Annotated in this window: 49 protein-coding genes and 1 pseudogene (2 of these 50 only partly in view); 29 read left to right on the top strand and 21 right to left on the bottom strand. The window is 68.9% G+C overall.

Translation table 11 applies throughout. The features are described from left to right. From ASE28_RS10655 to ASE28_RS10640, 4 genes are all read right to left on the bottom strand, one after another. A protein-coding gene (locus tag ASE28_RS10655; RefSeq protein ID WP_057266550.1) for an NAD(P)-dependent oxidoreductase crosses the window boundary here: on the bottom strand, nucleotides 1–491 show its 5' portion. Its footprint begins 424 nt before the window's first position; 491 of the gene's 915 nt are visible here — the first part of the coding sequence; the start codon lies at nucleotides 489–491; its stop codon lies beyond the left edge, outside the window. 94 nt (nucleotides 492–585) lie between these two features. Beyond that, nucleotides 586–1,722 (bottom strand): PilT/PilU family type 4a pilus ATPase, encoded by a 1,137-nt coding sequence (locus tag ASE28_RS10650; protein ID WP_057199808.1) that lies wholly within the window; start codon nucleotides 1,720–1,722, stop codon nucleotides 586–588. Nucleotides 1,723–1,765: 43 nt separating this feature from the next. Then, a complete protein-coding gene (locus tag ASE28_RS10645) occupies nucleotides 1,766–2,404 on the bottom strand; it encodes a cyclic nucleotide-binding domain-containing protein (RefSeq protein ID WP_057199809.1) in 639 nt (212 codons plus the stop codon). Nucleotides 2,405–2,630: 226 nt separating this feature from the next. Beyond that, nucleotides 2,631–3,674, bottom strand: a complete 1,044-nt coding sequence (locus tag ASE28_RS10640; protein ID WP_007855993.1) for a type IV pilus twitching motility protein PilT — start codon at nucleotides 3,672–3,674, stop codon at nucleotides 2,631–2,633. Nucleotides 3,675–3,712: 38 nt separating this feature from the next. On the opposite strand from ASE28_RS10640, the gene ASE28_RS10635 reads away from it, so the two are divergent. Beyond that, a complete protein-coding gene (locus tag ASE28_RS10635) occupies nucleotides 3,713–4,429 on the top strand; it encodes a YggS family pyridoxal phosphate-dependent enzyme (protein WP_057266549.1) in 717 nt (238 codons plus the stop codon). A gap of 9 nt (nucleotides 4,430–4,438) precedes the next feature. Here ASE28_RS10635 and ltaE read toward each other — a convergent pair whose 3' ends face one another. Further along, on the bottom strand, nucleotides 4,439–5,506 hold the full coding sequence (gene ltaE, locus ASE28_RS10630; RefSeq protein WP_057266548.1) for a low-specificity L-threonine aldolase: 1,068 nt from the start codon (nucleotides 5,504–5,506) through the stop codon (nucleotides 4,439–4,441). Nucleotides 5,507–5,689: 183 nt separating this feature from the next. Here ltaE and ASE28_RS10625 point away from each other — a divergent pair, with 183 nt between their 5' ends. The 3 genes from ASE28_RS10625 (at nucleotide 5,690) to ASE28_RS10615 (ending at nucleotide 11,626) form a co-directional block, all read left to right on the top strand. Then, nucleotides 5,690–9,058: a carboxyl transferase domain-containing protein gene (locus ASE28_RS10625; protein ID WP_057266547.1), complete on the top strand. Its 3,369-nt coding sequence runs from the start codon at nucleotides 5,690–5,692 to the stop codon at nucleotides 9,056–9,058. A 104-nt stretch (nucleotides 9,059–9,162) separates the two neighbouring features. Next, nucleotides 9,163–10,302 carry an aminotransferase class V-fold PLP-dependent enzyme gene (locus ASE28_RS10620; RefSeq protein ID WP_057266546.1) on the top strand — a complete coding sequence of 380 codons (1,140 nt, stop codon included), beginning with the start codon at nucleotides 9,163–9,165 and terminating at the stop codon, nucleotides 10,300–10,302. Nucleotides 10,303–10,330: 28 nt separating this feature from the next. Then, nucleotides 10,331–11,626 (top strand): DUF445 domain-containing protein, encoded by a 1,296-nt coding sequence (locus ASE28_RS10615; protein ID WP_057266545.1) that lies wholly within the window; start codon nucleotides 10,331–10,333, stop codon nucleotides 11,624–11,626. Here the strand turns inward: ASE28_RS10615 and ASE28_RS10610 are convergent. From ASE28_RS10610 to purU, 6 genes are all read right to left on the bottom strand, one after another. After that, nucleotides 11,623–12,348, bottom strand: coding sequence for an LrgB family protein (locus tag ASE28_RS10610; RefSeq protein WP_057266544.1), 726 nt, complete (start codon nucleotides 12,346–12,348; stop codon nucleotides 11,623–11,625). The genes ASE28_RS10615 and ASE28_RS10610 overlap by 4 nt on opposite strands. Then, a complete protein-coding gene (locus ASE28_RS10605) occupies nucleotides 12,345–12,710 on the bottom strand; it encodes a CidA/LrgA family protein (RefSeq protein ID WP_057199815.1) in 366 nt (121 codons plus the stop codon). The genes ASE28_RS10610 and ASE28_RS10605 overlap by 4 nt, the downstream gene beginning before the upstream one ends. A gap of 49 nt (nucleotides 12,711–12,759) precedes the next feature. Beyond that, a complete protein-coding gene (locus ASE28_RS10600) occupies nucleotides 12,760–14,283 on the bottom strand; it encodes an FAD-linked oxidase C-terminal domain-containing protein (protein ID WP_057266591.1) in 1,524 nt (507 codons plus the stop codon). A 76-nt stretch (nucleotides 14,284–14,359) separates the two neighbouring features. Next, nucleotides 14,360–14,881: a GNAT family N-acetyltransferase gene (locus ASE28_RS10595; RefSeq protein WP_057266543.1), complete on the bottom strand. Its 522-nt coding sequence runs from the start codon at nucleotides 14,879–14,881 to the stop codon at nucleotides 14,360–14,362. Between the two features lie 2 nt (nucleotides 14,882–14,883). Next, nucleotides 14,884–15,798 (bottom strand): LysR substrate-binding domain-containing protein, encoded by a 915-nt coding sequence (locus tag ASE28_RS10590; protein ID WP_057266542.1) that lies wholly within the window; start codon nucleotides 15,796–15,798, stop codon nucleotides 14,884–14,886. A 19-nt stretch (nucleotides 15,799–15,817) separates the two neighbouring features. Beyond that, the gene (gene purU, locus ASE28_RS10585) at nucleotides 15,818–16,669 is read right to left on the bottom strand and encodes a formyltetrahydrofolate deformylase (RefSeq protein WP_057266541.1); all 852 of its coding nucleotides are present in this window, start codon (nucleotides 16,667–16,669) and stop codon (nucleotides 15,818–15,820) included. Between the two features lie 51 nt (nucleotides 16,670–16,720). Between purU and ASE28_RS10580 the strand changes: the two genes are divergently transcribed. Continuing rightward, a complete protein-coding gene (locus tag ASE28_RS10580; RefSeq protein ID WP_057266540.1) occupies nucleotides 16,721–18,706 on the top strand; it encodes a bifunctional diguanylate cyclase/phosphodiesterase in 1,986 nt (661 codons plus the stop codon). A 24-nt stretch (nucleotides 18,707–18,730) separates the two neighbouring features. Here the strand turns inward: ASE28_RS10580 and ASE28_RS10575 are convergent, their stop codons facing one another. Continuing rightward, nucleotides 18,731–19,582 carry a ChaN family lipoprotein gene (locus tag ASE28_RS10575; protein WP_057266539.1) on the bottom strand — a complete coding sequence of 284 codons (852 nt, stop codon included), beginning with the start codon at nucleotides 19,580–19,582 and terminating at the stop codon, nucleotides 18,731–18,733. Nucleotides 19,583–19,760: 178 nt separating this feature from the next. Between ASE28_RS10575 and ASE28_RS10570 the strand changes: the two genes are divergently transcribed. From ASE28_RS10570 to ASE28_RS10560, 3 genes are read left to right on the top strand one after another with little or no spacing between them, the layout of a single operon-like run. Continuing rightward, entirely contained in the window at nucleotides 19,761–23,333 is a 3,573-nt protein-coding gene (locus ASE28_RS10570) for an LAGLIDADG family homing endonuclease (protein WP_057266538.1), read from the top strand. Between the two features lie 43 nt (nucleotides 23,334–23,376). Continuing rightward, nucleotides 23,377–24,060, top strand: coding sequence for a nitroreductase (locus ASE28_RS10565; protein ID WP_057266537.1), 684 nt, complete (start codon nucleotides 23,377–23,379; stop codon nucleotides 24,058–24,060). Nucleotides 24,061–24,116: 56 nt separating this feature from the next. After that, nucleotides 24,117–24,626: a hemerythrin domain-containing protein gene (locus tag ASE28_RS10560; RefSeq protein ID WP_082608018.1), complete on the top strand. Its 510-nt coding sequence runs from the start codon at nucleotides 24,117–24,119 to the stop codon at nucleotides 24,624–24,626. On the opposite strand, the pseudogene ASE28_RS10555 reads toward ASE28_RS10560, so the two are convergent. Continuing rightward, a pseudogene (locus ASE28_RS10555) lies at nucleotides 24,607–25,314 on the bottom strand (GNAT family N-acetyltransferase); the annotation flags it as partial. The gene ASE28_RS10560 and the pseudogene ASE28_RS10555 sit on opposite strands and share 20 nt — an antisense overlap. Before the next feature lie 108 nt (nucleotides 25,315–25,422). Between ASE28_RS10555 and ASE28_RS10550 the strand changes: the two are divergent. Beyond that, the gene (locus ASE28_RS10550; RefSeq protein WP_235516086.1) at nucleotides 25,423–26,925 is read left to right on the top strand and encodes a PLP-dependent aminotransferase family protein; all 1,503 of its coding nucleotides are present in this window, start codon (nucleotides 25,423–25,425) and stop codon (nucleotides 26,923–26,925) included. Nucleotides 26,926–27,025: 100 nt separating this feature from the next. Continuing rightward, nucleotides 27,026–28,093, top strand: a complete 1,068-nt coding sequence (locus tag ASE28_RS10545) for an AbrB family transcriptional regulator (RefSeq protein WP_057199825.1) — start codon at nucleotides 27,026–27,028, stop codon at nucleotides 28,091–28,093. Nucleotides 28,094–28,120: 27 nt separating this feature from the next. Here ASE28_RS10545 and ASE28_RS10540 read toward each other — a convergent pair whose 3' ends face one another. The 3 genes from ASE28_RS10540 to ASE28_RS10530 form a co-directional block, all read right to left on the bottom strand. After that, nucleotides 28,121–28,417, bottom strand: coding sequence for a DUF3567 domain-containing protein (locus tag ASE28_RS10540; RefSeq protein WP_007848772.1), 297 nt, complete (start codon nucleotides 28,415–28,417; stop codon nucleotides 28,121–28,123). Between the two features lie 225 nt (nucleotides 28,418–28,642). Then, the gene (locus tag ASE28_RS10535) at nucleotides 28,643–29,791 is read right to left on the bottom strand and encodes a DUF3108 domain-containing protein (RefSeq protein ID WP_057266534.1); all 1,149 of its coding nucleotides are present in this window, start codon (nucleotides 29,789–29,791) and stop codon (nucleotides 28,643–28,645) included. Between the two features lie 19 nt (nucleotides 29,792–29,810). Next, nucleotides 29,811–30,593 carry an IclR family transcriptional regulator gene (locus tag ASE28_RS10530; protein ID WP_057199828.1) on the bottom strand — a complete coding sequence of 261 codons (783 nt, stop codon included), beginning with the start codon at nucleotides 30,591–30,593 and terminating at the stop codon, nucleotides 29,811–29,813. Between the two features lie 104 nt (nucleotides 30,594–30,697). Here ASE28_RS10530 and ASE28_RS10525 point away from each other — a divergent pair, with 104 nt between their 5' ends. The 7 genes from ASE28_RS10525 (at nucleotide 30,698) to ASE28_RS10495 (ending at nucleotide 36,181) form a co-directional block, all read left to right on the top strand. Beyond that, the gene (locus ASE28_RS10525; RefSeq protein WP_057266533.1) at nucleotides 30,698–31,705 is read left to right on the top strand and encodes a fumarylacetoacetate hydrolase family protein; all 1,008 of its coding nucleotides are present in this window, start codon (nucleotides 30,698–30,700) and stop codon (nucleotides 31,703–31,705) included. Continuing rightward, complete coding sequence (locus ASE28_RS10520; RefSeq protein ID WP_057266532.1) at nucleotides 31,705–32,736, top strand: TraB/GumN family protein; 1,032 nt, start codon at nucleotides 31,705–31,707, stop codon at nucleotides 32,734–32,736. Before ASE28_RS10525 ends, ASE28_RS10520 begins: the two co-directional genes overlap by 1 nt. Before the next feature lie 55 nt (nucleotides 32,737–32,791). Next, complete coding sequence (locus ASE28_RS10515) at nucleotides 32,792–33,769, top strand: tripartite tricarboxylate transporter substrate binding protein (RefSeq protein WP_057266589.1); 978 nt, start codon at nucleotides 32,792–32,794, stop codon at nucleotides 33,767–33,769. A gap of 273 nt (nucleotides 33,770–34,042) precedes the next feature. Then, complete coding sequence (locus ASE28_RS10510; RefSeq protein WP_057266531.1) at nucleotides 34,043–34,381, top strand: DUF6176 family protein; 339 nt, start codon at nucleotides 34,043–34,045, stop codon at nucleotides 34,379–34,381. Between the two features lie 95 nt (nucleotides 34,382–34,476). Further along, nucleotides 34,477–34,932 carry an SRPBCC family protein gene (locus tag ASE28_RS10505; RefSeq protein ID WP_057266530.1) on the top strand — a complete coding sequence of 152 codons (456 nt, stop codon included), beginning with the start codon at nucleotides 34,477–34,479 and terminating at the stop codon, nucleotides 34,930–34,932. 94 nt (nucleotides 34,933–35,026) lie between these two features. After that, a complete protein-coding gene (locus ASE28_RS10500) occupies nucleotides 35,027–35,653 on the top strand; it encodes a LysE family translocator (RefSeq protein WP_057266529.1) in 627 nt (208 codons plus the stop codon). A 15-nt stretch (nucleotides 35,654–35,668) separates the two neighbouring features. Then, entirely contained in the window at nucleotides 35,669–36,181 is a 513-nt protein-coding gene (locus tag ASE28_RS10495; protein ID WP_057266528.1) for a GNAT family N-acetyltransferase, read from the top strand. Nucleotides 36,182–36,589: 408 nt separating this feature from the next. On the opposite strand, the gene ASE28_RS10490 is transcribed toward ASE28_RS10495, so the two are convergent. Next, the gene (locus ASE28_RS10490) at nucleotides 36,590–37,600 is read right to left on the bottom strand and encodes an NAD(P)-dependent alcohol dehydrogenase (protein ID WP_057266588.1); all 1,011 of its coding nucleotides are present in this window, start codon (nucleotides 37,598–37,600) and stop codon (nucleotides 36,590–36,592) included. A gap of 102 nt (nucleotides 37,601–37,702) precedes the next feature. On the opposite strand from ASE28_RS10490, the gene ASE28_RS10485 reads away from it, so the two are divergent. From ASE28_RS10485 to ASE28_RS10470, 4 genes are all read left to right on the top strand, one after another. After that, on the top strand, nucleotides 37,703–38,629 hold the full coding sequence (locus ASE28_RS10485) for a LysR family transcriptional regulator (protein ID WP_057266527.1): 927 nt from the start codon (nucleotides 37,703–37,705) through the stop codon (nucleotides 38,627–38,629). 96 nt (nucleotides 38,630–38,725) lie between these two features. Continuing rightward, nucleotides 38,726–39,445, top strand: coding sequence for a TetR/AcrR family transcriptional regulator (locus tag ASE28_RS10480; RefSeq protein ID WP_057266526.1), 720 nt, complete (start codon nucleotides 38,726–38,728; stop codon nucleotides 39,443–39,445). Nucleotides 39,446–39,553: 108 nt separating this feature from the next. Further along, entirely contained in the window at nucleotides 39,554–40,717 is a 1,164-nt protein-coding gene (locus ASE28_RS10475; RefSeq protein ID WP_057266525.1) for an iron-containing alcohol dehydrogenase, read from the top strand. A 39-nt stretch (nucleotides 40,718–40,756) separates the two neighbouring features. Beyond that, nucleotides 40,757–41,440 (top strand): type 1 glutamine amidotransferase domain-containing protein, encoded by a 684-nt coding sequence (locus ASE28_RS10470; protein ID WP_057266524.1) that lies wholly within the window; start codon nucleotides 40,757–40,759, stop codon nucleotides 41,438–41,440. A 31-nt stretch (nucleotides 41,441–41,471) separates the two neighbouring features. On the opposite strand, the gene ASE28_RS10465 is transcribed toward ASE28_RS10470, so the two are convergent. Next, the gene (locus ASE28_RS10465) at nucleotides 41,472–42,374 is read right to left on the bottom strand and encodes a LysR family transcriptional regulator (protein ID WP_057266587.1); all 903 of its coding nucleotides are present in this window, start codon (nucleotides 42,372–42,374) and stop codon (nucleotides 41,472–41,474) included. Nucleotides 42,375–42,558: 184 nt separating this feature from the next. On the opposite strand from ASE28_RS10465, the gene ASE28_RS10460 reads away from it, so the two are divergent. From ASE28_RS10460 to ASE28_RS10440, 5 genes are all read left to right on the top strand, one after another. Beyond that, on the top strand, nucleotides 42,559–43,284 hold the full coding sequence (locus tag ASE28_RS10460) for a pirin family protein (RefSeq protein ID WP_057266523.1): 726 nt from the start codon (nucleotides 42,559–42,561) through the stop codon (nucleotides 43,282–43,284). 48 nt (nucleotides 43,285–43,332) lie between these two features. Further along, nucleotides 43,333–43,986, top strand: coding sequence for a hydrolase (locus ASE28_RS10455; protein WP_057266522.1), 654 nt, complete (start codon nucleotides 43,333–43,335; stop codon nucleotides 43,984–43,986). A gap of 93 nt (nucleotides 43,987–44,079) precedes the next feature. Beyond that, on the top strand, nucleotides 44,080–45,969 hold the full coding sequence (locus ASE28_RS10450; protein WP_057266521.1) for an amidohydrolase: 1,890 nt from the start codon (nucleotides 44,080–44,082) through the stop codon (nucleotides 45,967–45,969). Next, entirely contained in the window at nucleotides 45,969–46,379 is a 411-nt protein-coding gene (locus ASE28_RS10445) for a DoxX family protein (RefSeq protein ID WP_057266520.1), read from the top strand. The genes ASE28_RS10450 and ASE28_RS10445 overlap by 1 nt, the downstream gene beginning before the upstream one ends. Then, the gene (locus ASE28_RS10440; RefSeq protein ID WP_200963927.1) at nucleotides 46,369–48,003 is read left to right on the top strand and encodes an MFS transporter; all 1,635 of its coding nucleotides are present in this window, start codon (nucleotides 46,369–46,371) and stop codon (nucleotides 48,001–48,003) included. Before ASE28_RS10445 ends, ASE28_RS10440 begins: the two co-directional genes overlap by 11 nt. 4 nt (nucleotides 48,004–48,007) lie before the next feature. Here ASE28_RS10440 and ASE28_RS10435 read toward each other — a convergent pair whose 3' ends face one another. Beyond that, complete coding sequence (locus tag ASE28_RS10435) at nucleotides 48,008–50,095, bottom strand: molybdopterin-dependent oxidoreductase (RefSeq protein WP_057266519.1); 2,088 nt, start codon at nucleotides 50,093–50,095, stop codon at nucleotides 48,008–48,010. A gap of 125 nt (nucleotides 50,096–50,220) precedes the next feature. On the opposite strand from ASE28_RS10435, the gene ASE28_RS10430 reads away from it, so the two are divergent. Continuing rightward, nucleotides 50,221–51,369, top strand: coding sequence for an ABC transporter substrate-binding protein (locus ASE28_RS10430; RefSeq protein WP_057266518.1), 1,149 nt, complete (start codon nucleotides 50,221–50,223; stop codon nucleotides 51,367–51,369). A gap of 13 nt (nucleotides 51,370–51,382) precedes the next feature. On the opposite strand, the gene argE is transcribed toward ASE28_RS10430, so the two are convergent. Further along, on the bottom strand, nucleotides 51,383–52,540 hold the full coding sequence (argE, locus tag ASE28_RS10425) for an acetylornithine deacetylase (RefSeq protein WP_057266517.1): 1,158 nt from the start codon (nucleotides 52,538–52,540) through the stop codon (nucleotides 51,383–51,385). Nucleotides 52,541–52,623: 83 nt separating this feature from the next. On the opposite strand from argE, the gene ASE28_RS10420 reads away from it, so the two are divergent. Together ASE28_RS10420 and ASE28_RS10415 are read left to right on the top strand one after the other, a co-directional pair. Next, complete coding sequence (locus ASE28_RS10420) at nucleotides 52,624–53,832, top strand: M20 aminoacylase family protein (protein WP_057266516.1); 1,209 nt, start codon at nucleotides 52,624–52,626, stop codon at nucleotides 53,830–53,832. Nucleotides 53,833–53,931: 99 nt separating this feature from the next. Beyond that, nucleotides 53,932–55,029, top strand: coding sequence for a M14 family metallopeptidase (locus tag ASE28_RS10415; protein WP_057266515.1), 1,098 nt, complete (start codon nucleotides 53,932–53,934; stop codon nucleotides 55,027–55,029). Nucleotides 55,030–55,035: 6 nt separating this feature from the next. Here the strand turns inward: ASE28_RS10415 and ASE28_RS10410 are convergent, their stop codons facing one another. After that, nucleotides 55,036–55,102, bottom strand: the final stretch of a protein-coding gene (locus ASE28_RS10410; protein WP_057266514.1) for a nuclear transport factor 2 family protein. It continues 401 nt past the right edge of the window; only the last 67 of its 468 coding nucleotides appear in the window; its start codon lies beyond the right edge, outside the window; its stop codon occupies nucleotides 55,036–55,038.

The raw sequence follows: 55,102 nt of genomic DNA, 5'->3' as shown, positions 1-55,102 counted from the left end.
GTCTCGAAGGCCGCAGTGTCGCCACCGCACATCACGGTGAGCAAACCGTTCTGCGCACCCGCCTGGCCGCCGGATACCGGTGCATCGACGAACTGCAGGCCCGCAGCCTGCGCTGCGGCGTACAGCTCACGCGCCACCTCGGCCGACGCCGTGGTGTGGTCCACGAAGATGGCGCCGGCCTGCATGCCCGCGAAGGCACCGTCGGCACCCAGGGTGACGGAGCGCAGGTCGTCGTCATTGCCGACGCAGCAGAACACAATGTCGGCGCCTGCGGCCGCCTCGCGGGGCGTGGCGGCCTGGCGTGGTGCCTGGCTGCCGGCGAACTCCTCGCACCAGGCGGCCGACTTGGCGGCCGTGCGGTTGTACACGGTGACTGCGTGGCCCGCCATGGCCAGGTGGCCGGCCATGGGGTAGCCCATGACGCCCAGGCCCAGGAAGGCGACCTTGCGCGAAGGGGTGGCGTCGTAGCTGCGGGGATTGGTGCTTGGCATGGGATTCGGTCCGTGATGGGGTCAAAAAAAAGCCCGCCCTCATGGGCGGGCGAGTGTGTGTGGTTCTGCTCGGTACTTGTTGTAGGGTGAAAACTCAGACGATCGCGAAATGCTCGGTGCCCTGGGCCAGGTCGGGCGACTTGGCGCGCTGGCTGTTGAGCTTGATCTGCAGTCGCAGGTCGTTGAGCGAGTCGGCGTTGCGCAGCGCGTCTTCGTAGCTGATGACGTTGGCCTCATAGGCGTCGAAGAGCGCCTGGTCGAAGGTCTGCATGCCCAGGTTGCGGCTCTTCTTCATGATCTCCTTGATCTCGGAGACATCGCCCTTGAAGATCAGGTCCGAGATCAGCGGCGTGTTGAGCATGATCTCCACGGCAGCAGCACGGCCCTTGCCGTCCTGCTTGGGAATCAGGCGCTGGGAGACCATGGCGCGCAGGTTCAGCGACAGGTCCATCAGCAGCTGAGCGCGGCGTTCTTCGGGGAAGAAGTTGATGATGCGGTCCAGCGCCTGGTTGGCACTGTTGGCGTGCAGCGTGGCCAGGCACAGGTGACCGGTCTCGGCAAACGCCACGGCATGCTCCATGGTCTCGCGGTCGCGGATTTCGCCCATCAGGATCACGTCGGGCGCCTGGCGCAGCGTGTTCTTGAGTGCGGCTTCCCAGCTGTCGGTATCCAGGCCCACCTCGCGCTGCGTCACCACGCAGTTCTTGTGCGGATGCACGAACTCGACCGGGTCCTCCACCGTGATGATGTGGCCGAACGAGTTCTCGTTGCGCCAGTCCACCATGGCGGCCAGCGTGGTCGACTTGCCCGAGCCCGTGGCACCCACCAGGATGCACAGGCCGCGCTTGGCCATGGTCACTTCCTTGAGCACCTGGGGCACGCCCAGGCCATCGATGGTGGGCAGCGTGAGCGGAATCGTCCGCATCACCATGCCGACCTTGCCCTGCTGGATGAAGGCATTCACCCGGAAGCGGCCGATGCCTGCGGGCGAGATCGCGAAATTGCATTCCTTGGTGCGCTCGAAGTCGGCCACCTGCTTGTCGCTCATGACGGCACGCGCCAGCGTGAGCGTGTGGTTGGGCGTGAGCGGCTGCGGCGACACCTTGGTCACCTTGCCATCGACCTTGATGGCCGGTGGAAACTCTGCCGTGATGAACAAGTCGCTGCCGTTGCGGCTGACCATCAGCTTGAGCAGGTCGTTGATGAATTTACTGGCCTGATCGCGTTCCATCAGAGTTTCTCCCTTGGGGTCCTGGTCTGCCGGACGGTCATTGTCATTTCTGGTTGTTGTCGCTCAGGCGGGCACTCACCACGCGCAGGCGCAACGACAGCTTGCGGGCCAGCAGCGCAATCAGGCTGGCCGCGAGCTGGGGGTCCTTGGTCATCATGTCGTCCATGGCCTCGGCGCTCAGCACGGCGATCTCGCAGTCGGTGAGCGTGGTGCAGGCCGAAAAGCGGATACCGCTGTCCAGCAGCGACATTTCGCCCAGGATGTCACCGGGCCGGGTCTCGGCCAGGCGCAGGTGCTCGCCCCAGGGCTGTACGCGGTCCACGGCAATGGTGCCGGTGAGCAGCACCACCATGAAGTTGCCGTACTCGTCCTGGCGGATCACGTCGCGGTTGGAGGGGATGGCGGCAAACTCGAAAAAGCGCTCCATGCGCTCCACGGCGTCCTTGTCCAGGTGGGCCATGTACTTGTCCTTGGCCCACAGCCCCTGCAGCAGCTTGCCGCCGCGGCTCGTGGGCAGGCGCTTGGCCCCCACCTCCACGGCGCGGGCCTCCCAGGGCACCAGCATGGAGTCGTCCACCCCCTGGCCGGCAAAGGCCGTGGAGAACAGCACGGAATCGGTGTTGTCCTCCGCCGGCTTGTTGCCGATCGACTTCATGCGCAGAAGGCCGAGAATGCCTTTCATAGTGTGCTCCGTAGTGCGGCGCACTGCGCCGCCGTGTCGTCTGTCAATGTGGGGAAATGGCAGCCTTTGCAGGCCTGCGAATGCCCCATTGTGCTGCGGGTTCTCGCGCAGCGCATGAAACCGGCGCGGCCCGGGCCAGCGGCCGCCGCGCAAGGGCCGCCCCGCCGCGCTGGCGGCGTCCCCTTTGAAGGGAAAGGCGCGAAGCGACTCAGGGGAGGGCTCATGGTCACCCGGGGAAGTTTTCCGGAATCTTGGCCTTGCCGCGGGCTTCTGCGGGGCTGATGATGTTGCGGCGCACCATGTCGGTGAGGTTCTGGTCCAGTGTCTGCATGCCCACGCTGTTGCTGGTCTGGATGGTGGAGTACATCTGCGCCACCTTGGCCTCGCGGATCAGGTTGCGGATGGCGCTGGTGCCCAGCATGATCTCGTGTGCGGCCACGCGGCCCGAGCCGTCCTTGGTCTTGCACAGCGTCTGCGAGATCACGGCCTGCAGCGATTCGGAGAGCATCGCGCGGACCATTTCCTTTTCCTCGGCGGGGAACACGTCGATGATCCGGTCGATGGTCTTGGCGGCGCTGGAGGTGTGCAGCGTGCCGAAGACCAGATGGCCCGTTTCGGCGGCCGTCATGGCCAGGCGGATGGTTTCCAGGTCGCGCATTTCACCCACCAGGATGGCGTCCGGATCTTCGCGCAGGGCGGATTTCAGCGCGGCGGCGAAGGACAGCGTCATCGGGCCGACTTCGCGCTGGTTGATCAGGCACTTCTTGGATTCGTGCACGAACTCGATCGGGTCTTCCACCGTGAGGATGTGGCCGTATTCGGTTTCGTTGAGGTAGTTGACCATGGCGGCCAGCGTGGTGGACTTGCCCGAGCCCGTGGGGCCGGTCACCAGCACCAGGCCGCGCGGCTTCAGGGCCAGGTCGCCGAAGATCTTGGGGGCATTGAGCTGCTCCAGCGTCAGGATCTTGCTCGGAATCGTCCGGAACACGGCGGCTGCGCCCCTGTTCTGGTTGAAGGCGTTGACGCGAAAACGGGCCAGGCCCTCGATTTCGAACGAGAAGTCGACTTCCAGGAACTCCTCGTAGGTTTTTCGCTGGGAGTCGCTCATGATGTCGTACACCATGCCGTGGACCGTCTTGTGGTCCAGTGCGTCGACGTTGATGCGCCGAACGTCCCCGTGGACCCGGATCATGGGCGGCAGGCCTGCGGAAAGGTGCAGGTCGGAAGCCTTGTTCTTGACGCTGAACGCCAGCAGCTGGGTAATGTCCACGGGATCCCCTCTATCGTTTGGTACGCTTGCCAATCATTATGACCACGATTGATAACAACCTCCAACAGGTTATGCGACGTATCGCACAGGCGTGCGCTGCTGCCGGGCGCGATCCGGCCGAGGTGTCGCTGCTGGCGGTTTCCAAGACCTTCGGTGCCGACGCGGTGGCCGAGGCCGTGGCCGCAGGCCAGCGGGCCTTTGGCGAAAACTACATCCAGGAGGGGGTGGAGAAGGTGGCAGCCCTGCGCCAGCTGTCGCCCGCCAGCCTGCAGTGGCACTGCATCGGCCCCATCCAGAGCAACAAGACGCGCCTGGTGGCCGAACATTTCGACTGGGTGCACACGGTGGATCGCCTGAAGATCGCCGAGCGCCTGTCGACCCAGCGCCCCGAGCACCTGGCCCCGCTGCAAGTGTGCATCCAGGTCAACGTGGATGGGGGCGATACCAAGTCCGGCGTCCCTCCCGAGGAGGCGCTGGCTTTGGCCCAGGCTGTGGCGAAACTGCCACGGCTCGTGGTGCGGGGGCTCATGAGCATCCCTGACCATGCCCCCGATTTCGAGGTGCAAAAGGAACTCCACCTGCGCGCGCAGCGCCTTTTTGGGCAGATCAAGGCCAGCGGCGAACCGGGCCTGGCGGACTTTGACACGCTGTCGATGGGCATGACGGCCGATCTGGAGGCTGCTATCCATGCGGGCGCCACCCTGGTGCGGGTGGGGACCGGCATCTTCGGCGGGCGAACGTATCCCGCCGCCTGAACCCCGGGGTCAGTTCCCGGTGAAGATCGCCACGCAGTCCAGCGCGGCCTTGATGTCGGCGTCGCTCACATCCAGGTGGGACACCCAGCGCAGGCGGGTCTGGCCGGCGTAGAGGCCGCTGGTCACGCGCACGCCGTGCTGGGCCAGCCAGGCGGTGAAAGCGGGGGCCACGTCCGTTTGCAGGTCGGTGAACAGAATGTTGGTCTGCCAGGGGTGCACGGTGATCTTGCCGCGCAGCACGGGGTGGCTGCGGTTGGCCTCGGCCAGGCCCTCGGCCAATTGGGCCAGCCGGGCGTGGTCGTCGGCCATGCGGCGCACATGGTGCTCCAGTGCATAGCGGCCGGCGGCGGCCAGCACGCCAGCCTGGCGCATGCCGCCGCCCAGGATCTTGCGCGTGCGCCGCGCCTGGCGGATGAAATCGTGTGATCCCAGCACCAGCGAGCCGATGGGCGCGCCCAGGCCCTTGCTCAGGCACAGCGAGGCCGAATCGAAGTGGCTGCACAGGGCGCGGGCCTCGTCGTATACACCGGTGCCGGCCTTCGCCGCATTGGCCGCGGCGGCGTTGAACATGCGTGCGCCGTCCAGGTGCATGGCCAGACCGCGCTGGCGTGCCAGCGCGGCCACCTCGGCCACGTAGGCCGGGGGCAGCACCTGACCGCCCGTGGTGTTCTCCAGCACCACCAGGCGGGTGCGCGCGAAGTGCGGGTCGTCGGGCTTGATGGCGGCGGCGATGTCGGACAGGCGCAAGGTTCCGTCGGGCTGGGTCTCCACGGGCTGGGGCTGGATGGAGCCCAGCACCGCCATGCCACCGGCCTCCCAGCGGTAGGTGTGCCAGCTCTGGCCGACGATGGCCTCGTCGCCACGCTGGCAGTGGCCCCACAGGGCGATCAGGTTGGTCTGGGTGCCCGAGGGCGCGAACAGAGCGGCCTCGAAGCCCAGCAACTGCGCCGCGTATTCCTGCAGCGCGTTCACGGAAGGATCGTCGCCAAACACGTCGTCGCCCAGCGGGGCATCGAACATGGCCGCCCGCATGGCGGGCGTGGGCTGGGTGACGGTGTCGCTGCGAAAGTCGGGCATGGGGCGTCTCGGAGGCTGTGGAAATGCAAGGCATGGTAGCGGGCACCGATGGCGGGTGGAACCTTGGGGGTTAATGCGCCTGGGCCGTTGTCCCCTGCGTACCACCTGCGGCGCGCAGCGCGCGCCAGAATGCCGTGCCACTTGCCCGACCGGAAAGCCCCCATGCCGTCTGCCCCTTCTCCGATGTTCCACAAAGTCCTGGTCGCCAACCGCGGCGAGATTGCCCTGCGCACCGTGCGCGCACTGCAAGACCTGTCCATCGCCAGTGTGGCCGTGTACGCGCAGGACGATGCCCAGGCGCCCCATGTGCGTGCGGCCGATGCGGCGGTGGCCCTCGGCGCCACGGGCCCGGCGGCCTACCTGGATGGCGCGAACCTGATTGCCATCGCGCGCGCCCAGGGCTGTGATGCCGTGCACCCGGGCTATGGCTTCCTGAGCGAACGCGCCGACTTCGCGCGTGCCTGTGCCGAGGCCGGTCTGCGCTTCATCGGCCCCACACCTGAACAACTGGCACTGTTCGGCGACAAGGCCCGGGCGCGCGCAATGGCACTGCGCTGCGGCGTGCCGCTGATGCCGGGCACGCAGGCCGTCGTCACGCTGGAGGAGGCCTTGCAGTTCTGGCAGGCGCAGGGTGGCGCCGGCATCGTGGTCAAGGCCATCGGCGGTGGTGGCGGACGCGGCATGCGCGCCGTGCAGTCCGCCGATGAGTTGCCGGCTGCCTATGCGCGCTGCCGCAGCGAGGCGCTGGCTGCCCTCGGCGTCGATGGCGTCTATGTCGAGCGGCTGATGGCCGGGGCGCGCCATATCGAGGTGCAGGTGCTCGGCGACGGGCGCGAGGTGATGTCCCTGGGCGAGCGCGAGTGCACGCTGCAGCGGCGCTTCCAGAAGCTGGTGGAGGTGGCGCCCAGCCCCTCGCTGCCTGCACCGCTGCGCGAACGCATCGTGGCGGCAGCGCTTGCCATGGCGCGCGAGGTGGCGTACGAGGGCCTGGGCACCTTCGAGTTCCTGGTGGACCTGGCGTCCGAAACGCTGCCCTTCGTCTTCATCGAGGCCAACCCGCGCCTGCAGGTGGAGCACACCATCACCGAGGAAGTTACGGGCGTGGACCTGGTGCAGACCCAGATTGCATTGGCGGCCGGCCGGAGCCTGCGCGATCTGGGGCTCGACCCCGGTGCGCCGCCCGTGGTGCAGGGCTTTGCCCTGCAGTGGCGCATCAACGCCGAAACCCTGGATGCGCAGGGCGGTGCCGTGCCGGGCAGCGGCCCGCTCACGCGCTTTGATCTGCCGGCCGGCCCGGGCATCCGCGTGGACACGCACGGCGTGGCGGGTGCAGCCCCCTCGCCGCACTACGACACACTGCTGGCCAAGCTCATCGTGCACACGCGCAGCCCCCACTTCGGCGACGCGCTGCGGCGCTCCCGGCGTGCGCTGACCGAATGCCGCATTGGCGGCGTGGCGACCAACCTGGCGCTGCTGCGCGCGCTGGCCGCACGGCCCGAGATGGAAAGTCAGCAGGTGCATACGCGCTGGCTGGAGACGGTGCTGCCCGAGCTGCTGGATGCGGCGGGGCACCTGGCGGATGAGCCCCTGGCTGCGGCCGCCCGTCATGATGCTGCGCAGCCCGAACCCGAACCCGAACCCGAACCCGAACCCGAACCCGAACCCGAACCCGAACCCGCACCCGCACCCGCACCCGCACCCGCACCCGCACCCGCACCCGCACCCGCACCCGCACCCGAAGGCGCGGTGCTGGCGCCCATGCCTGCGCGGCTGGTGCAATGGTCGGTGGCCGAGGGCGATGTGGTGGCCGCCGGGGCCGAGCTGGCCGTGCTCGAAGCCATGAAGATGGAGCATGTGCTGCTGGCGCCGCATGCGGGTCGGGTGCGTGCGCTGCTGGCCGTGCCGGGCGGCTACCTGGTGCAGGGCCAGCCGCTGCTGGTGCTCGACGCAGCGCAAGGCGCGCAGGCCGTGGTGGAGGAGAGCGCTGCTGTACAGGGCGCCGACCACATCCGCCCCGACCTGCAGCGCGTGCTCGATCGCCATGCCTTCACGCTCGATGCCGCGCGCCCCGAGGCCATGGCCAAGCGCCACGCGCAGGGCGGGCGTAGCGCGCGCGAAAACATCGCCGACCTGTGCGACGAAGGCAGCTTCATCGAGTACGGCGCGCTGGCCATTGCTGCGCAGACGCGCCGGCGCAGCCTGGAGGACCTGGTCGCCAACACACCGGCCGACGGCATGGTCACGGGCATCGGCGGCATCAACGGCGCCGATTTCGGGCCCGAGAAATCGCGCGCGGTCGTTCTGTCCTACGACGCCACGGTGCTGGCCGGAACGCAGGGCGCGCGCAACCACGCCAAGACCGACCGCATGCTCGGCATCGCCCTGGCGCAGAAGCTGCCCGTGGTGCTGTTCGCCGAAGGCGGCGGGGGCAGGCCTGGCGATACCGACATGCCGGTGGTGGCCGGGCTGCATGTGCACACCTTTGCCAGCTATGCCGCGCTGTCGGGCCAGGTGCCCGTGGTGGGCATCGCCGCGGGGCGCTGCTTTGCCGGCAATGCGGCGCTGCTGGGCTGCAGCGACGTGGTCATCGCCACGCGCGCCAGCAACATCGGCATGGGTGGGCCCGCCATGATCGAGGGCGGGGGGCTCGGTGTGTTCAAGCCCGAGCAGATCGGCCCGAGCCGCGTGCAGCATGCCAATGGTGTGATCGACGTGCTGGTGGAGGACGAAGCCGGTGCCGTGCGTGCTGCCCAGCACTATCTTTCGTTCTTCCAGGGGCGCGTGGCGCAGTGGGCTGCGCCCGACCAGCGCCTGCTGCGCGTCGTGGTGCCCGAGAACCGGCTGCGCGTGTACGACACGCGCGCCGCCCTGGCTGGTCTGGTGGACGAAGGCAGCCTGCTGTTGCTGCGCACGGGCTTCGGCGCGGGCATCCACACGGCGCTGGCGCGCATCGAGGGGCGCCCTGTGGGTCTGCTGGCCAGCAATCCGCTGCACCTGGGTGGCGCCATCGATGCGGATGCAGCCGACAAGGGCGCGCGCTTCATGCAGCTGTGCAACGCCCATGGCCTGCCGTTGGTGAGCCTGGTGGACACGCCCGGCTTCATGGTCGGCCCCGGGGTGGAGGCCACGGCGCAGGTGCGCCACGTGAGCCGCCTGTTCGTCACCGCCGCGAGCCTGCGCGTGCCCTGCTTCAGCGTGGTGCTGCGCAAGGGCTATGGCCTGGGCGCCATGGGCATGACGGCCGGGGGCTTCCATGCCCCCGTGTTCACCGTGGCCTGGCCCACGGGCGAGTTCGGTGCCATGGGGCTCGAAGGCGCCGTGCGCCTGGGCTTTCGCAAGGAGCTCGAGGCCGTACCCGAGGGGGCGGAGCGCGACGCCTTGTTCCAGAAGCTTGTGGCACGCCAGTACGCCAATGGCGAGGCCATGCACATGGCGGCGACGCTGGAGATCGACGCCGTGATCGACCCGGCAGAGACCCGCGCCTGGCTGGCGCGGGGGTTGGCATCGGCCCAGGTGGCGCCCATGGGGCATCGCTTTGTCGATACCTGGTAGCCACGCCGGTGTGAAAAGGCCATGCTAAGCTGGTCGGCTGATTGAGGCGCTCGCGGCCGAATGGTCGCGCACTGCCTTGTGCCCCATCCAACGGAGACTTTCCCATGCCCGGTTTGCTGCCCGATATCGACCCCGACGGCCTGCTCGAATTCTCGGTGGTCTACACCGACCGCGCGCTCAACCACATGTCCAAGCGCTTCACCGGCGTGATGCAGGACATCCTGGCCACGCTCAAGCAGGTCTACCACGCCCACACCGCTGTGCTGGTGCCCGGCAGCGGCACTTTCGGCATGGAAGCCGTGGCGCGCCAGTTCGCCAACAACGAAAAAGTGCTCATCGTGCGCAACGGCTGGTTCAGCTACCGCTGGAGCCAGATCTTCGATGCGGCCGGCGGCCTGGGCGGCGGTGCCGTGGTCTGCAAGGCGCGCAAGCAGGGCGATGGGCCGCAGGACGCGTGGGCGCCGTGCCCGGCCGACGAGGTGGCGGCTGCCATCCGCGCCGAGCGGCCCAAGGTGGTGTTCGCACCGCATGTGGAGACGGCCAGCGGCATCATCCTGCCCGACGACTACCTGCGCACGCTGACGGCGGCCGCGCACGAGGTCGGCGCGCTGTTCGTACTCGACTGCGTGGCCTCGGGCGCGATGTGGGTGGACATGCAGGCCACCGGCGTGGACGTGCTGATCTCGGCCCCGCAAAAGGGCTGGAGCGGCTCGCCCTGCTGCGCCATGGTGATGCTCAGCGAGCGGGCGCGCCAAGCCATCGAGGGCACGACCAGCAGCAGCTTCTCGTGCGACCTCAAGAAGTGGATGCAGATCGCCGAGGGCTACGAAAAGGGCCAGCATGCCTACCACACGACCATGCCCACCGATGCACTGGTGCGCCTGCGCGAGGTGATGCTGGAGACGCGCGAGTACGGCTTCGACAAGGTGCGCGACGAGCAGATTGAGCTCGGCGCCCAGGTGCGCGCGTTGCTCGAATCCAGGGGCTTCCCGAGCGTGGCGGCCGAAGGCTTCAAGGCCCCGGGCGTGGTCGTGAGCTACACCACCGACCCCGGCATCCAGAACGGCAAGAAGTTCATGGAGGTCGGCCTGCAGACCGCTGCCGGCGTGCCGCTGCAGTGCGACGAAGGCCCGGATTTCAAGACCTTCCGCATCGGCCTCTTCGGCCTGGAAAAATGGCACAACGTGGAGCGCACGGTGGGCCACCTGTCCACGGCGCTGGGCCAGATCGCGGCAGCCGCCTGAGCTTCCTCCTGCCCATGGGGCCGGCACGATGACATCCCGCACCGAGACGGACGCCGCGCGCGCGGCGCTGCGCACGGCCAAGCGCCAGGCGCTGGCCCTGCTGCTGCTTGCTACCGCGGTGTTCATTGGCACCAGCCTGGTGGAGCGGGGCCTGGCGCTCGATTGCCTGAAGGCCGTGGCCGAGGCGGCCATGGTGGGCGCGCTGGCCGACTGGTTCGCGGTGGTGGCGCTGTTTCGCCACCCCATGGGCCTGCCCATTCCGCACACGGCCATCATCGCGCGCAACAAGGACCGCATTGGCCGCAACCTGGCCGGTTTCGTGCGCGACAAGTTCCTCGATCCGCCCTCGCTGGTGGCGCTGATCCGCCGCCACGACCCGGTCGCGCGCCTGGCCGAATGGCTGGTGGCGCCGGGCCATGCCGCGCTGCTGGGCCAACAGGCGGTGCGGCTCATTTCGGCTGGGCTCGATGCCGTGCAGGATGCCCAGGTGGAGCGCTTCATCCAGCGCGCTGCGCGCACGCTGATCGGGCAGATCGATCTGTCGCAGACCATGGCCACGGTGCTGGGCGCGCTCACGCACAACGGCCGCCACCAGGCGCTGCTCGACGATGCGCTGGCCCGGCTCATCACCTTGCTGCAGAACGAGGAGACGCGCCACCTGATCGCGCACACCATCGTGCAGTGGCTCAAGAAGGACCACCCGGTCAAGGAAAAGGTGTTGCCCACCGACTGGCTGGGCGACAAGGGATCGGCCATGGTGGCCAATGCCCTGGCCGGTCTTCTGGGCGAGGTGGCAGAGAACCCGCAGCACCAGCTGCGCGCCCAGTTCGACGATGCCGTGCAGCGCCTGGTGGCGCGGCTGCAGACCGACCCCGACTGGCAGCGCCGGGGCGAGGAGATCCGCACCTACCTGCAGACCGATGCCACGCTGGGCAGGTATGTGCAGGAGCTGTGGCAGGGCATGCGCGCGGCGCTGCAGCGCGACCTGGACAATCCCGGGTCTGCGGTGGCGCGCAACGTGCAGGCCATGGGGGGCTGGCTGGGGCAATCGCTGGCAGGTGACCCGGCGCTGCGCGAATCGCTCAATGCGCGGCTCGAGCGCTGGGTGCAGGGCCTGGCACCCGATGTGTCGGCCTTCATCGCCCAGCACATCGAGGACACGGTGCAGCGCTGGGATGCGCGTGAGATGTCGGACCTCATCGAGCTGCAGGTCGGCCGGGATCTGCAGTACATCCGCATCAACGGCACGGTGGTGGGCGGGCTCATCGGGCTGGTGTTGTTCGGCCTGTCGCACGCGGGTGAGATCTGGCGCGTGGTGCGCTAGAAAAGCTTGACCACCAGCGGCACCAGCAGCGCCGCCAACACCACTTGCAGTCCGAGAGCCAGGCCGGCATAGGCGCCCGCATCGGCATCGTCCTGCAGCGCCTGCGCAGCGCCGATGCCGTGCGATGCGGTGCCCAGCGCAAAACCGCGTGCCACCATGCCCGATGCGTCGGTGCCCACGCGCAGCCAGCCAAACAGGGTGCGGCCCGAGAGCGCGCCGACCATGCCGGTGAGCACCGCGAACAGCGCGGCCAGCGCCGGCACGCCGCCGATCTGCGCGGCCACGCCCATGGCCACGGGCGCGGTGACCGACTTGGGTGCCAGGGACATCAGCATGTCCACCGGCAGGCCCATGGCCCAGCCGAGGCCCACGGCACTCGCGGCTGCCACGCTGCCGCCGGCCAGGGCGGCCAGCAACAGGCGGCCCCAGCGCTGGCGCAGTTCGGCACGGCGTTGCCACAGCGGCCAGCCCAGGGCCACCACGGCCGGCCCCAGCAGGAAGTGGATGAACTGCGCCCCGGCAAAGAAGGTGGGGTAGGCCGTGCCCGTGGCCAGCAGCGCACCGGCCAGCACCACCACCGACCAGAGCACCGGATTGGCCCAGGCCGCATGGCCCATGCGTGCGGAAAAGGCCTGCGCCAGCACGTACACCGCCAGTGTGGCCGTAAGGCCGAACAGCGGCGCCTGCGACAGGTAGACCCAGAGCTCCACGAAGTTGGTCATTGCGTGCTGCCTCCTTGCGTGGTCGCCTCTGGCTTGAACGCCCGCAGCACCAGCACCGTGGCCGCCATGCCGGCCCAGGTGGACAGCACGATCACGATGACCAGGCGCAGGCCGTAGGCGCCCAGCAGATCCAGGTGCGTCATCACCCCCACGCCCACCGGCACGAACAGCAGCGACAGGTGCGTGAGCAGAAAACCCGCCGCCGGTGCCACGGCCCGCTGCACGGGCCCCCAGTGCAATGCCAGGAGCAGCAGCACCATGCCCACCACCGGGCCGGGCACGGGCAGGTGCAGAAAGTGCGACAGCGCCTCGCCGGCCGACTGCATCAGGAGCAGGAAGGCCAGGCCCTGCAGGCCCTTCATGGGGCTGGGGACGGGTGGCGCAGCAGTGGTGAGCGGTTGTCGCGGCACGTCAGAAGCGAGGCAGATCGGGGTGCTTGATCTGCCCCGCGCGCACCAGCATCTTGCCGTACTCCGCGCAGCGGTGCAGCGTCGGGATGACCTTGCCGGGGTTGAGCAGCCCGGCCGGGTCGAACGCATGCTTGAGGCCGAACATCTGCGCATTCTCGGCAGCAGAGAACTGCACGCACATGCTGTTGAGCTTTTCCACACCCACGCCGTGTTCGCCGGTCACCGTGCCGCCCATGGCCACGCTGGTCTCCAGGATGTCGGCGCCGAACAGCTCGCAGCGATGCAACTGGTCGGGGTCGTTCGCGTCGAACAGGATCAGCGGGTGCAGGTTGCCGTCGCCCGCGTGGAACACGTTGGCGCAGCGCAGTTGGTATTTCTTTTCCATCTCGGCAATGGCCAGCAGGATGTCGGCCAGGCGCTTGCGCGGGATGGTGGAGTCCATGCACATGTAGTCGGGGCTGATGCGCCCACTGGCCGGGAAGGCATTCTTGCGCCCGCTCCAGAAGCGCAGGCGCTCGGCCTCGTCGCAGCTGACCGAGATGGCCACGGCGCCTGCGGCGCGCAGCACCTCGGTCATGCGGCCGATCTCTTCCTCCACCTCCTCGGGCGTGCCGTCGCTCTCGCACAGCAGGATGGCCTCGGCGTTCAGGTCGTAGCCCGCGTGCACGAAGTCTTCCACTGCGGCGGTCATGGGCTTGTCCATCATCTCAAGGCCGGCGGGGATGATGCCGGCGGCGATCACCGCTGCCACTGCGGCGCCCGCCTTGCGCACGTCGTCGAAGCTGGCCATGATGCAGCGCGCCAACTGCGGCTTGGGGATCAGCCGCACCGTGACCTCGGTGGTCACGGCCAGCATGCCTTCGCTGCCGATCACGGCGGCCAGCAGGTCATAGCCGGGCGCATCGAGCGCACCGCTGCCGAACTCCACGGCCTCGCCCTCGACGGTGAAGCCGCGCACCTTGAGCACGTTGTGCACCGTGAGGCCGTATTTGAGGCAGTGCACGCCGCCCGAGTTCTCGGCCACGTTGCCGCCGATGGTGCAGGCGATCTGGCTGCTGGGATCGGGTGCGTAGTACAGACCGTAGGGCGCGGCCGCCTCGCTGATGGCCAGGTTGCGCACGCCGCACTGCACCACGGCCGTGCGGCTCACCGGGTCCAGGTCGAGGATGCGGTTGAACTTGGCAAGCGAGAGCGTCACGCCCAGGGCGTCGGGCATGGCCCCGCCCGACAGGCCGGTGCCCGCGCCGCGCGCCACCACCGGTACGTGCAGCCGGTGGCAGGCCTGCAGCACGGCCTGCACCTGTTCGTAGGTCTCGGGCAGGCAGACCACCAGCGGGCGCTGGCGGTAGGCGGTGAGACCGTCGCATTCGTAGGGCGTGGTGTCTTCCGCATGCCACAGCAGGGCATGGGCCGGTACGGTGCGCGACAGGGCCTGCACCACCTCGGCCTGGCGCGCTGCGCGCTCGGATGGCGTGGGCCCGGTGGCTGCCTTGGCTGCGAGGGAGGAGAGGGAAGCGGTCTGCATGCCGCCACTGTAGGCCATGGCGGCGCCGGCTGCCGTGAGATTTTTGGAGTGCCGGTGTGAAATCCGCTGCAGGGTGTCAGCCGCCTTGCGCCAGCGGGCAGACCTGGCGAACCTCGCCAATCGGCGCTCCGGCCACCGTGATGGTCCTGTCGCTCCCTGGATCGGGCACGAAGCCCAGCGCCGCATAGAAGCGGATGGCCCGCTGGTTGGAGGCCAGCACCCACAGGCTGGCGTCGGCCTTGCCCTGTTCCAGCAACCACTCCCGGGCCTGCTGCCACAGCGCCTGACCCACACCCTGCGACCAGCGGGCCGGATCCACGTAGATCGCCCAGATTTCGCCCCGGGTGGCCGGCGCATCCTTGTCGCGGCAGTCGCCGAAGGCGATCCAGCCCGCCACTGCACCGTCGCCGTCCTGCGCCAGCAGCAGCCTGGGCCGGCCTTGGACAATCGCCTGAGCCCAATAGGTTTCGCGCTGGGCGGTGGACAGGGCCGCCAGGTAGGCCGCGTCGATGATGCCCGCGTAGGCCGCCTGCCAGGCCGCCACGTGGATTCGGGCGATGGCGGCGGCATCGTCCGGTTGCGCTGGGCGTATGCGCATGCTCACACCATGATCTTGCGCAGCCATTCCGCAAAGGCCGCGCATTCCCAGCGGTCCATGGTGCCGGTGCGCCAGCACAGGTAGTGGGCGTGGGGGCTGGTGGTGTCGGTGTCGAACAGGCGCACCAGCGTGCCGTTCTCGAGCCAGGGCGCACCCAGCTTCAGGCGCACCAGCGCCACGCCCATCCCGGCGGATGCGGCGTCGCACATCAGGCCGATGTCGTTGAACTGCGACCCTTCGCTCGGCTCAGCCCAGTCCAGGCCGGTGGCGCCGAACCAGGTGCGCCAGGGCTCCAGCGGGCTGCGCAGCAGCGCCACGCCCTCCAGGTCCTCGGGGCGCTCGAAGGGGCCATGCTCGCGCACGAAGGCGGGCGAGGCCAGCGGTGTAACCACGTCGCGCGCCAGCTCCACATGCTCCACGTCGGCATAGTGGCCGGCGCCAAAGCGCACCATCAGGTCGGCGTCTTCGGCCACCACATCCAGCAGCGGGATGGAGACCTGCAGCGCCAGGTCGATCTCGGGATAGGCCTCGGTGAACTGGCGCAGGCGCGGGATCAGGATGGTGCGCGCAAAGGTCGGCGTCACGGCCAGCTTGAGCCGGCGGCGCCCAGGCGCTGCCGCCGCGCCCGGAAAGCGCTGCAGCGCCCCCAGCCCCTCGCGCACATGCGCCAGGTAGGCGCTGCCCTCGGTCGTCAGCGAGAAATCAGCCCGGCCGAACAGCCGCACGCCCAGGATCTGCTCGAGCTGCTTGACGCGGTGGCTCACCGCGCTGGGCGTCACGCACAGCTCGTCGGCCGTCTGCGTCACGCTGCGCAGGCGCGCCAGTGCCTCGAAGGTCAGCAGGCATTGGATGGGCGGGATCCGCCGCGCCGCGCTGCTGAGGAACGAAGAGGCGGGTGATGGAGCGGCCGTGGCCATCGTCGCTCTGGCGCGGGGCTCAGCGGAAGACGACCGTCTTGTGCCCGTTGAGCAGCACGCGGTGCTCGCTGTGCCACTTCACGGCGCGGGCCAGCACCTGGCTTTCGGTGTCGCGGCCGCGTGCGGTCAGGTCTTCCACCGTGTCGGTGTGGTCGGCGCGGGCCACGTCCTGCTCGATAATCGGGCCTTCGTCGAGGTCGGCGGTGACGTAGTGGGCCGTGGCGCCGATGAGCTTCACGCCCCGGTCATGCGCCTGGTAATAGGGCTTGGCGCCTTTGAAGCTGGGCAGAAAGCTGTGGTGGATGTTGATCGCACGGCCCGAGAGCTTTCTGCACAGGTCGTCCGACAGCACCTGCATGTAGCGTGCCAGCACCACCAGCTCGGCCCCTTCGGCCTCGATGATCTCGAACTGCTTGGCCTCGGCCTGCGCCTTGGTGGCGGCCGTGACCGGGATGTGGTGGAACGGCACGTTGTAGCTGGCCGCCAGCTGGTAGAAGTCGCGGTGGTTGCTGATGATGGCGCGGATGTCCACGGGCAGCAGGCCGGATTTCCAGCGGAACAGCAGGTCGTTGAGGCAGTGGCCTTCGCGGCTGACCATGAGCACGGTCTTGACGGGCTGGGCCGTGGCGTGCAGGCTCCAGCGCATCTCGTGCGGGTCGGCGAAGGCGGTCAGCCGCTCCTTGAGCGTGGCGTGGTCGTGCTGGTCGCAGGCGAACTGCACGCGCATGAAGAACAGGCCGGTGGCGTGGTCGTTGTACTGCGCGGCTTCTTCGATGTTGCCGCCGTGCTCCAGCAGGAAGCCGGAGACAGCGTGCACCAGCCCCAGGCGGTCGGGGCAGGACAGGGTAAGGATATAGGCTTGGGTCGTCATAGCTGCGCCATTGTCGCAGCAAGGCCCGGACGGGTTTGGAAGAGGGATTTCATGCAAGAGTCGGAAGGCCCACGGTCGTTGGTTCCCTGGCGCGTGGCGGCGCTGTACCTGGTGCTGGGCGTGGTGTGGGTTTTGGTGGGAGACCTTTTGCTGGCCCACTGGGTCACGGACCCGGATGACCTTACCCGTTACCAGACCTGGAAGGGCTGGCTCTACGTGCTGCTCACCGGGGCACTGGCCGGCTGGCTGGCGCACCGCGCACGCGAGGCCGAGCAGGCCCGGGCGCGTGTGCTCAAGGATCGGGTCGACATCGCGGCCGTGCGTGCGGCCCTGGCCACCAGCGAAGAGCGCCAGCGCCTGGCCAGCACGGTGGTGGACAACACCATCGAGGGCGTGGTGGTGACCGATGCGCAGGGCCGCATCCTGTCGGTCAACGCGGCGTTCACCCGGCTGCTGGGCTATACCGAGACCGAGCTGCTGGGCCAGAACCCGCGCGTGTTCAAGTCGGGCCGCCATGACAAGGCCTTCTACGACGCCATGTGGGCGTCCATCCACGGCACCGGCCACTGGCAGGGCGAAATCTGGAACCGGCGCAAGAACGGCGAGGTGTTCCCCGAGCACATGTCGCTGAGCGCCGTGCGCGACCCGCAGGGCGCCGTGACGCACTACGTGTGCATGTTCTCCGACATCTCCGAGGAGAAGGCGCAGCAGCAGCGCCTGGAGTTCCTGGCGCACAACGATGCGCTGACCGGTCTGTCCAACCGCACGCGCTTTGGCGCCGAGCTGGCCGAGGCGGTGGGCGAGGCGCGCCTGAGCGGCGAGCACCTGGCGGTGCTGCTGATCAACCTGGACCGCTTCAAGGACGTGAACGACAGCTATGGCCACGCCAGCGGCGACCAGGTGCTGCAGCACATTGCGAAGAAGGTGCAGTCGGCCCTGCGCCCGGGCGACCTGCTGGGGCGCATGGCAGGGGACGAACTGACCGTGGTGGCGCGCCACATGCGCAATTCCGAGGGCGCGGCGGCCGTGGCGCGCCAACTGATTGCGGCTGTGGCCGAGCCCTGGCGTTCGCCCGATGGCCTGGAGGTGGTGGCCGGGGCCAGCGTGGGCATCTGCATGTACCCGACCCATGCCGACACGGTGGAGGGCCTGCAGCAGGGCGCGCATGCCGCTGTCTATGGCGCCAAGGCGCGCGGGCGCGGTGCCTGGTGCTTCTTCCACGAGACCATGACCCAGGCCGCGCGCGAGCGCCTAGCGCTGGAGTCGCGCCTGCGGCTGGCGCTGGCGCAGGGGCACATGGAGGTGTACTACCAGCCGCAGGTCGATATCGCCAGCGGCCGCATCGTCGGGGCCGAGGCCCTGGTGCGCTGGAACGACCCGGACGAGGGCCTCATCTCGCCCGCGCGCTTCATCCCCGTGGCCGAGACCTCGGGCGTCATCGGCCCGCTCGGCGAATGGGTGCTGCGCGAGGTCTGCCGCCAGGGCCGGCAGTGGCGCGATGCAGGGCTGCCGGAGGTGACGCTGGCCGTCAACGTCTCGCCGCGCCAGTTCCACCTGACCGACGTGGCCGGCTGCACGGCCGCCGCGCTGGCCGATTCGGGCTTTCCGGCCGCGCTGCTGGAGCTGGAGATCACCGAGACCGCGCTGGCCGAACGCGCCGAAGAGGCCCTGCAGGTGCTGCTGGGCCTGCGCGGCCTGGGCGTGCGGATCGCGGTGGACGACTTCGGCACCGGCTATTCCTCGCTCGCACAGCTCAAGCGCTTTCCCATCGACGTGCTCAAGATTGACCGGGGCTTTACCCGTGACATCCCGCAAAGCACCGATGACATGGCCATCAGCGCGGCCATCATCGCCATGGGGCACAGCATGGGCCTGTCGGTGCTGGCCGAGGGGGTGGAGACCCCCGAGCAACTGGCCTTCCTGCAGGAGCGGGGCTGCGACACCTACCAGGGCTACCTGTGCAGTCGGCCCTTGCGCGCGCAGGCGTTTGCTGCGCTGCTCAAGGCCCAACCCGTGTCCGATCACCGCTCCGCATAGGACGTTCCTGCGGCCAGCCTGGGCTCACGGTTTTTGCGGGGCATTGCCCCACTTCTCGCGCAGCTCGGCACAGGCATCGCGCGGCGGCAGCGCCGGTGTCGGTGCCACCAGGTCGGCATCGGCATGCGCGGCCGCCGGTTCGCCGCCCGCCCGGGCCACCACCACCTTGGCCGCCACCTGGGGGCCCAGGTGCGTGGGCACGCCCAGGCCGCGCCAGACATGGCCGGCACCGGCCACGAGCAGCACGGTCTTGCCGGGTTGCAGGGCCGAGGTGGCGGTCTGCGCCATGCTCGCGTCGCGTGCGATCTGGATGCGCGCCATGGGCGCGATCTGCGCTTGCGGCAGCAGGCCGCAGTGGCCATCGCGGATCTCGGTGTACTGGCGCTGCAGTGCGGGCTCGGGCAGGTGCGCGTCCCACTGCGCCTGGCCCATGGCGGCGCGCATCTGGCTGCGCGGCAGGTTGCCGCCCAGCACCGGCACGCCGGCGGCCACGGCCGCCATCACCACCGGGCCGTATTGGGCCCAGGGCCAGGCCTTGTCCTGCCATTGCAGGGCCGTCTGCGCCTGGGCCTCGGTCGCATCGCGCGCCAGCCCGGCGGTGCTGCCGCCCTGTTCTGCCATCTCCATCACCACGGCCGCCAGCGCGCCGCGCGCGGCCAGCCACTGCACGGCCTCGCGCTGCAGGCGCTGGTGCTCGGCGGCATCGTGCTGCTCGCCCAGCAGCAGCACGTCGGCGGGCAGCACTTGCAGCAGGCGGGCGGGCCAGGAAGGGGGCTCCTGGGCCGGCAGGGCTGCGCAGCCGGCGAGTGCGAGGGCCGCCAGCAGCAAGGGGCCCAGCCGGGCCAGGGAGGAGGTGGACAAGAAGCTTGTATGCATGCCGTAATGCTAGCGGGCGGCCATTTCCCGGCCGCCGTGCGGCGCGACCCGCAGGGCTGAGGCCACGGTGGCAGTGTGGCTATCCCGGCGATGTATGGTGCTGCCTTCGCCCCCGCATGACCGGGTTGCAGCGTGTGGGGAACCCCGTTTGTTTGATGGAGCGCAAGGACCTTCAGCCATGAAACGCGAAACATCCAGTGCTTTGACCGGCGCCACCTCCATGCAACCCATCAGCCTCGACGTCCTGCGCGAGAAATACCTCAAGAACGGCGAAACCAGCGCCGACGACCTCTACCGGCGCGTGGCGCGTGCCCTGGCCTCAGTCGAGGCACCCGCCCTGCGCGACAAGTACGAGGCCCTTTTCCTCGGTAACCTGCAGGCCGGCGCCATCGGTGCCGGGCGCATCATGAGCGCGGCGGGCACCGACATCCAGGCCACGCTGATCAACTGCTTCGTGCAGCCCGTGGGCGACTGCATCCAGGGCGTGGACGACGGCGGCTACCCCGGCATCTACGAAGCCCTGCGCGAGGCGGCCGAGACCATGCGTCGCGGCGGCGGCGTGGGCTACGACTTCTCGCGCATCCGCCCCAAGGGCGCGCGGGTGATGGGCACCGCTTCCACGGCCTCGGGGCCGTGCAGCTACATGAACGTGTTCGACCAGTCCTGCTCCACGGTGGAGAGCGCGGGCGCGCGGCGCGGCGCGCAGATGGGCGTGCTGCGCATCGACCACCCCGACGTGCAGGAATTCATTACGGCCAAGCGCACGCCCGGGCGCTGGAACAACTTCAACGTCTCGGTCGGCGTGCCCGATGCCTTCATCCAGGCCGTGCAGAGCGATGCTCCGTGGGAGCTGGTGCACCAGGCCCGTCCCATCGAGTCGCTGATCGCCCAGGGTGCCCACCAGCGCGCCGATGGCCAATGGGTCTACGCCACGGTGCCGGCGCGCACGCTGTGGGACAGCATCATGCAATCGGCCTACGACTTCGCCGAGCCCGGCATCCTGTTCCTCGACCACATCAACGAGGACAACAACCTGCACTACTGCGAGGACATCGCGGCCACCAATCCCTGCGTGACGGCCGATACCTGGGTGCTCACCACCGACGGGCCGCGCCAGGTGGCCGATCTGGTCGGCCAGCCCTTCAGTGCCGTGGTGGACGGGCGCGCCTACCGCGTGGAAAGCCAGGGCTTCTTCCCGACCGGCACGCGGCCCGTGCTGCGCCTGCAGACTCGCGAGGGGCATGCGCTGCGCCTCACGGCCGACCACCGGGTGCGCCGCGTGGCACGCAAGACGCGCTACTGCCTCGAAGTGGAATGGACCGAGGCGGCGCAGCTGTCGCCCGGCGACGAGATCGTGCTGCACGACCACCGCGCGTTGCAGGGCTGGGCCGGGGCGGGCACCGAGGCCGAGGGCTACCTGCTCGGCCTGCTCGTCGGCGATGGCACGCTCAAGGCCGACAAGGCCGTCATTTCCGTCTGGGCACCCGAGCTCAAGGCGGTGGGGCAGGGAGCGGTGGCCTACGCCGCCACCGGGGCTGCCGGCATCGTTCAGGCCGCCCAGGCGGCGGCTGCCATGCTGTCGCACCGCGCGGATTTCGGCGGCTTCCAGCGGCGCTTGGCGGGGCGGGGCGAAGCGCGCATGGCCAGTGCGGCACTGCGCGACCTGGCCTTCGGCCTGGGCATGGCACCGGGCGCCAAGGCCATTACCCCCGCCATGGAGCGGCAATCGTCGGACTTTGCGCGCGGCCTGCTGCGCGGCCTGTTCGATGCCGATGGCTCGGTGCAGGGCACGCAGGACAAGGGCATCAGCGTGCGCCTGGCGCAAAGCGACGAGGCCCTGCTGCAGACCGTGCAGCGCATGCTGCTGCGCCTGGGCATTGCCTCCACTGTCTATTGCGACCGCCGCCCGGCGGCTGTACGCCCCCTGCCCGACGGCAAAGGCGGTCAACGCCTGTACGACACGCGGGCCCAGCACGAGTTGGTGGTCAGCGGCGACAACATTGCGGTGTTCGCCGAAGCCATCGGCTTTGCGGACACGGACAAGGCCGAACGCCTTGCCAGCGCGCTGGCGGGCTACCGCCGGGCACTGCACCGCGAGCGCTTCACGGCGACGGTGCAGGCGCTGGTGGACGATGGCGTGGAGGACGTCTACGACGTGACGGTGGCCGACGTGCATGCCTTCGACGCCAATGGCATCGTGGCGCACAACTGCGGCGAGCAGCCGCTGCCGTCGTACGGCTGCTGCGACCTCGGCCCCATCATCCTCACGCGCTTCGTGCGCAATCCCTTTGGCTTCGGCGGGGTGGCTGCATTCGACTTCGAGGCCTTTGCCCAGTCGGTGGCGCTGCAGGTGCGGGCACTCGACAACGTGCTCGACGTGACCTTCTGGCCCCTGACGCAGCAGCGCGACGAGGCCATGGCCAAGCGGCGCATCGGCGTGGGCTTCACGGGCATGGGCAACACGCTGGCCATGCTGTGCCTGCGCTACGACCTGCCCGAAGGGCGCGACATGGCGGTGCGCATCGCACAGGCCATGCGCGATGCGGCCTACCTGGCCTCGGTGGACCTGGCGCGCGAGAAAGGCGCCTTCCCGAAATTCGAGGCCGGGCCCTACCTGTCGGATGGCACCTTCGCCAGCCGCCTGCCCGACCCGATCCAGGAGGCCATTCGCACGCACGGCATCCGCAACAGCCACCTGCTGTCCATCGCGCCCACGGGCACGGTGAGCCTGGCCTTTGCCGACAACGCCTCCAACGGCATCGAGCCGCCGTTCTCCTGGACCTACAAGCGCAAGAAGCGCGAGGCCGATGGCAGCACCAGCGAGTATGCGGTGGAGGACCATGCCTGGCGCCTGTACCGCGAGCTCGGCGGCAACGTGCTGCAGCTGCCCGAGTACTTCGTCTCGGCCCTGGCCATGCCGGCCGAGGGCCACATCGCGATGATGGAGGCGGTGCAGCCGTTTGTGGACACGGCGATCTCCAAGACGGTGAACATCCCGGCCGACTACCCTTATGAAGGTTTCAAAGACCTGTACCTGCACGCCTGGCGCGCGCGCCTCAAGGGCCTGGCGACCTACCGGCCCAACGCCATCCTGGGCTCGGTGCTCGAAACGCACAGCGCCCCAGCGACGCTGGCCCCGGCACCCGCCGCGCCGCCGGTGGACCCGATGCGCACCGTGATCGAGAGCCGGCCCAAGGGCGGCCTCTCGGCCGTGGCCGAGAAGGTCGAGTACTGGACGCAGGAGGGCCGCAAGACCCTGTACCTGCTGGTCTCCTTTCTGCCCGTGCCCACGGGCGTGGGCAACACCACGGTGGACCGGGCCATCGAGTTCTTCATGCCCGTGGGGCAAAGTGGCGAGTCGCAGCAGTGGATCACGTCCAGCATGCGCATGCTCTCGCTGGCGGCGCGCGGCGGCTTCCTGGAGCGTGCGCTCAGCGACATGCGCAAGGTCGCCTGGGATCGGGGCCCCGTGCGCCTGGGCACGCACCGCAAGGAGGACGGCACGCAGGTGCCCATGTGGCATGACTCCGAAGTGGCGGCCATGGCCTATGCCATCCAGAACATCCTCGCACGCCGCGTGGCCGACCCGGTGCAGCAGCAGTTGCCGCTGGACGAACCGGCAGCGCCCCCCGTGGCCGTGCCCCAGGCCATGGCCGGCAAGAAGTGCGTGGAATGCGGTGCGCATGCCGTGATCCGCAAGGATGGCTGCGACTACTGCACACAGTGCGGTCACACAGGGGCCTGCGGCTGATGCGCGGCCTCTGCCTGCCCGTTGCCGGCCCGAATAGCCCAGCATGGCGGTGATCCCCTGGCCGCTGCGGCCTGTGCCCCATGGCGTGCCGCCTGCGGTGGAGGCCACGGCGGCCAGTGCCTGGGCGCTCATGCGCACCCGCCGCACCGTGCTGCCCAAGCGGCTGGTGGCGCCCGGCCCCAGCGCTGCCGAGCTCTCGGCGATCCTGGACGCGGCGGCCCATGCGCCCGACCACGGGCAGTTGCTGCCCTGGCGTTTTGTGCTGGTGCCCGAGGCGGCGCGCGCGGCCCTGGCGGAGGTGTTTGCCCAGGCGCTGGCCGAGCGCGACGAGGCCGCCACGCCGGAGCAACTGGCGCTGGCGCGCGAGAAGGCCTACCGCGCGCCGGTGCTGCTGCTGGCGGTGGTGGATGCCGGCCGGGGCGATCCGCGCATCGACGTGGCCGAGCGCCTGGTGTCGACCGGCTGTGCGCTGCAGAACATGCTGCTCATGGCCACGGCGCAGGGCTACGGCTCGGCGCTGACCAGTGGCCGGGCCCTCAAGTCGGCCGGGTTGCGTGCGCTCTTCGGACTGGGCCCGGACGAACTGGCCCTGTGCTTTCTGAGCATAGGCAGCGTGCAGGCGCGCAAGACAGCGGCCCGTGTGCGGCCGGCGACCACCAGCTATGTGAGCACCTTGGGAGCCGATGGGGTGGTGCTGCCTTTTGAGTCGGCTGAGAAGCTGGTCTGACAGTGCTGCTTCCTGGTTTCAACACCCCGGCCGTGGGCTTCGAGGAGCCCTTTGCCATGCTCGGGGCCTGCCACGAGCGGGTGCAGCGCACGCTGGCACTGCTGGGCCGGTTGCGCGCGCATGTGGCGCTGCAGGGCGGCGACGAATCTGCCCGGCAGGCGGCGCGCGACGTGCTGCGCTACTTCGACATCGCGGCGCCCCTGCACCACCAGGACGAGGAACTGCATGTGTTCCCGCCGCTGCTGGCCCAGGGGTCGTCCGCAGTGGTCGCGCTGGTGCAGCGCCTGCTGCAGGACCACCAGGACATGGTGGCCGAGTGGGCTGCGGCGCGGCAGCCCCTGCAGGCCCTGGCGGACGGCCAGGCCAGTACCTTTAGCGCGGAGGACGAGGCCGCGCTGGAGCGCTTTGCCCTGCGCTATGCGCGCCACATCGAAGACGAGGAAGGCGCGGCCTACCCGGCCGTGCAGCAGCTGTTGCCACCCGAAGCCCTGGCCCCCATGGGGCGCGAGATGGCAGCCAGGCGGCAGGTCATACCGCCACCGGGCCGGCCGCGCGCAATTGCGTGAGCGAGGCGCGCTGCACGCCCTGGGTGTCGAAATTGGCGGCCGCCAGCCAGCGCTCGAAGCCGGTCTTGATCGTGGGCCATTCGCTGTCGACGATGGAGAACCATGCCGTGTCGCGGTTGCGGCCCTTGTAGACGATGGCCTGGCGGAAGATGCCCTCGAACGTGAAGCCCAGGCGCGCAGCCGCCTGGCGCGAAGGGCCATTCAGGCTGTCGCACTTCCATTCATAGCGCCGATAACCCAGGTCGGCGAACACGTACTTCATCAGCAGGTACTGCGCCTCGGTGGAGATCGGCGTGCGCTGGAGCAGCGGCGAGAACATCACATGCCCGACCTCGACCACGCCGTTGGCCGGGTCGATGCGCATCAGCGCCAGCGTGCCCACGGCCTTGTCGGTGCGCTGGTCGATCACGGCATAGTGCAGCGGGTCGGTGCTGGCGGCCGCCTGCTCGCAGTGGGCACGGTAGCTGGCCTCGTCGGCAAACGGGCCGACGCTCATGTAAGTCCAGTCCCGGCCGTCCGAGGCCTTCACGTAGGCGGCATGCAGTTGGGCGGCGTGGCGGGCTGCATCCAGAGGTTCGAGGCGGCAGTGCCGGCCTTCGATCACGTCGCGTGCGGGGCGCGGGCGTGCGCTCCAGCCGGGCAGGGGGGAGTCGACGGGTTGCTGGTAGGCGTTCAGGATGGAAGCCATGCGGGAGGTGTCCTTTGGGTTGATCAAAGAGGGAAGGGCAGGCTGCACGGTAAACTGGGCGTGGTATTGTGAAAAGTGCCAGATTAGGAAAAATTTCAGGTGCCACGCATGTCCGATGCCTTCATGGATGCCGCGCTGCCGGCCGAACCCTCGGTTCCCCCAACCCTGCTGGAGCAGGCGCTGGACCACGGCCCGGGGGCCGCGCCCCTGCGGCGCCAGCTGTTCCAGCGGCTGCGCCAGGCCATCCTGGACGGGCGGTTGGCCGCTGGCAGCCCGCTGCCCGGGTCGCGCGCCCTGGCCGAGGGCCTGGCCATCTCGCGCAATACCGTGACGGCGGCGTATGAGCACCTGCTGGCCGAGGGCTATGTGCAGTCCGACCGGCAGGGCACACGGGTGGCAGCGCTGTCGTCGCCATCGGTGGTCGCGTCCGGCCCGCAGCCGGCAGTACAGCTTCCCGCCACGGCCGCGCGCCTGGCGCTCATCCAGCCCAGGGCCCCCCGCCCGGGGCCGGCCCACTGGCTCAGCCCGGGCATGCCCGCACTCTCGCAGTTCCCATCTGCTGCCTGGCGCCGCGCACTCGACCGCGCGGTGCGCGACGGTGGCCCTGCCGCCCTGGGCTATGGCGACCCCCTGGGCGAGATGGCACTGCGCACCGCCATTGCGCGCCACCTGGCGCTGGCGCGAGGCGTGCGCTGCACATCCGAGCAGGTGGTGATCACCGAAGGCGCGCAGGAGGCTCTGGTGCTGTGCGTGCGCCTGTTGACCAACCCCGGCGACACGGCGTGGGTGGAAGACCCGGGCTACCGGGGCGCCCAGTCGGCCCTGCACGCGGGCGACCTGCGCACGCTGCCGCTGCGGGTGGATGCCCAGGGCCTGGTGGCCGACGAGGCCGATTGGCGCACGCGCACGCCGCGGCTGGTCTACACCTCGCCCTCGCACCAGTACCCGGGCGGGTCGGTGCTGTCGGTGGCGCGGCGGCTGGCGCTGATGGAGCAGGCGCGCCGCCATGGCGCCTGGATCATCGAAGACGACTACGACAGCGAGTTCCGCCATGCGGGCGAGCCCATCGCCGCCATGCAGGGGCTGGCCGATGGGGCGCCGGTGCTATACGTGGGCACTTTCAGCAAGACCATGTTCCCCGCGCTGCGCATCGGCTTCGTCGTGTTGCCCGAGGCGGTGCTGGCCGCCGTGCGCCCGCCCTTGGCCGAGATGCTGCGCGGCGGCCAGCGCCATGCCCAGCTGGCGCTGGCGGACTTCATCGACAGCGGCCAGTTCAGCCGCCACCTGGGCCGCATGCGCCGCCTTTACCGCGAGCGCCAGCAGCAGCTGCGCGCGGCGCTGGCGCAGCACCTCGTGGTGCCGCATGGCATCGAGGGCGGACACTGCGGCATGCACCTCATGGTGCGCCTGCCGCCCGCTTACCCGGACCAGGCCATTGCCACCGCAGCGCGCGGGCACGGCATGGCGCCCGCGCCGCTGTCGGCCTTTGCCCTCCAGCCTCGGCCCGAGGACAACGGCCTGGTGCTGGGTTATGGCCACACGCCCGTGGAGCTGTTTGCGCCGCTCGTGCAGCGGCTGTCGCAACTGGCAGGAGACGTCCGCCGGGCGTGACCCCCCGCCATGTGCGATGCCTGCCATGCCCCACGGGCAGTGCAGGGCTTTGGGGCACATCCGAGTGCGCAAGCGATACTCGCGGGTTGCCGTCTTTCGTATGCGTACTTATTTTCAATTCACCAGCCGCGTGGTGCTGACCCTTGCCGTGGCATGGGCTGCGGCCGCCGCCTGCGTCGCCCTCAAGACCCCGCTGCCGTGGATGATCGGGCCGCTGCTGGCCACCTCGCTGCTGTCCATCGCCGGTGCGCCCACCGAGAGTTGGGGGCCGCTGCGCAATGGGGGGCAGTGGACCATTGGCGCGGCCCTGGGCCTGTATTTCACGCCCCAGGTCATGGGCCTGGTGGCGGGGCTGTGGTGGGCGATTGCGCTGGGCATCGTCTGGGCGCTGGTGCTGGGCTGGCTGTTCGGCGCCTGGCTGTACCGGGTGCATGCGCCGCGCATGCACGGCGTGCCGGCCAGCATGATGCGTGCGACCAGCTATTTCTCGGGCGCCATCGGCGCCGCGTCGGAGATGACCCTGCTGGCCGAGCGCGAGAACGCCCGCACCGATCTGGTGGCCGCCAGCCACAGCCTGCGCCTGCTGATCGTGACCATCACCATCCCGTTCGCGCTGCAGTGGAGCGGGTTGCACGGCATCGACATCCTGCCGCCCGCCACGCGCGTGGTGGACTGGCCCGGCCTCGCGCTCATGGCATTGCTCACCGGCGCGGGCGCCCTGGCCATGGACCGGCTGGGCCGTGCCAACCCCTGGTTCATGGGCGCGCTGGTGGTATCCATGGGCTTTGCCATGGCGGGCATCGGCTTCTCGGCCGTGCCGCAGTGGCTGGTGAATGCCGCACAGCTGGTGATTGGGGTCAGCCTGGGGGTGCGCTTCCGGGCAGATTTTCTGCACACCGCGCCGCGCTGGCTGGCCAGCGTGGCCGCGGGGACGCTGGGACTGATGGGCATCTGCGCACTGTTCGCCGCCGTGCTGGCCTGGGGCACGGGCCTGCCCTGGGTGACGCTGCTGCTGGGCACCTCCCCAGGCGGCATCACCGAGATGGCCATCACGGCCAAGGTGCTGCAACTGGGCGTGCCGGTGGTCACGGCCTTCCAGGTGTGCCGGCTGATTGCCGTACTGATCCTGGTGGAGCCGCTGTTCAGGCGGCTCTATCCGGTGGAGTGACCGCTGGCGCCCGATTGCGCCGACGAGTCAGTGGACGACGACGGGGTTCTGTGCCAGGCCTGCATAGCGGTCCAGGGCATCTTCCACTTCTTCCTGCGTGGGGGTGTCGCGCTGCCAGGCCAGGATCTGCTGCTGGAACATCTCTGCCCACGATCCGTCCAGGTACACCTCCTTGCCCGAGCGCTTGTCCACGATCTCGAAGCCGTGGCGTGCCAGCTGGGGCTTGGGTGGTGCGGTGTCGTTGAGTGCCTGGCCAACGGACTCCCGGGCGTCGGGCAGCATATGGACCACCACAAAGGATTCGGAGTCGTAGAGCATGTGCATCGTGTTCCCTTTGTCGATATGAATGTCAGATGACAGCGGGTCGGCAGAGTTCAAGGCTTGTGGGCTGGCCCTGCGTGGTAACAGTATTTCACGAATTGTGCGAAGCGGTGGCCCCGCAGGGGTATTTCGCAGGCGGTGGGGATAACGCAACACCGGCGGGAGTGCAATCCTTACGGGCATTTGGCCGGTCCGGCCGCCTGCTGAGGCGCCACGGCCTACGGCGCCTCAGGGCTTTTCACTACCGCGCAACAAGAGGTCTGCAAAGTCGCCATTCGACTGGGTGAGCTTGATGCGCGCGGGCAGGTAGCCCAGGCTGGGCGCAAGCCACAGCTCGGCCTTCTGGTCGTAGTCGCGCCGGGGCAGGCGCAGCAGCTTGAGGGTGGGGGTGGCGCCCACCGGCAGGTTCAGGGTCTCCGGGGCCTCGATGCTGAAGGTCCAGCGGTCGGCATTGCGGGCGCTCACGGTGGTCAGCGTGATCTGCGTGCCCGGGGTGTAGCGGGCCGGGTCGGCCGCCAGCATGGACGCGAGCTGGATGAACATGCTCAGCCTATCCTGCGCACCGGGGCCTATGGCAGCCTGCGGCGTGTTCGCACTGAAGGTCACGCGGCCCTGGGCATGGTCGAAATGCGCGGCCTGCTCGCTGCGCGAGCGGTCCCCAAAGCGCTCGGGCTGCAGCCCTTGGGCGCTGACCAAGCCCGTGCTGCGCTGGGTGCGCGAGCCGATGAGGAAGGCGCTCACTTCCTGGCGCGCCTCGTAGCGGCTGCCATCGTGCTGCCACAGCAGCTCGGCCCGGGCCGTGTAGTCGAATTTCTTGGCCTGTCCCTTGACCTCGTAGGTCAGGCGCACCGGGGGCGGAATCTGCACCGGCGGTGGCGCGGCACTGGCGGTCTGGCCCGTGCCGCTGCCGGGCGGGGCGACGTCGATGCCGGCGGCCGTGGGGTTCACCTCTGCCGGGATGGGCGCGGGTGCGGCCGGTGCGGATGCGGCTGCCACGGCGGCAGAGGCTGCAGGCTCGGGCGTGGCAGGAGGCGGTTCGGCCGCTGCGGCCGCCACCTCCATGGGGGGCTCGGGGGGGGCGACAGGTTCCGGCGGTGCCGTTGGCGGTCCGGCGGAGGGCACTTCGGCGACCGGCGTGGGGCGCGGCGGCCTCTTGCGTGGGGCGGGTGCCGGTGCGGCGGGCGGGGGGGCAGGGGTGGCTGAAGGGGCCGGTGTCGGCGCCGGTGCCGCCACGGGCGCGGCGGCGATGGTGCGCGTGCTGAAGACCTGGCCTGAGGGGGCGGACGGGCTGTCCCACACCAGGGGCACGCCTTGGAGCAGCAGCCAGTGCAGCGCCAGCACCAGCGCGGTGAGGGCGATCAGCGCGCGCCGGGGCATCAGCGGGGCTGCCCGTGCGTCATGCGCAGCCCGCGCCCAGATCGCGCGACAGCTGGCCCGCCGCGGCGCGCAGCGGGGTGTCGATGGCGCCGCCCCATTCGGGGTCGAAGGTGGCGATGGAGCCCAGCGTGGTGATGCCCAGCTCCAGGTGGCCGTCGGCATCGAACACCGGCGCGCAGAAGCCCACGATGCCGGGCAGCAGGGTGTCCACCACACGCGCCGCGCCGCGCTCGCGCACCTCGGCCAGCATGGTCTGCACCTCGGCCATGGTGGTGGGCAGGTCGGTGCGGCGCATCTTGCTGGCGCGGGCCAGCTCTTCCTTGAGCAGGGGCGCGGCCACCTCGGGCGGCAGGTGGGCGGCGAAGCAGCGGCCGGTGGCCGAGGCCAGCAAGGGCATCACGTCGCCCAGCCGCAGGTTGGCGGTGACGGCCTGGGGCGACTCCTCCCAGTGCACGATGGTGGGCCCATGGTTGCCCCATACCGCCAGTGCCAGGGTGTGGCCGATGTCTCCCATGAGGGCCGGCATGCGCTCGCGCGCCAGTCGCACCGCGTCAAGCCGCGCCAGCGATGCCAGCCCCAGCTTGAGAGCCGCCGGGCCCAGGTCGTAGCGCGCGGTGCGGCTATCCTGCGTGACCAGGCCCAGGCGCTGAAAACTCACCAGATAGCGGTGGGCCTTGGCGGCACTCATGCCGGCCGAGGCCGCCACGTCCTTGAGCATCAACGGGCCTCGCGCATGGGTGAGGCCTTCCAGCAAGGCAAAGCCGACTTCCACGGACTGGATACCTGCACGTTCTTTGTCCATGTGCACTAAAATTTGGTAGTTTTGTTTAGTTAAATCAGTTTACCCAAGCGTAATTTTCGCCAAGGGTTGTGCCATCCACCTTCCAGAGACAGAGGTTCTGCCCCATGAAACTAGCCACTTACAAAGACGGCTCGCGCGACGGCCAACTGGTCGTCGTTTCGCGCGACTTGGGCACGGCCCATTATGCGACCGGCATTGCCAGCAAGCTGCAGCAGGTGCTCGACGACTGGGGCTTCCTCTCGCCCCAGCTGCAGGACGTGTACGACCAGCTCAACGCCGGCCGCGCGCGCCATGCCTTCCCGTTCGACCCGGCCCAGTGCATGGCCCCGTTGCCACGCGCCTACCAGTGGGCCGACGGCTCGGCCTACCTCAACCATGTGGAGCTGGTGCGCAAGGCGCGCAATGCCGAGGTGCCCGAGAGCTTTTACTCCGACCCGCTGATGTACCAGGGCGGCAGCGATGACTTCATCGGCCCCTGCGATGACGTGGTGGTGCCCAGCGAAGCCATGGGCATCGACTTCGAGGCCGAGATCGCGGTCATCACCGGCGACGTGAAGATGGGCGCCACGCCCGAGCAGGCGCTAGACGGTATCCGCCTGGTGATGGTTGCCAACGACGTGAGCCTGCGCAACCTGATCCCGGCCGAGCTGGCCAAGGGCTTCGGCTTCTTCCAGAGCAAGCCGGCCACTGCCTTCAGCCCGGTGGCGGTGACGCTCGACGAACTGGGCGACGCCTGGCACCAGGGCCGCCTGGACCTGGTGGTGCAGTCCACCTGGAACGGCCGGAAGGTCGGCATGTGCGATGCCGGCCCGGAGATGACCTTCCACTTCGGCCAGCTCATCGCCCATGTGGCCAAGACGCGCAACGTGCGCGCCGGCTCCATCATCGGCAGCGGCACCGTGAGCAACAAGGGAGTGGAGCAGAACGGCCGCACCGAGTGGCCCAAGGGCTACAGCTGCATCGCCGAAAAGCGCTGCATCGAGACCATCCAGGACGGCAAGCCCAGCACCGAGTTCATGAAGTTCGGCGACACCATCCGCATCGAGGTCAAGGGCAAGGACGGCGCGAGCATCTTCGGCGCCATCGACCAGGCCATCGTGGAGCCGAGCTGATGCTCTGGCGCCTGCGCGGCCTGGGGCAACCGCTGCGCGCTGGCTTGGCATGCCTGGCGCTAGCCGTCCCGGTGCTGGCTGCGCACGCACAGGGCCAGGCAGACACCGCACCCGTCTGCCCACCCGCCGCCACCCCCATCGGCCCCGCCGATGCCGAGGCCGCGCGCCGCGATGACCGCGACCGCGGCCTGCTCTGGCGCATCGAGAAGGACGGCCGCACCAGTTGGCTCTACGGCACCATCCATGCCGCCGAGCGTGGCTGGGTGCTGCCCGGACCTGCGGTGCGCGAAGCACTGCGGCGTGCCGACCGCATCGCGCTGGAAGTGGACCTGATGGACCCGTCGGTCGCCGGTGGACTGGCCACCGCCGTCATGCCAGGCCCCAACACGCCACCCCTGCCCGAGCCCTTGGCAAAGCGCCTGCGCGTGCAGAGCGAAGCACTGTGCGCCGATGCTGCGCTGGCGCGCCTGCGGCCCGAGATTCAGCTCATGTCGCTGGTCGGCCTGGCTGCGCGCACCGCCGGGATCGACCCGGCCTATGGCATCGACCTGTTCCTCGCGGGTCTGGCGCGCGCCATGGACAAGAAGGTCGTCTCGCTGGAGTCCGCCGAGGCGCAGATCGCGCTGCTGGTGTCGGACGACCCGGCCAAGGTGGCGCGCACCATGGACGAGGGCCTGCGGCAGCTCGAAGGCGGGCAGGCCCGCAAGATCATTGCCACCCTCACACGTGCCTGGGCCGACGGCCAGCTCGAAACCTTGCGCAATTACGGCGACTGGTGCGATTGCCTCAAGACCGCCGAAGACCGCGCCGACTACGCACGCATCGTGGAGGGCCGCAACCCCGCCCTGGCCGCCGGCATCGCAGCGCAGCATGCGGCCGGCCACGCGGTGTTCGCGGCCGTTGGGGTGCTGCACATGGTGGGCCCCGAGGGCCTGCCCGCCCTGATGGCCGCCCAGGGATTTCGCGTGACGCGCGTGCCCCATGCCGCACCGGGCCCACGGCAGGGCAAGCCACTGAACGCGCCGCGATAGTCCCGTTCCCAGTTTCTTCTTCTTCCTTCCTGCAACGGAGACAACCACCATGACCTTGCAACGCCGTACCGTTCTTTCCGCCCTGGCCGCTGCCGGCGCGTCTGCCGCAGCCCCCTTGGCCCAGGCCCAGGCTGCCTGGCCCGACCAACCCCTGCGCTGGGTCGTGCCCTACCCGGCCGGCGGCGGCACCGACGTGCTGGCCCGCACGGTGGCAGAGGCCATGCGCCAAACCCTGGGCCAGCAGATCGTGGTGGACAACCGCCCGGGTGCTGCCACCAACATCGGCGCGCAGCTGGTGGCCACGGCCAAGCCCGATGGCAACACCTTCATGTCGGCCGACAACGCCGTGCTGGCCTTCAACGAGCACCTGTTCACCAAGCTGCCCTTCAACCCCGAGAAGGACTTCACCTACGTGGGCGGAATCAGCCGCTTTCCGCTGGCGCTGGTGGTGCACCCCTCGTTCGAGGCCAAGACCGTCAAGGAATTCCTGGCTTACGTGCGCGCCAACCCCGGCAAGGTCAACTACGCATCGCCCGGCAACGGCTCGCCGCACCACCTGGCGATGGAGATGTTCAAGAACCGCACCAAAACCTTCTTGACGCACATCCCCTACCGAGGCGCAGCCCCCGCGATGCAGGACGTGATGGGTGGCCAGGTGCCGTGCATGTTCCTTGACCTGGCCGCCGGCCTGCCCGTGATCACCTCGGGCAAGGTGCGCGCCCTGGCCATCGGCTCTGCCAAGCGCGTCTCAGCACTGCCCGACGTGCCTACCCTGGCCGAAGCCGGCGTGCCCAACACCGAGGTCTACGCCTTCCAGGGCATCCTTGGCCCTGCGGCCCTGCCGGCCACCATCACCGCGCGCCTGAACGGCGACCTCAACAAGGCCCTGGCCAACCCGGCCGTGCTCAAGCGCATGACCGACTTCGGCATGGAGCCGCTGCCCGGCACGCCCGAGCAATTCCGCACCATGGCCCGCGCCGAATCCAAACGCTGGGGCGAGATCATCAAGGCCGCGGGCGTGAAGCTGGATTGAAATGAAGCACCCCCTGAGTCGCTTCGCGCCTTCCCCCTCTCTCGACTCGCTGCGTNGAGTCGGGAGGGGGACGCCCCCAGTGCGGCGGGGCGGCCCTTGCACGGGGGCACTGGCCTTGGTCGCGCCAGTTGCATGCGATGCGGGTGGCGCGCAGCGCTATGGATAACTGAGCGATATCCACCTGGGCTATCCGCCCCTCTGTAAAGGGGTTGCCATTGCCAGATGCTCGGGCGATAGTGACCCTTTTTTCATGGCACCAGCCGTCCTGCACCCATGCCCCCGACCGAAGACGTCGTCTGCGTCCGCATCCAGCTCCAACCCGGGTCCGTGCCCCGGGTACAGGAGTGGGCGGAGTACCTGCGCGTCCACCGGGAGGACGCGCTGCAGACTCTGGCAGCGGAGGGCGTGACCGTGGAATCGGTTTTTCTCGATTCGGGCGCCGAGGGTGATTTCCTCATCTACTACATGCGTTCCCGCTCGCAGCAGTTGGCGCAGGAGGTGGCCGCGCGCTCCGTGGCGGCCATCGATGCCTACCACCGCGCCTTCAAGCGGGACACCTGGGCACAGGTGCGGCGACTGGATTTGCTGCTGGACCTTGCACGCAAGCCATGATCTGGGGTTTTTCCTGATTTGGACCGTGTCGATATCCGCCATGGTCGAACGTCGTAGGTTCTAGAGGGCCGTCCTCTGCTTCACAGGCACCAACCATGACCACCACCGGCACCGTTCGCCTCCACCGCGTCACCCGCTCCACGCCCGACCGCATCTACCGCGCCTTTCTCACGCCGCAGGCCCTGGTCAAGTGGCTGCCGCCGCACGGCTTCACGGCCGAGGTGCATGCCCTCGATGCCCGCGTGGGTGGTGAGTACCGCATGTCGTTCACCAACCACGGGGCGGGCGGCAGCCATTCGTTCGGAGGCACCTACCTGGAGCTGGTGCCCGGCGAGCGCCTGCGCTACAACGCGCGCTTCGACGATGCCAGCCTGCCCGGCGAGATGACCACCACGGTCACCCTGACACCCGTGTCCTGCGGCACCGAGATGAGCGTGGTGCAAGAGGGCATCCCCGCCGTGATTCCCACCGAGGCCTGCTACCTGGGCTGGCAGGAGTCGCTGACGCTGCTGATCCAGCTGGTGGAGCCGGACATCCCGGCCGGGTACTGAGCGCGCGGCCGCAAGGCAGGCATTCCGGCTTTTTGCCATACTGAGGGCGTATTGCACAGGCGCAGCCGTTGCGCCTTCCAAGGAGCCTTCTTCCATGACCCTCGAAATCTGGTTCGCCTTCGTCGCCGCCTGTGCGGTGATGCTCATCATTCCCGGTCCCACCATCCTCACGGTGATCAGCTATTCCATGGCCCACGGGCGCCGTGCCAATGTGCCGCTGGTTGCGGCCGTGGCGCTCGGGGACTCGACTGCGCTCGCCGTGTCGCTGCTGGGCCTGGGCACGCTGCTGGCCACTTCGGCCTTCTGGTTCACGGTCATCAAGTGGGCCGGCGGCCTGTACCTGCTGTACCTGGCCTTCAAGATGCTGCGTGCCGGCGTGGGCGTGGCGAAGATCACAGCGCCCAAGGCCCCGGGCTCGCGCTGGAAACTGTTCGCCAACACCTACTTGGTCACGGCGCTCAACCCCAAGGGCATCGTGTTCTTCGTGGCGTTCTTGCCGCAGTTCATCCGCCCCGGTGCACCCATCGCCCAGCAGCTGTGGATTCTGGCCGCGACCTTCGTCACGCTGGCGGCGCTCAATGCCACTGCCTATGCCGTGTTTGCCGGCTCGGCCAGCCGCTTGCTGGCCTCGCCCCGCGCGCAGCGCCGCTTCAACCTGGCAGGGGGCTCGCTGCTGGGGGCGGCGGGCCTGTGGGCGCTGATGGCCCGGCGGCCGGCCTGAGCGCGGGGGAGTGCAGTGACCGGCTTTCGCTTTGACCTGCTGCGCGCGCAGGACCTGCCCCTGCTGCATGGCTGGCTGCTGCGGCCCCATGTCGCGCAATGGTGGGAGCCGCCCGATAGCATCGACGAGTTGCACGCGGACCTAGTGGCGGAGCAGGGCGCCCCTGGCGCCACGCTGTCCTATATCGCCTCGCTCAACGGAGCACCCGTCGGCTTCATCCAATCCTATGTCGCCATGGGCTCGGGCGATGGCTGGTGGGAGGACGTCACCGACCCCGGCGTGCGCGGCATCGACCAGTTCCTCGCGCATGCCGACCAGTTGAACCAGGGCATCGGCCGCGCGATGGTGCGGGCCTTCGTCCAGCAACTGCTGGCCGACCCGTCCGTGACCATTGTGCAGACCGACCCGCGCCCGGACAATGCGCGCGCCATCCGCTGCTATGCACACGCAGGCTTCCAGCCGGTCGGAGAGATCACGACCCCGGATGGTGCGGCGTTGCTGATGCATTGCAATGCGCTATCGCTGTAAGGCTGTGCGAATGCCGCCTGATACGCATTGCCCCGAACCTCCTCCTTCCTCCTCTTCGGCGCCCAAGGCGTCAGGAGGCACTGCGCTGCTGTTCTTGCGAACTATCGCCTTTTTCGCTGGCATCGTGGGCTTGATGATTGCCTTGATGTACTACTCCGCAGTATGTCTGTATCCAAGTGATCAGAGATTTGATGTCTGGCGCTTTGTGGCGATGTGGCTTCGAGAGCTTTTGATCGTTGGTTTCGCTGGGGCGGCGCTCATCGCGTGTGTAGTTGTCAGCATCATTTCCGGGGTGCGCAGGTTGCGGAAGACAGATTCCGATCTCAAGGGCGCGCAGGAAGCCGGCCGACCAGCGCAACCCGAAAGCCCGCCAAGCAACTGACCTCGGATTGACTGCTTCTGTGTGCGTCAGAACCGTACCACCACCTTGCCGAAGGCGCCGTGCTCCAGGTGCGCAAAGGCTTCGGGCACCTGGTCGGAGTGGTACTCGGCCGCCACCACGGGCTGCAGCGCGTTCGCGTCGATGGCGCGCACCATGTCCTCCAGCGCGCGCCGGTGGCCCACGCTCAGGCCCTGGATGGTGGCCCGGCTGCGGATTGCGTCATAGGCCGATCCTCTGATCTCGCCGCCTGCCAGCACGCCGATCACCGAAAGCCGGCCGCCCTGAGCCAGCGCCTGCAGCGAACGGCCCAGGTTGGCGCCGCCCACGGTCTCTAGCACGTGGTCGGCCCCGCGTCCGCCCGTGAGTTCGCGCACGGCGGCAGGCCAGTCCGAGTCGCGTGCCAGCACATGGCTGGCGCCCATTGCCAGGGCCTTGTCGCGCTTGTCCCCGGCGCCCGAGACGACGATGGCCTGCGCACCGTGCATGCGGGCGAACTGCAGACCGAACAGTGCGACGCCACCGGTGCCGTGGATCAGCACCGTCTGGCCGGCGCGCAACGATCCCTGCTCGGCCAGCGCGAACCAGGCCGTGAGTGCTGCGCAGGGCAGGGTGCTGGCCTGCGCGGCGCTGAGCGTCTGGGGCGCGGCCACCGCCCACTGGGCGTCGAGCAGCACATGCGAAGCCAGCGTTCCGGGGCCCGGGCCGCCCAGCGCGAATGCGTCGGGTGGCATGGCACCATCGATCCAGCCGGCCATGAAGGTGCTGATCACCCGATCTCCACCGCGCCAGCGCGTGACCCCGTCGCCCACGGCCAACACCGTGCCCGCGAGGTCGGAGCCCGGCACGAAGGGCAGCGGCGGCGTCCAGCCGTAGGCGTTGTCGGTGATCATCAGGTCGCGGTAGTTCAGCGAGGCGGCTTCCACGCGCACCAGGATCTGGCCGGGACCGGGCTGAGGGATCGGCAGTTCGGCGTGTTGCAGGTGCTGGCGGCCGAAATCGGTGATCTGCCAGCGGTGGGAAAGAACGGCGTCTGCCATGTCGGGATCCTTGCGGTTCGTGAAGAGATGGGCCATGCTATTGGCTATCTCTATTCCGCAGTGAAGCCATTCATTCCGAAGAATGGCAACCGAAAAGAACCAATGAGCGAGCGCCTAGTGGGTATCGAAGCCTTTGTCGCAGCCGTCGAGGCCGGCAATTTCGCGCTGGCCGCGCAGCGCCTGCAGCTCACGCGATCGGCTGTGGGCAAGGCCGTGGCGCGGCTGGAGGAGCGCCTGGGCACGCGGTTGTTCCACCGCACCACACGCAGCCAGAGCCTCACCGAGGACGGCCAGGCCTACTACGAGCGCTGCCGCCGCGCGCTGGACGAGCTCGATGCAGCCGATGCCGCAGTGGAGGCCGGGCGCCATGTGCCCAGTGGCCGCGTGCGCATCACGGCGCCCGAGCTGATCGGTCGGGTGCGCCTGGCGCCGCTGCTCATGGAACTGGGCCAGCGCCACCCGCAGGTGGCATTCGAGCTGGCGTTCAGCGACCGCCGCATCGACCTCATCGAGGAGGGCATCGACCTGGCGGTGCGCAGCGGCCCGCTGGGCGACAGCGCCGTGCTCGCGGCCCGGCGGCTGGGCCACCAGTGGATGGGCGTGTATGCCTCGCCGGCCTACCTTGCCGCGCATGGCCGGCCGGCGGACATGCAGGCGCTGATCGCCGAGCCGGCGGCGCACAGCTTTGTTGGCTATGCGCGCGAGACCGGGCCGCACCCCTGGCAATTCAACGACGCCGCAGGGCGCGTGGTCGACTTCATCGCGCCTTCGCGCTTTCACTTCAGCTGCAACAGTCTGGAGGTCGCGGCCATGGCGGCCACCCAGGGCGTGGGCATGGCACGCCTGCCCGCCTGGCTGGTGGCCGATGCGGTGGCCGAGGGTCGGCTGCAGAAGGTGCTGGAGGAGCCCCAGCCCTTTGGCTACGTGCTCAGCGCGGTATGGCCGCAGGCACGGGCACTGCCCCTGAAGACCCGGGTGGTCATCGACATGCTGGCCGAGCGTTTGCCGCTGCTGCTCGATGCACGCTAGCCCGCGCGGCTGTTCAATTCGTGAAGACACTGTTGCCGGCAGGGTCGGTGCCCCAGCGCACTAGACGACCGGTCTAATCGGTGCACAATACCCTCCGTGTCGACCGACCAACCCTCCGCCAAGACCCACATCCTTCGCTGTGGCGAGCGCCTCATCGCCACCAAGGGCTTTGTGGGCGTGGGGCTGGCCGAGATCCTGGCCGCGGCCGGCGTGCCCAAGGGCTCGTTCTACCATTACTTCAGCTCCAAGGAGCGCTTCGGCGAGGCCCTGCTGGCCAGCTACATGGAGCGCTACCTGGCCCACCTCGAGCAGATGCTGGCACCCGATGGCCAGCCAGCACGCGCACGGCTGATGCGCTACTGGGCCTACTGGAACGTATCGCAGTGCGGGGTGGACGGCCCGGCCTGCGATGCAGGGGCGGGCGAAGGCAGCAAGTGCCTGGTCGTCAAGCTCAGCGCCGAGGTGGCCGACATGTCGGACACCATGCGCATCGCCCTGCGCGATGGCACTACGCAGATCGTGGCGCGGCTCGCCCGCTGCCTGCGCGAGGCCGTGCAGGACGGTTCGGTGCCGCAGGCCATGGACCCCGAGGCCATGGCGCTCACGCTCTACGAGATGTGGCTGGGCGCCAGCCTGTTGGCCAAACTGCGGCGCGATGGCTCATCGTTCGAGCACGCGCTGCGCGCCACGAATGCCTTGCTGGGCGGCGCGGATGCCGGGCCCGTTGCTCCAGCCAGGCCGCAAGCGGCGCATGCGCAGAGGAGCCGGGCGGCGCCTCGCGGAGGCAAAGGCAAGGCGCCGCGCCAGTCCGCCTGAAAGCAGTCGTGTCAGTACCGTGCCATGCCCATTTGAATAACTAGCCGACCGGTCTACTCTGATCGACTTTCTTCCAACGCTTCACCACCACAACCCCACGGAAACCCCATGCTCAACTTCGACTTCCACAACCCGACCCACATCGCCTTTGGCAAGGACCGCATCGCCGACCTGGACAAGCTGGTGCCGCCCCATGCCAAGGTGCTCATCCTGGTGGGCGGCGCCAGCGCCGAGAAGACCGGCACGCTGGCCGAGGTGCGCACGGCGCTCGGCGCGCGCCAGCACGCCACCTTCAGCGGCATCGAGCCCAACCCGAGCTACGAGACCTCGATGAAGGCCGTGTCGCAGATCCGCGAAGGCGGCTTCGACTTCCTGCTCGCGGTGGGCGGCGGCTCGGTGATCGACGCGGTAAAGTTCATCGCCGCTGCGGTCAAGTTCGAGGGCGGTGACCCCTGGTCCATCCTGGAGCAGCATGGCCGCAACGTCACGGGCGCGCTGCCCTTCGGCTCGGTGCTCACGCTGCCCGCCACGGGCTCGGAGATGAACAACGGCGGCGTCATCACGCACCGCGCCAAGGGCGCCAAACTGGCGTTCGGCAGCAAGCTCACCTACCCGGTGTTCTCGGTGCTCGACCCGACCAAGACCTACACCCTGCCGCCGCAGCAACTGGCCAACGGCGTGGTCGATGCCTTCGTGCACACGGTGGAGCAGTACCTGACCTACCCGGTGGATGGCGCGGTGCAGGACCGGTTTGCCGAAGGCATCCTGCAGACGCTGATCGAGGTGGGCCCGCGCATTCTGGCCGCGCCCGAGCCGGTGTATGCCGACCGCGCCAACCTGATGTGGACGGCCACCCTCGCGCTCAACGGCCTGATCGGTGCCGGCGTGCCGCAGGACTGGGCCACGCACATGATCGGCCATGAGCTGACCGCCCTGCACGGCATCGACCATGCGCGCACGCTGGCCGTGGTGCTGCCCTCGCTGCTCCACGCGCAGCGCGCCACCAAGGCCGCCAAGCTGCTGCAGTACGGCGAACGGGTCTGGGGCATCCGCACCGGCACCGACGACGAACGCATCGACGCCACGATTGCCGCCACGCGCGACTTCTTCGAGCGCATGGGCATTCCTACACGCCTGTCGGCCTACGGCGTGGGCGCGGACAGCGTGGACAAGCTCGTGTCGCAGCTCGAAGCGCACGGCATGGTCACGCTGGGCGAACACCGCGACGTGACGCCGGCGGTGAGCCGCCGCGTGCTCGAAGCGGCGCTGTAAGCACCTTCCACTTCATTCACCACACCTGAAAGCCACACCATGACAAAGAAAATCCTGATGGTCCTGACCTCGCACGACCAGCTCGGCGACACCGGCAAGAAGACGGGCTTCTGGCTCGAAGAGTTTGCCGCGCCGTACTACGTGTTCAAGGACGCGGGCGTGCAGATCACGCTGGCATCGCCCAAGGGCGGCCAGCCGCCGCTGGACCCCAAGAGCGATGACCCGGGCGCGCAGACCGATGCCACGCGCCGCTTCAAGGCCGATGCCGACGCACAGAACGTGCTGGCGAACACCGTGGCGCTGGCCAGCGTGCGCGCCGAGGACTTCGACGCCGTGTTCTACCCCGGCGGCCATGGCCCGCTGTGGGACCTGGCCGAGGATGCGCTGTCCATCGCGCTGATCGAGAAGACCTTTGCGGCCGGCAAACCCCTGGCCCTGGTCTGCCACGCGCCGGGCGTGCTGCGCCATGCCAAGGCGCCCAACGGCAAGCCGCTGGTCGACGGCAAGAAGGTCACCGGCTTCACCAACACCGAGGAAGAGGCCGTGCAACTGACCAAGGTAGTCCCCTTCCTCGTGGAAGACATGCTCCAGGCCAACGGCGGCCAGTACTCCAAGGGGGCCGACTGGGCGCCCTATGTGCTGACCGATGGCAACCTGATCACGGGCCAGAACCCGGCCTCGTCGGAGCAGGGCGCACACGCCGTCCTCCAGCAACTGGGCTGAAGCCCGGCCCGGGGCTTCGGCCCCGGCCGGATCAGTGCGGCAGGATCCCGGGCAGCAGCGGCCGGGCCAGCCGCTGGCGCCACCACTTGAGCGCCTCGCCCATGTGCTCAGGCCTCCAGGCCAGCCAGAAGGTCTCGTCGGCGCGCGGCTCCTGCACCACCAGCTCCACCAGGATGCCGGTCTCCAGTTCGTGCCGCACGCACACGCGCGGCACGAAGCCATGGCCCAGGCCGGCGGCCTGGCAGGCGATCTTGGCCTGCATCGAAGGCACGGTGATGCGCCGCTGCCCCGCCAGCAGGCCCACCGTGCGGTCCGACAGCGAGCGCGCCCCGTCGCCCACCACCACGGCCGTGTGCTCCAGCAGGTCGTTGCGCGCCAGCGGGCGCTGGAGCTGCGCCAGCGGATGCGTGGCCGTCACGCAGAAGGCGAACTCCAGGCTGCCCACGGCCACGGCCTTGTAGCCGCCGCCGGCCGGGCCCTCGCCCGCGGCCACGACGATGTCGGCGCGGCCCTCGCGCAGCGCCTCCCAGGTGCCGGTGAGCGCCTCGCAGCCAATGCGCAGGCGCGTGCCGCAATGGAGGTCCTCGAAGGCGCAGATGTCGTCGTTGAAGGCGCTGGTGGGGATCAGCGAGTCGTGTACCAGGCGCAGTTCGGACTCGAAGCCCGTGGCGATCTGGCGCATGCGCGATTCCAGGTGGCCGGCGGCCACCAGCAGCCAGCGCCCCTCCTTGAGCATCTCCTGCCCCGCAGGGGTCAGCGCCACGCGCGGCCCGTTGCGTGTGAACAGGGCAAAGCCCAGTTGTTCCTCCAGCTTGCCCACGGCGTAGGAGATGGTGGAGGGCACCTTGTGCAGTTGCTCGGACGCGCCCGCGAAGGAGCCGTGCCGCGCGATGGCGTCCACGAGTTCGATGGCTTCCAGGGTCAGTTTCAGCATGGCCAAAAGCGGGATGTTTCAATCATCGAAATTATCGATCATGGAGCCGTTGATGTTTCAACCTATGCCCCCCTCTGCGGCGAGATACTTTCTTCACCCGAGCACTGCAGCTCTCTGACAACTGCCGGACGGCAGGCCAGAAGTTCAGTGTGAACCCCATCGAATCTGAAGAAAGGACATCCCCATGCTCGACATCCGCAAAGCCCACCAACGCGGCAACGCCAACCACGGCTGGCTGCATTCGCGCCATACCTTTTCGTTCGGCCACTACCGTGACCTTAAGCAGCAAGGCTTCTCGGACCTGCTGGTGATCAACGACGACCGCGTGTCACCCGCAAAAGGCTTCGGCACCCATGGCCACCGCGACATGGAAATCTTCTCCTACGTGCTTGAAGGCGCACTGGAGCACAAGGACTCCATGGGCACGGGCTCGGTCATCCGCCCCGGTGACGTGCAGATGATGAGCGCCGGCACCGGCGTGGAGCACAGCGAGTTCAACCACTCGGGTGACGAGGCCGTGCACTTCCTGCAGATCTGGCTCGTGCCCGGTGTGCGCGGTGCCGCACCGCGCTACCAGCAGGTGCACTTCAGCGAGGCCGACAAGCGTGGCCGCCTGCGCCAGATCATCTCGCCCGAAGGCACGGATGGCTCCCTGGCTGTGAACCAGGACGCCCGGGTCTATGCCGGCCTGTTCGATGGCGATGAATGGGCCACGCTGGACGTGGGCGCTGACCGCCATGTCTATGTACACGTGGCCCGCGGCAGCCTGGAAGTCAATGGCGAGCGCCTGTCCGAGGGCGATGGTGCCCGCATCCGCGAACCGAAGGAGCTGCGCTTTGCCGCTGGCGAGCAGGCCGAAGTGCTGGTGTTCGACCTGCGCCCCAACGAGCTGCCCGTGATGCCCCGCTGAGCCTGATCTTTATCCCGAACCCATTCTTTCACTTTCCAGGAGATTCCCATGACGCCCATCGCCAAGCCCGCCGCCGGTTCCACGCTGCTCAACCCGAACGACCACACGCTGGTGATGGTCGACTTCCAGTCGCAGATGGCCTTTGCCACGCACTCCATCGACGCGATCACGCTGCGCTCCAATGCCGGCCTGGTGGCCAGCGCGGCTGCGGGCTTCGGCGTACCGACCATCCTCACCACCGTGGCCGAAAAGAGCTTCTCGGGCCCCATGTTCGAGGAAGTCACGGCCCCGTTCCCCGGTCAGGCGTTGCTGGACCGCACCTCCATGAACACCTGGGAAGATGCTGGGGTGATCGAGCGCGTCAACGCCATCGGCAAGTCGCGCATCGTGCTCGCCGGCCTGTGGACCAGCGTCTGCATCGTCGGGCCGGCCCTGTCGGCACTGGACCAGGGTTTCGAGGTCTACGTGATCGCCGACGCCAGCGGCGACATCTCCACCGAGGCCCACAACCGCGCCATGGAGCGCATGGTGCAGGCCGGCGCACGGCCCATCACCGCGCTGCAGTACCTGCTGGAGCTGCAGCGCGACTGGGCCCGCACCGACACCTATGACATGACGACGGGCATCGCGAAGAAGTTCGGCGGGGGTTACGGCTTGGGCATCACCTACGCGAAAAGCATGTTCAACGCGCACGAAGGTTGATGGGCTGCGCTTTCCCCGAGTCACCCAACAGCCCCGAGGGGTGCCCGATACTGCGGCACCTCGCCATCTCCCGCCTCTGAAGGAACCTCTCCCATGGCCCAGACCAGCACGCCCGACCTGATCCTGCACCACGGCCGCTTCACCACGCTCAACCGGGCCCAGCCCACGGCCAGCGCCGTGGCCATCGCGGGCGGCCGCTTCGCCCAGGTCGGTGCGGACCGCGAGATCCTGCCGCTGGCCGGCCCCGGCACGCGCGTCATCGACCTGCAGGGCCGCTCTGTGCTGCCCGGGCTCATCGACAACCACCTGCACATCATCCGTGGCGGCCTGAACTTCAACATGGAGCTGCGCTGGGACGGCGTGCGCAGCCTGGCCGACGCCATGGCCATGCTGCGCCGACAGGTGGCGGTGACGCCTGCGCCGCAGTGGGTGCGCGTGGTGGGCGGTTTCACCGAGCACCAGTTCGCCGAGAAGCGCCTGCCCACCATTGCCGAGCTCAATGCCGTGGCGCCCGATACGCCGGTGTTCATACTGCACCTGTACGACCGCGCCCTGCTCAACGCCGCTGCCCTGCGCGCCGTGGGCTACACACGCGAGACGCCCGCGCCCCCGGGCGGCGAGATCGTGCGCGACAGCGCAGGCAATCCCACGGGCCTGCTGCTGGCCAAGCCCAATGCCGCCATCCTCTACGCCACGCTGGCCAAGGGCCCGAAGCTCCCGCACGACTACCAGGTCAACTCCACGCGCCACTTCATGCGCGAGCTCAACCGCCTGGGCGTCACGGGCGCCATCGATGCGGGCGGGGGCTTCCAGGCCTACCCTGACGACTATGCCGTGATCCAGGAACTGGCCGATGCCGAGCAGCTCACCATCCGCCTGGCCTACAACCTGTTCACGCAAAAGCCCAAAGGGGAGAAAGAGGACTTCCTGCACTGGACGGCCACCTCGCAGTACAAGCAGGGCACGGATTACTTTCGCCACAACGGCGCGGGCGAGATGCTGGTGTTCTCGGCCGCCGACTTCGAGGACTTCCGCCAGCCCCGGCCCGACATGGGCCCGGAGATGGAAGACGACCTGGAGGGCGTGGTGCGCATCCTGGCGCAGAACCGCTGGCCCTGGCGCATGCATGCCACCTACGACGAAACCATCACCCGCGCGCTCGACGTGTTCGAGAAGGTGAACCGCGACACGCCGCTGGCCGGCTTGAACTGGTTCTTCGACCATGCCGAGACGATTTCGGAGCGCTCCATCGACCGCATCGCCGCACTGGGCGGAGGCGTGGCCGTGCAGCACCGCATGGCCTACCAGGGCGAGTATTTCGTCGAACGCTACGGCGCAGGCGCCGCCGAGGCCACGCCGCCCGTCAAGCGCATGCTCGAAAAAGGCGTCAAGGTCTCCGCCGGCACCGACGCCACGCGCGTGGCCTCGTACAACCCCTGGGTGTCGCTGTCCTGGCTGGTCACGGGCAAGACGGTGGGTGGCCTGCAGCTGACCCCGCAGCGCAACTGCCTGGACCGCGAAGCCGCGCTGCGCATGTGGACCGAGAACGTGACCTGGTTTTCCAACGAGGAGGGCAAGAAGGGCCGCATCGAGGTGGGCCAACTCGCCGACCTGGTGGTGCCCGACCGCGACTTCTTCGCCTGCCCCGAGTCCGACATCGCCGACACCACGGCCCTGCTCACCGTGGTGGGCGGCAAGGTGGTCTACGGCGTGGGCGAATTCGCCGCGCACGACGGTGCCGCGCCGCCGCCCGCCATACCCGACTGGTCGCCGGTGCGCACCTTCGGCGGCTACGGTGGCTGGGGCGACCAGGAAGGCAAGCCCTTGCAGGCGGCCCTGCGCCAGGCGGCGGCCGCCTGTGCCTGCGCCAACGACTGCAATGTGCACGGCCACCAGCACGCCACGGCCTGGAGCAGCCAGCTGCCGATTGCCGACCTCAAGGGCTTCTGGGGCGCTCTGGGCTGCGCCTGCTGGGCGGTGTGATGGCCGAGGCCCTTCACTCCGCAGCGACCGCACCCTGGGTGCAGTCGCTGGCCCTGCTGTGCCTGTGCGCAGCCTACCTGCAGGGTGGCTTCGCCAAGGCGCGCGATTTCGCCGGTGCCGTGGCCGAGATGCGGCACTTCGGCCTGGCGCCGGCCGCGCCGCTGGCGGCCGCCACCATCGCATTGCAACTCGGGGCCTCGGCCCTGGTGGTTTCGGGCTGGTATCGGTGGGTCGGGGCGCTGGCGCTCGCAGGCTTCACGGTGCTGGCGGCCTTCGTGGCCGACCGCTTCTGGCAGGCAGCACCGGCAGAGCGCCGGCGCGCAGCCAACGCATTCTTTGAACACTGGGGTCTGGCGGGCGGTTTCGTGCTCGTGGCCTGGCACGACCTGGGAGGCCTGCATGGCACATGAACACGAGCACCACCATCCTGAAACCCCTGCGCCGGCGGCAGTGCCCGCTGCGCCGTCCGGCAGCTTCGCTCCGTTGCGCCTGCCGGTGTTCGCGGTGCTGTGGGCCGCCACGGTGCTGGGCAATATCGGCAGCTTCATGCGCGATGTGGCCAGCGCCTGGATGGTGACCGAGCTGTCCACCAGCCCCACGGCCGTGGCCCTGGTGCAGACGGCGGCCACGCTGCCGATCTTTTTGCTGGCGCTGCCGGCGGGTGTGCTGTCGGACATCCTGGACCGGCGGCGCTTCCTGATCGGTGTGCAGATCCTGCTGGCCGGTGTCAGCGGCGGCCTGCTGCTGCTGGCGCAGACCCACACCCTCACGGTGGAGTACCTGATCGCGCTGACCTTCCTGGGTGGCGTGGGTGCGGCCCTCATGGGGCCAACCTGGCAGTCCATCGTGCCCGAGCTGGTGCCGCGCAGCGAACTGCGCAACGCCGTGGCGCTCAACTCGCTGGGCATCAACATCGCACGGGCCGTGGGCCCTGCGGTGGGCGGCCTGCTGCTGGCCAGCTTCGGCGCGGCCGCTGCCTATGGCCTCGACGTGCTGAGCTATGTGTTCGTGGTGGCGGCATTGCTGTGGTGGCGCCGGCCGCCCGCCGTGGACACGGGGCGCAACGAGCAGTTCTTCGGCGCCTTCCGGGCCGGCGTGCGCTATGCCCGCGCCAGCCGCGAGCTGCACGTGGTGCTGCTGCGCGCAGCGGTGTTCTTCCTGTTCGCCAGCTCGGTGTGGGCGCTGTTGCCGCTGGTGGCCCGGCGCATGCTGGGCGGCTCGGCCGGCTTCTATGGCGTGCTGCTGGGTGCCGTGGGGGCGGGTGCCATTCTGGGTGCCGTGCTGCTGCCCCGGCTGCGCCGCCGGCTCGATACCGATGGCCTGGTGCTCACCGCCTCGCTGCTCACGGCGACCGTGATGGGCGCGCTGACCCTGGCGCCGCCGCAATGGGCCGCCGTGGTGCTGATGATGGTGCTGGGCCTGGGCTGGATCATCGCGCTGACCACACTCAACGGTGTTGCCCAGGCCGTGCTGCCCAACTGGGTGCGCGGGCGCGGCCTGGCCATCTACCTCATGGTGTTCAACGGCGCCATGGCCGCCGGCAGCCTGGGCTGGGGCCTGGTGGCGGGGCAGGCGGGGCTGCCTACCACCTTGCTCATCGGTGCGGCCGGGCTGGTGGTGGTGGCCTTCGTGTTCCATCGCGTGAAGCTGCCCACGGGCGAGGCGGACCTGCAGCCCTCGCGCCACTGGCCCGAGCCCCTGCTGGCCGAGCCCGTTGCGCACGACCGTGGTCCGGTGATGGTGCAGGTGGAGTACCGCATCCGCAAGGCCGACCGGCCGGCCTTCCTGCAGGCCATGCAACTGGTGGCCACGGAGCGCCGCCGTGACGGGGCCTATGCCTGGGGCGTGGCCGAGCACACGGGCGAGCCGGAGCGCGTGATCGAATGGTTCCTGGTCGAGTCCTGGGCCGAGCACCTGCGCCAGCACGACCGCGTCTCCCAGGCCGATGCCGACCTGCAGGCCCAGGCGCTGCGCTTTCACCAGGGGCCCGGCAAGCCCGTGGTGCACCACTTCCTGGCGCTGGCGCCGGGGTGAAGGTTCAGGCCACGGCGTCCGTCGCGTCCACGGCCTCCACCTCCACCAGGCAGTCGTAGAAGGTGGGGGCGCGGCCCAGGTCGGTCAGGGCCTGGCTGGTGATCTCGTTGACGTTGGTGCCGTCCAGGCCCAGCTTGCGCCACCAGATGCCCATGCCGTTGACCACGCCGGGCCGGGCGCGGCGCGACACGCTGGCGTGGCAGCGGTAGCTGCCCCGGGCATTGAACACGCGCACGATGCTGTCGTTGGCAATGCCGCGCGCCTCGGCGTCGTCGGGGTGGATCTCCAACAGCGGCCGGCCTTCGATGTCGCGCAGGCTCTTCACGTTGACGAAGCTGGAGTTCAGGAAGTTGCGCGCCGGCGGCGAGATCATGGCCAGCGGGTACTGGGCCGAGCTGCCCTGCAGCTCGTAGTTGGGCAGGTGGTCGGGCAGGCCGTCCAGGCCCTGGGCCGCCAGGCGCGCGCTATAGAACTCGCACCTGCCCGAGGGCGAGGGGAACTGGCCTTGCGCAAACGGTGCATCGGGCATGGCCAGCGTGGCAAAGCCCTGCGATTCGAGCAGCGTGAAATCCACCGCATCGCCGAAGGCCTGGCGGCACAGGGTAGCGTCGTCGTCGGCAAAGCAGGGGTCGGTGTAGCCCATGCGCGCGGCCAGGTCGCGGAAGATCTGCGCGTTGGAGCGCGCCTGGCCCAGCGGCGCGATGGCCGGGCGGTTGAGCACCACATCGGTGTGGCCGTACGACAAGTGCACGTCCCAGTGCTCGAGCTGCGTGGTGGCCGGCAGGATGTAGTCGGCATAGTCGGCCGTGTCGGTGCGAAAGTGCTCCAGCACCACGGTGAACAGGTCTTCGCGCGCAAAGCCCTGCACCACCTTGCCCGACTCGGGCGCCACGGCCACGGGGTTGCTGTTGTAGACCACCACGGCCTGCACCTCTGGGCCGAAGGCGGGCGAGGCCGGGCGCAGCAGGTCGTCGCCGATGGTGGACATGTTGATGGTGCGCGGCTGGCGCCCCGCCAGCAGGTCGGGGCGCTGCAGCACGGCGCGCTGCACCGGGTACTGGCCCGAGCTGGACAGCAGCATGCCGCCCGCGCGGTGGCGCCAGGCGCCCGTGAGCGCGGGCAGGCAAGTGACGGCGCGCACGGCATTGCCGCCGCCGCGCACGCGCTGCATGCCGTAGTTCAGGCGGATGGCGGCAGGTTGGGTGGTGCCGTAGTCCTTCGCCAACTGGCGGATCTGCTCCACGGGCACGCCGCAGACCTCGGCCGCGCGCTCGGGCGGCCACTGCAGGGCGCGCTCGCGCAGGCCCTCCCAGCCCAGGGTGTGGCGCGCGATGTAGTCGTGGTCCAGCCAGTCGTGGGCGACCAGTTCGTGCATCAGCGCCAGCGCCAGCGCGGCATCGGTGCCGGGGAGCAGGGCGATGTGCTCGTGGCACTTGTCGGCCGTCTCGGTCTTGCGCGGGTCGATGCAGACCAGCCGGGCGCCATTGCGCTTGGCCTGCTGCGCATAGCGCCAGAAGTGCAGGTTGCTGCCGATGGAGTTGCTGCCCCAGATCAGGATCAGCTGCGCCTCGGCGAAGAACTCGACCTTCATGCCCACCTTGCCGCCCAGGGTCTGCACCAGGGCCTCGGCACCGGCCGACGCGCAGATGGTGCGGTCCAGCAGCGAGGCGCCCAATTGATTGAAGAAGCGCCGGTCCATGCTCTCGCCATGCACCATGCCCATGGTGCCGGCGTAGCTGTAGGGCAGGATGGCTTCGGGGTCGTGCGCGGCGATGGCCGTCAGGCGCTGCGCAATGTCGCCCAGGGCTTCGTTCCAGCTGACGGGCGTGAACTGCCCGCTGCCTTTGGGGCCGCTGCGCTTGAGGGGGGTGAGCACCCGCTCCGGGTGGTAGCTGCGCTCGGTGTAGCGCGAAACCTTGGCACACAGCACGCCATCGGTGTGTGCGTGGTCGGGGTTGCCCTGCACCCGCGTGGCCACGCCATCGACCACGGTGGTCAGCAGCGCACAGGTGTCGGGGCAGTCATGGGGGCAGGCGCCGCGCACGGCAAAGGGCACGGAATCAGTGGGGACAGAGGCCGAAATCGTGGGCATTTGGTGGGCTGGTCGTTAAACTGGCTGCGGGGCTGGAGGCTGCGCGCTCGTGGCGCGCCCTTCCAGAGGGGTCGCCTTGCGGCGATGGCAAATGGGGCGCAAAGCCCTGAAACCAGGATTTCACCATGAACCAGACTGTAGTGGGGCGCAGGCAGTTTTCGGTGGGGCTGGGCGCAGCGGCGCTTGGCGGCTTCCAGATGGCCCAGGCGCAAGGCGAAGGGCGCATTGTGCTGGGCCAGTCGGCCCCTTTCACCGGCCCGGCGGCGCAACTGGGCATCCAGTTCCACCAGGGCGCCAAGCTGTTCTTCGACCAGCTCAATGCCCAGGGCGGTGTGGGCAAGCGGCAGGTCGAGATCCGAACGCTCGACGATGGCTACGAGCCCGACCGCTGCGCCGAGAACACCCGAAAGCTCATGGCCGACGACGTGTTTGCGCTGTTCGGTTACATCGGCACCCCCACCAGCTTGGCGGCGCTGCCGCTGTTCACCAAGGAGAAGGTGCCGTTCTTCGGCCCCTTCACGGGGGCCGAGGCGTTGCGCCAACCGTTCAACCGGCTGGTGTTCCATGTGCGCGCCTCGTACTACGACGAAACCGCACTCATCGTGCGCCAGCTCACCAACCTGGGGATCAAGAAGATCGCGGTCTTCTACCAGAACGATGCCTATGGCAAGGCCGGGCTTGACGGCGTGGTGCGTGCGCTGACCGAGCAGAAGCTGGCGCCCGCCGCCACGGCCACGGTGGAGCGCAATTCGGTGGACGTGAAGGCCGCGGTGGACAAGCTGGTGGCCGCCAAGCCCGATGCAGTGGTGCAGATCGCTGCCTACGCGGGCAGCGCCGCCTTCGTGCGCGCCGCGCGCAAGGCGGGGTTTGGCGGCACGTTCTACAACGTGTCCTTCGTGGGTACGCAGGCCCTGGCCGACGAACTGGGCAAGGACGGTGCCGGGGTGGTGGTCTCGCAGGTCATGCCCTCGCCCTACCAGCCCTCGCGCCAGATCACGCGCGAGTTCCTCGAAGCCATCAAGAAGGGCGGCGACAAGGTGCAGGCCAATTACTCCAGCATGGAGGGTTATGTCGCTGCGCGCGTCTTTGCCGAGGGCCTGCGCCAGGCCAATGGCAGCGGCAAGATCACCCGCGACGGCCTGATTGCCGGGCTCGAAGGCCTGGGCTCGCAGGCCATCTCGGGCTTTCAGGTGTCGTACAGCGCCACGGACCATGCGGCATCGCATTTCGTGGAAATGTCGATGCTGACCGGTGATGGGCGCGTGAGGACCTGACGACCTTCCTGTTTCAGCCGAAGGCCTTGGTGCGTGCCAGCCCCTGCATGAAGGCCTCGCAGCGGCCCAGTTGCGCAAGGCTCACAAACTCATCGGGCTGGTGCGCCTGCTGGATGCTGCCGGGGCCGCACACCACGGTGGGGATGCCGGCGTTCTTGAACAGCCCGGCTTCGGTGCCGAAAGCCACCAGGGTGGTGCCTTGCTCGCCGCTCAGCTCCTGCGCCAGGCGGGTCACGGCATCGTCCTTGTTGCCCAGAAAACTCGGGATCTCGCAGATGGTCTCGAAGCTGAAGCCGGTCTGGGGCGCGATCTTCTGCATGGCAGGTTCGAGCGAGCGCGCATAGGCCAGTACCTCGGACTGCATCTGGGCCGCATTGGCAGTGGGCAGGTCGCGGAATTCGTAGCGGAACTCGGCGTCGCGCGGCACCACGTTGTCGGCAATGCCGCCATGGAATTGGCCCACGCTGGCGGTGGAGAACGGCACATCAAAGCCCTCGAAGCGCGGCTCGCTGCGCTCGAATCCCTCGGCCATGTCGCGCACCCGGCCCACCACGCGCGCCGCCATCTCGATGGCGTTGACCGATTGCGGCGTGAGCGACGAATGCGCTTCCTTGCCGCGCACGCAGCATTTGTAGCGGTACACACCCTTGTGCGCGATGGCCGGCACCATGCTCGTGGGCTCGCCCACGATGCAGGCCAGCGGGCGGATGCTGGCGTCGCGCAGGTCGGCGATCAGCTCCTTGACGCCGAAGCAGCCCACCTCCTCGTCGTAGCTGAAGGCAAAGTGCAGGGCAAACGGGGCATCGCTGGCGAGGAACTGCTCGGCATGCGATACCGCGATGCCGATGAAGGCCTTCATGTCGGCGCTGCCCCGGCCGTACAGGTTGCCGTCCTTGACGAGGGCGCTCAGCGGGTCCATCGTCCAATCCTGGCCGTCCCATGGCACGGTGTCGGTGTGGCCCGAGAGGATCACCCCGGCGGGCTTGCCCTCGCCCAGCGTGGCGAACAGGTTGGCCTTGGTCTTGTCGGCGTTGTAGGTCAGGCGGCTTTTCACGCCCAGTTGGCCCAGGTGGTCGCGGATGAAGTGGATCAACTCCAGGTTGGAGTTGTGGCTCACGGTGTTCATGCGTACCAGGGATTGCGCCAGTTCGAGGGCTTGGGGTGAAATCATGGAAAGGGCTCGTGTAGTAAATAACCCGGGTTGGCACGCTGGTTGCTCTCGGGCTAGACTGTGAAATCGTAAGGACACATATCATGAACGTTATTGACTCCATCGTCACCCAGGCGGCCAGTATTGCAGCGGTGCGCCGGGACATTCACGCCCACCCCGAGCTGTGCTTCGAAGAGGTGCGCACGGCCGACGTGGTGGCCAACAAGCTCACCGAGTGGGGCATTCCCATCCACCGGGGCCTGGGCACCACGGGCGTGGTGGGCATCGTCAAGGGGCGCGACGGGGGGGCCAGCGGCCGGGCCATTGGCCTGCGCGCCGACATGGATGCGCTGCCCATGCAGGAGTTCAACACCTTTGCCCATGCCAGCAAGCACACCGGCAAGATGCACGCCTGTGGGCACGATGGCCATACCGCCATGCTGCTGGCGGCGGCGCAGCACTTCGCCAAGCACCGCAACTTCGACGGCACCGTGTACCTGATCTTCCAGCCGGCCGAAGAGGGCGGCGGTGGCGCGCGCGAGATGATCACCGACGGCCTGTTCGAGCAGTTCCCTATGCAGGCCGTGTACGGCATGCACAACTGGCCGGGCATGCCCGTGGGCCAGTTCGCGGTGAGCCCCGGCCCGGTGATGGCGTCGAGCAACGAGTTCAAGATCACCATCCGCGGCAAGGGCAGCCATGCGGCGCTGCCGCACAACGGCATCGACCCGGTGCCGATCGCCTGCCAGATGGTGCAGGCCTTCCAGACCATCATCAGCCGCAACAAGAAGCCCGTGGATGCGGGCGTGATCTCGGTGACCATGGTGCACGCCGGCGAAGCCACCAACGTGGTGCCCGACAGCTGCGAGCTGCAGGGCACGGTGCGCACCTTCTCCATCGAAGTGCTGGACCTGATCGAAAAGCGCATGAAGCAGGTGGCCGAGCACACCTGCGCCGCGCACGACGCCACCTGCGAGTTCCACTTTCACCGCAACTACCCGCCCACCGTGAACTCGGCCGCCGAGGCCGACTTTGCCCGCAAGGTGATGGCCGGCATCGTCGGCGAGGCCAACGTGCTGGTGCAGGAGCCCACCATGGGCGCAGAAGACTTCGCCTTCATGCTGCAGGCCAAACCCGGTGCCTACTGCTTCATCGCCAACGGCGACGGCGCGCACCGCGAGATGGGCCACGGCGGCGGCCCCTGCACGCTGCACAACCCGAGCTACGACTTCAACGACGACCTGATCCCTCTGGGCGCGACCTACTGGGTCAAGCTGGCCGAGGATTGGCTGGCGCAGCCCACGGCGGCCTGACACCGGCACCCGTTGTCGTCTCTTTCCTGAAGCCCTGGGCGCCCTCGCGTGCCCCGGGTTTTCCTGTGTTCCCGACCCCACCCACGAAAGCAACCGCCCATGATCGGCATCGTCGACGCCTTTTCGCCCAGCTACGCCCAGGCCCGCAAGAAGTTTCTCGAGGGCGCGGCCGCAGCGGGTCTGCCCATCGAGTCGCATGCCCACCCCCTCAAAGGGCGTGATGGTGAAGACCTGGCCATGGACGTGGTGCGCGACGGTCCGGCCGATGCGACCAAGCTGCTCATCGTGAGCAGCGCCTGCCATGGCGTGGAAGGCTACTGCGGCAGCGGGGTGCAGGTGTTCGCGCTGCACGACCCGGAGTGGCGCGACAAGGCGCACGCGGCGGGCGTGGCCACGCTCTACATCCATGCACTCAACCCCTATGGCTTCTCGCACGTGCGCCGCTTCACGCACGAGAACGTGGACCTGAACCGCAACTTTCAGGATTTTTCAAAGCCGCTGCCCGTGAACGAGGCCTACCGCGAGGTGCAGCCCCTGCTGCTGCCTGAAGTGTGGCCACCGTCGGCCGACAACCTGGCGGCCGTGCAGCGGTACATAGACACCAAGGGTGAGGCATCCTGGCAAGCCGCCATCTCGCGCGGCCAGCACGAGTTTCCCGAAGGCGTGTTCTTCGGCGGAACGGAGCCCACCTGGAGCAACCGCACGCTGCGCCAGGTGCTGCGCCAGCATGGTGCCCGTGCCTCGCAGATCGCCTGGATCGACCTGCACACCGGACTGGGCCCCAGCGGCCACGGAGAACGCATCTACGCGGGCAAGGACGACGACGCCTCGGTGGCCCGCGCCCGCGCCTGGTGGGATGGCGGCGGCGCGACGCCGGTGACCTCCATCTACGACGGATCATCGACCTCGGCCTTCCTCACCGGGCTGATGTGGAACGCGATCTACGATGAATGCCCGCACGCCGAGAGCACGGGCATCGCGATGGAGTACGGCACCGTGCCGGTGCTCGACGTGATGAACGCCATCCGCGCCGAGCAGTGGCTCAACCTGCATCCCCAGGCGCCGGCCGAGCAGGCAAAGCAGATCAAGGCGCAGATGATGGAAGCGTTCTACACCGACACGGACGCCTGGAAGGGCCAGATCGTGAGCCAGGCACGCCAGTCCATGTTCCAGGCGGTAGACGGTCTGGCAGGCTGATTCTCCTTACATCCCCAGCTCGGTCAGCCCCGGATGGTCGTCCGGGCGCCGGCCCTGGGGCCAGAAGAAAAGC

This window comes from Acidovorax sp. Root219, assembly GCF_001428665.1.
In the GTDB taxonomy this organism is placed as follows: domain Bacteria; phylum Pseudomonadota; class Gammaproteobacteria; order Burkholderiales; family Burkholderiaceae_C; genus Acidovorax.
Note: the sequence above shows the minus strand (reverse complement) of the source record. Positions and strands in the feature narration are given on the sequence as shown.

What these genes read in the sequence shown, in the direction of transcription:
- ASE28_RS10600 (WP_057266591.1), bottom strand. Translation starts at nt 14,283, where the DNA reads ATGCAGACCGCTTCCCTCTCCTCCCTCGCAGCCAAGGCAGCCACCGGG.
- ASE28_RS10580 (WP_057266540.1), top strand. Translation starts at nt 16,721, where the DNA reads ATGCAAGAGTCGGAAGGCCCACGGTCGTTGGTTCCCTGGCGCGTGGCG.
- ASE28_RS10435 (WP_057266519.1), bottom strand. Translation starts at nt 50,095, where the DNA reads ATGCCCACGATTTCGGCCTCTGTCCCCACTGATTCCGTGCCCTTTGCC.
- ASE28_RS10595 (WP_057266543.1), bottom strand. Translation starts at nt 14,881, where the DNA reads ATGCGCATACGCCCAGCGCAACCGGACGATGCCGCCGCCATCGCCCGA.
- ASE28_RS10545 (WP_057199825.1), top strand. Translation starts at nt 27,026, where the DNA reads ATGCGTACTTATTTTCAATTCACCAGCCGCGTGGTGCTGACCCTTGCC.
- ASE28_RS10535 (WP_057266534.1), bottom strand. Translation starts at nt 29,791, where the DNA reads ATGCCCCGGCGCGCGCTGATCGCCCTCACCGCGCTGGTGCTGGCGCTG.
- ASE28_RS10455 (WP_057266522.1), top strand. Translation starts at nt 43,333, where the DNA reads ATGACGCCCATCGCCAAGCCCGCCGCCGGTTCCACGCTGCTCAACCCG.
- ASE28_RS10460 (WP_057266523.1), top strand. Translation starts at nt 42,559, where the DNA reads ATGCTCGACATCCGCAAAGCCCACCAACGCGGCAACGCCAACCACGGC.
- ASE28_RS10525 (WP_057266533.1), top strand. Translation starts at nt 30,698, where the DNA reads ATGAAACTAGCCACTTACAAAGACGGCTCGCGCGACGGCCAACTGGTC.
- ASE28_RS10510 (WP_057266531.1), top strand. Translation starts at nt 34,043, where the DNA reads ATGCCCCCGACCGAAGACGTCGTCTGCGTCCGCATCCAGCTCCAACCC.
- ASE28_RS10570 (WP_057266538.1), top strand. Translation starts at nt 19,761, where the DNA reads ATGAAACGCGAAACATCCAGTGCTTTGACCGGCGCCACCTCCATGCAA.
- argE (WP_057266517.1), bottom strand. Translation starts at nt 52,540, where the DNA reads ATGATTTCACCCCAAGCCCTCGAACTGGCGCAATCCCTGGTACGCATG.
- ASE28_RS10500 (WP_057266529.1), top strand. Translation starts at nt 35,027, where the DNA reads ATGACCCTCGAAATCTGGTTCGCCTTCGTCGCCGCCTGTGCGGTGATG.
- ASE28_RS10575 (WP_057266539.1), bottom strand. Translation starts at nt 19,582, where the DNA reads ATGCATACAAGCTTCTTGTCCACCTCCTCCCTGGCCCGGCTGGGCCCC.
- ASE28_RS10415 (WP_057266515.1), top strand. Translation starts at nt 53,932, where the DNA reads ATGATCGGCATCGTCGACGCCTTTTCGCCCAGCTACGCCCAGGCCCGC.
- ASE28_RS10610 (WP_057266544.1), bottom strand. Translation starts at nt 12,348, where the DNA reads ATGACCAACTTCGTGGAGCTCTGGGTCTACCTGTCGCAGGCGCCGCTG.
- ASE28_RS10605 (WP_057199815.1), bottom strand. Translation starts at nt 12,710, where the DNA reads ATGAAGGGCCTGCAGGGCCTGGCCTTCCTGCTCCTGATGCAGTCGGCC.
- ASE28_RS10645 (WP_057199809.1), bottom strand. Translation starts at nt 2,404, where the DNA reads ATGAAAGGCATTCTCGGCCTTCTGCGCATGAAGTCGATCGGCAACAAG.
- ASE28_RS10430 (WP_057266518.1), top strand. Translation starts at nt 50,221, where the DNA reads ATGAACCAGACTGTAGTGGGGCGCAGGCAGTTTTCGGTGGGGCTGGGC.
- purU (WP_057266541.1), bottom strand. Translation starts at nt 16,669, where the DNA reads ATGACGACCCAAGCCTATATCCTTACCCTGTCCTGCCCCGACCGCCTG.
- ASE28_RS10485 (WP_057266527.1), top strand. Translation starts at nt 37,703, where the DNA reads ATGAGCGAGCGCCTAGTGGGTATCGAAGCCTTTGTCGCAGCCGTCGAG.
- ASE28_RS10420 (WP_057266516.1), top strand. Translation starts at nt 52,624, where the DNA reads ATGAACGTTATTGACTCCATCGTCACCCAGGCGGCCAGTATTGCAGCG.
- ASE28_RS10620 (WP_057266546.1), top strand. Translation starts at nt 9,163, where the DNA reads ATGCCCGGTTTGCTGCCCGATATCGACCCCGACGGCCTGCTCGAATTC.
- ASE28_RS10440 (WP_200963927.1), top strand. Translation starts at nt 46,369, where the DNA reads ATGGCACATGAACACGAGCACCACCATCCTGAAACCCCTGCGCCGGCG.
- ASE28_RS10635 (WP_057266549.1), top strand. Translation starts at nt 3,713, where the DNA reads ATGACCACGATTGATAACAACCTCCAACAGGTTATGCGACGTATCGCA.
- ASE28_RS10565 (WP_057266537.1), top strand. Translation starts at nt 23,377, where the DNA reads ATGGCGGTGATCCCCTGGCCGCTGCGGCCTGTGCCCCATGGCGTGCCG.
- ASE28_RS10650 (WP_057199808.1), bottom strand. Translation starts at nt 1,722, where the DNA reads ATGGAACGCGATCAGGCCAGTAAATTCATCAACGACCTGCTCAAGCTG.
- ASE28_RS10450 (WP_057266521.1), top strand. Translation starts at nt 44,080, where the DNA reads ATGGCCCAGACCAGCACGCCCGACCTGATCCTGCACCACGGCCGCTTC.
- ASE28_RS10445 (WP_057266520.1), top strand. Translation starts at nt 45,969, where the DNA reads ATGGCCGAGGCCCTTCACTCCGCAGCGACCGCACCCTGGGTGCAGTCG.
- ASE28_RS10470 (WP_057266524.1), top strand. Translation starts at nt 40,757, where the DNA reads ATGACAAAGAAAATCCTGATGGTCCTGACCTCGCACGACCAGCTCGGC.
- ASE28_RS10520 (WP_057266532.1), top strand. Translation starts at nt 31,705, where the DNA reads ATGCTCTGGCGCCTGCGCGGCCTGGGGCAACCGCTGCGCGCTGGCTTG.
- ASE28_RS10475 (WP_057266525.1), top strand. Translation starts at nt 39,554, where the DNA reads ATGCTCAACTTCGACTTCCACAACCCGACCCACATCGCCTTTGGCAAG.
- ASE28_RS10505 (WP_057266530.1), top strand. Translation starts at nt 34,477, where the DNA reads ATGACCACCACCGGCACCGTTCGCCTCCACCGCGTCACCCGCTCCACG.
- ASE28_RS10590 (WP_057266542.1), bottom strand. Translation starts at nt 15,798, where the DNA reads ATGGCCACGGCCGCTCCATCACCCGCCTCTTCGTTCCTCAGCAGCGCG.
- ASE28_RS10490 (WP_057266588.1), bottom strand. Translation starts at nt 37,600, where the DNA reads ATGGCAGACGCCGTTCTTTCCCACCGCTGGCAGATCACCGATTTCGGC.
- ASE28_RS10615 (WP_057266545.1), top strand. Translation starts at nt 10,331, where the DNA reads ATGACATCCCGCACCGAGACGGACGCCGCGCGCGCGGCGCTGCGCACG.
- ASE28_RS10530 (WP_057199828.1), bottom strand. Translation starts at nt 30,593, where the DNA reads ATGGACAAAGAACGTGCAGGTATCCAGTCCGTGGAAGTCGGCTTTGCC.
- ASE28_RS10550 (WP_235516086.1), top strand. Translation starts at nt 25,423, where the DNA reads ATGTCCGATGCCTTCATGGATGCCGCGCTGCCGGCCGAACCCTCGGTT.
- ltaE (WP_057266548.1), bottom strand. Translation starts at nt 5,506, where the DNA reads ATGCCCGACTTTCGCAGCGACACCGTCACCCAGCCCACGCCCGCCATG.
- ASE28_RS10560 (WP_082608018.1), top strand. Translation starts at nt 24,117, where the DNA reads ATGCTCGGGGCCTGCCACGAGCGGGTGCAGCGCACGCTGGCACTGCTG.
- ASE28_RS10625 (WP_057266547.1), top strand. Translation starts at nt 5,690, where the DNA reads ATGTTCCACAAAGTCCTGGTCGCCAACCGCGGCGAGATTGCCCTGCGC.
- ASE28_RS10540 (WP_007848772.1), bottom strand. Translation starts at nt 28,417, where the DNA reads ATGCACATGCTCTACGACTCCGAATCCTTTGTGGTGGTCCATATGCTG.
- ASE28_RS10465 (WP_057266587.1), bottom strand. Translation starts at nt 42,374, where the DNA reads ATGCTGAAACTGACCCTGGAAGCCATCGAACTCGTGGACGCCATCGCG.